This window comes from Pseudomonas sp. F3-2 (assembly GCF_038804275.1).
GTDB lineage: Bacteria > Pseudomonadota > Gammaproteobacteria > Pseudomonadales > Pseudomonadaceae > Aquipseudomonas.
The window spans coordinates 2,852,476-2,909,982 of sequence record NZ_CP152388.1; the positions used below are offsets into that span (position 1 = coordinate 2,852,476).

48 protein-coding genes and 1 pseudogene (1 of these 49 only partly in view) are annotated in these 57,507 nt (G+C 62.4%); 18 read left to right on the forward strand and 31 right to left on the reverse strand.

Annotated elements, in window-relative coordinates:
* The 8 genes from AAGQ88_RS13040 to AAGQ88_RS13075 form a co-directional block, all read right to left on the reverse strand.
* Positions 1–78, reverse strand: partial view of a cell division protein FtsQ gene (locus tag AAGQ88_RS13040; protein WP_342655608.1) — the start only. 600 nt of this gene lie to the left of the window's left edge; 78 of the gene's 678 nt are visible here — the first part of the coding sequence; it begins with the start codon at positions 76–78; its stop codon lies beyond the left edge, outside the window.
* Positions 75–761 carry an SGNH/GDSL hydrolase family protein gene (locus AAGQ88_RS13045; RefSeq protein WP_093458528.1) on the reverse strand — a complete coding sequence of 229 codons (687 nt, stop codon included), beginning with the start codon at positions 759–761 and terminating at the stop codon, positions 75–77. Before AAGQ88_RS13045 ends, AAGQ88_RS13040 begins: the two co-directional genes overlap by 4 nt.
* A gap of 18 nt (positions 762–779) precedes the next feature.
* On the reverse strand, positions 780–4,685 hold the full coding sequence (locus tag AAGQ88_RS13050; RefSeq protein WP_342655609.1) for a cellulose synthase subunit BcsC-related outer membrane protein: 3,906 nt from the start codon (positions 4,683–4,685) through the stop codon (positions 780–782).
* Positions 4,667–5,812 carry a cellulose synthase complex periplasmic endoglucanase BcsZ gene (gene bcsZ, locus AAGQ88_RS13055; protein ID WP_342655799.1) on the reverse strand — a complete coding sequence of 382 codons (1,146 nt, stop codon included), beginning with the start codon at positions 5,810–5,812 and terminating at the stop codon, positions 4,667–4,669. Before bcsZ ends, AAGQ88_RS13050 begins: the two co-directional genes overlap by 19 nt.
* 101 nt (positions 5,813–5,913) lie before the next feature.
* Positions 5,914–8,193 carry a cellulose biosynthesis cyclic di-GMP-binding regulatory protein BcsB gene (gene bcsB, locus AAGQ88_RS13060; protein WP_342655610.1) on the reverse strand — a complete coding sequence of 760 codons (2,280 nt, stop codon included), beginning with the start codon at positions 8,191–8,193 and terminating at the stop codon, positions 5,914–5,916.
* Positions 8,190–10,415: a UDP-forming cellulose synthase catalytic subunit gene (bcsA, locus tag AAGQ88_RS13065; RefSeq protein ID WP_342655611.1), complete on the reverse strand. Its 2,226-nt coding sequence runs from the start codon at positions 10,413–10,415 to the stop codon at positions 8,190–8,192. Before bcsA ends, bcsB begins: the two co-directional genes overlap by 4 nt.
* Positions 10,412–11,524 carry a cellulose biosynthesis protein BcsQ gene (bcsQ, locus tag AAGQ88_RS13070; RefSeq protein WP_342655612.1) on the reverse strand — a complete coding sequence of 371 codons (1,113 nt, stop codon included), beginning with the start codon at positions 11,522–11,524 and terminating at the stop codon, positions 10,412–10,414. Before bcsQ ends, bcsA begins: the two co-directional genes overlap by 4 nt.
* A gap of 611 nt (positions 11,525–12,135) precedes the next feature.
* On the reverse strand, positions 12,136–13,056 hold the full coding sequence (locus AAGQ88_RS13075; protein WP_342655613.1) for an AraC family transcriptional regulator: 921 nt from the start codon (positions 13,054–13,056) through the stop codon (positions 12,136–12,138).
* Positions 13,057–13,139: 83 nt separating this feature from the next.
* Here AAGQ88_RS13075 and AAGQ88_RS13080 point away from each other — a divergent pair, with 83 nt between their 5' ends.
* On the forward strand, positions 13,140–14,129 hold the full coding sequence (locus AAGQ88_RS13080; RefSeq protein WP_342655614.1) for an oxidoreductase: 990 nt from the start codon (positions 13,140–13,142) through the stop codon (positions 14,127–14,129).
* A gap of 205 nt (positions 14,130–14,334) precedes the next feature.
* Here AAGQ88_RS13080 and AAGQ88_RS13085 read toward each other — a convergent pair whose 3' ends face one another.
* Both AAGQ88_RS13085 and AAGQ88_RS13090 read right to left on the reverse strand, forming a co-directional pair.
* Positions 14,335–15,423, reverse strand: coding sequence for an alkene reductase (locus tag AAGQ88_RS13085; RefSeq protein WP_342655615.1), 1,089 nt, complete (start codon positions 15,421–15,423; stop codon positions 14,335–14,337).
* Between the two features lie 35 nt (positions 15,424–15,458).
* Entirely contained in the window at positions 15,459–16,208 is a 750-nt protein-coding gene (locus AAGQ88_RS13090; RefSeq protein WP_342655616.1) for an SDR family oxidoreductase, read from the reverse strand.
* Between the two features lie 111 nt (positions 16,209–16,319).
* Between AAGQ88_RS13090 and AAGQ88_RS13095 the strand changes: the two genes are divergently transcribed.
* Positions 16,320–17,264, forward strand: a complete 945-nt coding sequence (locus AAGQ88_RS13095; protein WP_342655617.1) for a LysR family transcriptional regulator — start codon at positions 16,320–16,322, stop codon at positions 17,262–17,264.
* A gap of 177 nt (positions 17,265–17,441) precedes the next feature.
* Positions 17,442–19,208 (forward strand): S8/S53 family peptidase, encoded by a 1,767-nt coding sequence (locus AAGQ88_RS13100; protein WP_342655618.1) that lies wholly within the window; start codon positions 17,442–17,444, stop codon positions 19,206–19,208.
* A 61-nt stretch (positions 19,209–19,269) separates the two neighbouring features.
* Here AAGQ88_RS13100 and gspD read toward each other — a convergent pair whose 3' ends face one another.
* From gspD to AAGQ88_RS13160, 12 genes and pseudogenes are all read right to left on the reverse strand, one after another.
* Positions 19,270–21,588 (reverse strand): type II secretion system secretin GspD, encoded by a 2,319-nt coding sequence (gene gspD, locus AAGQ88_RS13105; protein ID WP_342655619.1) that lies wholly within the window; start codon positions 21,586–21,588, stop codon positions 19,270–19,272.
* Complete coding sequence (locus AAGQ88_RS13110; protein WP_342655620.1) at positions 21,585–22,100, reverse strand: hypothetical protein; 516 nt, start codon at positions 22,098–22,100, stop codon at positions 21,585–21,587. Before AAGQ88_RS13110 ends, gspD begins: the two co-directional genes overlap by 4 nt.
* A 74-nt stretch (positions 22,101–22,174) precedes the next feature.
* Positions 22,175–22,768: pseudogene (gspM, locus tag AAGQ88_RS13115) on the reverse strand (type II secretion system protein GspM); the annotation flags it as partial.
* Positions 22,758–23,789 (reverse strand): type II secretion system protein GspL, encoded by a 1,032-nt coding sequence (locus AAGQ88_RS13120; RefSeq protein ID WP_342655621.1) that lies wholly within the window; start codon positions 23,787–23,789, stop codon positions 22,758–22,760. The gene AAGQ88_RS13120 and the pseudogene gspM, both read right to left, overlap by 11 nt.
* On the reverse strand, positions 23,786–24,508 hold the full coding sequence (locus AAGQ88_RS13125; RefSeq protein ID WP_342655622.1) for a type II secretion system minor pseudopilin GspK: 723 nt from the start codon (positions 24,506–24,508) through the stop codon (positions 23,786–23,788). Before AAGQ88_RS13125 ends, AAGQ88_RS13120 begins: the two co-directional genes overlap by 4 nt.
* Complete coding sequence (locus AAGQ88_RS13130) at positions 24,505–25,116, reverse strand: prepilin-type N-terminal cleavage/methylation domain-containing protein (protein ID WP_342655623.1); 612 nt, start codon at positions 25,114–25,116, stop codon at positions 24,505–24,507. Before AAGQ88_RS13130 ends, AAGQ88_RS13125 begins: the two co-directional genes overlap by 4 nt.
* Complete coding sequence (locus tag AAGQ88_RS13135; RefSeq protein WP_342655800.1) at positions 25,113–25,448, reverse strand: hypothetical protein; 336 nt, start codon at positions 25,446–25,448, stop codon at positions 25,113–25,115. The genes AAGQ88_RS13130 and AAGQ88_RS13135 overlap by 4 nt, the downstream gene beginning before the upstream one ends.
* Positions 25,449–25,477: 29 nt before the next feature.
* The gene (locus tag AAGQ88_RS13140; protein ID WP_342655624.1) at positions 25,478–25,915 is read right to left on the reverse strand and encodes a GspH/FimT family pseudopilin; all 438 of its coding nucleotides are present in this window, start codon (positions 25,913–25,915) and stop codon (positions 25,478–25,480) included.
* A gap of 1 nt (position 25,916) precedes the next feature.
* Complete coding sequence (gene gspG / locus AAGQ88_RS13145; RefSeq protein ID WP_342655625.1) at positions 25,917–26,342, reverse strand: type II secretion system major pseudopilin GspG; 426 nt, start codon at positions 26,340–26,342, stop codon at positions 25,917–25,919.
* A 10-nt stretch (positions 26,343–26,352) separates the two neighbouring features.
* Positions 26,353–27,555 carry a type II secretion system inner membrane protein GspF gene (gene gspF, locus AAGQ88_RS13150; RefSeq protein ID WP_342655626.1) on the reverse strand — a complete coding sequence of 401 codons (1,203 nt, stop codon included), beginning with the start codon at positions 27,553–27,555 and terminating at the stop codon, positions 26,353–26,355.
* A gap of 2 nt (positions 27,556–27,557) precedes the next feature.
* Positions 27,558–29,282, reverse strand: coding sequence for a type II secretion system ATPase GspE (gene gspE, locus AAGQ88_RS13155; RefSeq protein ID WP_342655627.1), 1,725 nt, complete (start codon positions 29,280–29,282; stop codon positions 27,558–27,560).
* Positions 29,283–29,366: 84 nt separating this feature from the next.
* On the reverse strand, positions 29,367–29,594 hold the full coding sequence (locus AAGQ88_RS13160; protein ID WP_342655628.1) for a hypothetical protein: 228 nt from the start codon (positions 29,592–29,594) through the stop codon (positions 29,367–29,369).
* A 470-nt stretch (positions 29,595–30,064) separates the two neighbouring features.
* Here AAGQ88_RS13160 and AAGQ88_RS13165 point away from each other — a divergent pair, with 470 nt between their 5' ends.
* A complete protein-coding gene (locus AAGQ88_RS13165; RefSeq protein ID WP_342655629.1) occupies positions 30,065–32,800 on the forward strand; it encodes a glycoside hydrolase family 3 C-terminal domain-containing protein in 2,736 nt (911 codons plus the stop codon).
* A 112-nt stretch (positions 32,801–32,912) separates the two neighbouring features.
* Here the strand turns inward: AAGQ88_RS13165 and AAGQ88_RS13170 are convergent, their stop codons facing one another.
* Positions 32,913–33,539 carry a TetR/AcrR family transcriptional regulator gene (locus tag AAGQ88_RS13170; protein ID WP_342655630.1) on the reverse strand — a complete coding sequence of 209 codons (627 nt, stop codon included), beginning with the start codon at positions 33,537–33,539 and terminating at the stop codon, positions 32,913–32,915.
* A gap of 170 nt (positions 33,540–33,709) precedes the next feature.
* Positions 33,710–34,267 carry a TetR/AcrR family transcriptional regulator gene (locus AAGQ88_RS13175; RefSeq protein ID WP_342655631.1) on the reverse strand — a complete coding sequence of 186 codons (558 nt, stop codon included), beginning with the start codon at positions 34,265–34,267 and terminating at the stop codon, positions 33,710–33,712.
* 95 nt (positions 34,268–34,362) lie between these two features.
* Between AAGQ88_RS13175 and AAGQ88_RS13180 the strand changes: the two genes are divergently transcribed.
* From AAGQ88_RS13180 to AAGQ88_RS13200, 5 genes are all read left to right on the forward strand, one after another.
* Positions 34,363–35,007 (forward strand): glutathione S-transferase, encoded by a 645-nt coding sequence (locus tag AAGQ88_RS13180; protein ID WP_342655632.1) that lies wholly within the window; start codon positions 34,363–34,365, stop codon positions 35,005–35,007.
* 70 nt (positions 35,008–35,077) lie between these two features.
* Positions 35,078–36,049, forward strand: a complete 972-nt coding sequence (locus AAGQ88_RS13185; protein ID WP_342655633.1) for an alpha/beta hydrolase — start codon at positions 35,078–35,080, stop codon at positions 36,047–36,049.
* Between the two features lie 70 nt (positions 36,050–36,119).
* Positions 36,120–37,118, forward strand: coding sequence for an NADPH:quinone oxidoreductase family protein (locus AAGQ88_RS13190; RefSeq protein ID WP_342655634.1), 999 nt, complete (start codon positions 36,120–36,122; stop codon positions 37,116–37,118).
* Between the two features lie 93 nt (positions 37,119–37,211).
* Positions 37,212–38,129, forward strand: a complete 918-nt coding sequence (locus AAGQ88_RS13195) for an alpha/beta hydrolase (protein ID WP_342655635.1) — start codon at positions 37,212–37,214, stop codon at positions 38,127–38,129.
* A gap of 201 nt (positions 38,130–38,330) precedes the next feature.
* Positions 38,331–38,879 (forward strand): nuclear transport factor 2 family protein, encoded by a 549-nt coding sequence (locus AAGQ88_RS13200; RefSeq protein WP_342655636.1) that lies wholly within the window; start codon positions 38,331–38,333, stop codon positions 38,877–38,879.
* Positions 38,880–38,938: 59 nt separating this feature from the next.
* On the opposite strand, the gene AAGQ88_RS13205 is transcribed toward AAGQ88_RS13200, so the two are convergent.
* The 3 genes from AAGQ88_RS13205 to AAGQ88_RS13215 form a co-directional block, all read right to left on the reverse strand.
* Complete coding sequence (locus AAGQ88_RS13205) at positions 38,939–39,415, reverse strand: hypothetical protein (protein ID WP_342655637.1); 477 nt, start codon at positions 39,413–39,415, stop codon at positions 38,939–38,941.
* A gap of 84 nt (positions 39,416–39,499) precedes the next feature.
* Positions 39,500–41,179 carry a methyl-accepting chemotaxis protein gene (locus AAGQ88_RS13210; protein ID WP_342655638.1) on the reverse strand — a complete coding sequence of 560 codons (1,680 nt, stop codon included), beginning with the start codon at positions 41,177–41,179 and terminating at the stop codon, positions 39,500–39,502.
* 130 nt (positions 41,180–41,309) lie between these two features.
* Positions 41,310–42,209, reverse strand: coding sequence for a LysR family transcriptional regulator (locus tag AAGQ88_RS13215; RefSeq protein ID WP_342655639.1), 900 nt, complete (start codon positions 42,207–42,209; stop codon positions 41,310–41,312).
* 114 nt (positions 42,210–42,323) lie between these two features.
* Between AAGQ88_RS13215 and AAGQ88_RS13220 the strand changes: the two genes are divergently transcribed.
* The 9 genes from AAGQ88_RS13220 to AAGQ88_RS13260 all read left to right on the forward strand — a co-directional run bounded on the left by AAGQ88_RS13220 (position 42,324) and on the right by AAGQ88_RS13260 (position 52,250).
* Positions 42,324–43,514: a CoA transferase gene (locus tag AAGQ88_RS13220; protein ID WP_342655801.1), complete on the forward strand. Its 1,191-nt coding sequence runs from the start codon at positions 42,324–42,326 to the stop codon at positions 43,512–43,514.
* 16 nt (positions 43,515–43,530) lie between these two features.
* A complete protein-coding gene (locus AAGQ88_RS13225; RefSeq protein WP_342655640.1) occupies positions 43,531–44,496 on the forward strand; it encodes a hydroxymethylglutaryl-CoA lyase in 966 nt (321 codons plus the stop codon).
* The gene (locus tag AAGQ88_RS13230; RefSeq protein WP_342655641.1) at positions 44,493–44,885 is read left to right on the forward strand and encodes a VOC family protein; all 393 of its coding nucleotides are present in this window, start codon (positions 44,493–44,495) and stop codon (positions 44,883–44,885) included. The genes AAGQ88_RS13225 and AAGQ88_RS13230 overlap by 4 nt, the downstream gene beginning before the upstream one ends.
* A 13-nt stretch (positions 44,886–44,898) precedes the next feature.
* Positions 44,899–45,840 carry a D-2-hydroxyacid dehydrogenase gene (locus AAGQ88_RS13235; RefSeq protein WP_342655642.1) on the forward strand — a complete coding sequence of 314 codons (942 nt, stop codon included), beginning with the start codon at positions 44,899–44,901 and terminating at the stop codon, positions 45,838–45,840.
* A 41-nt stretch (positions 45,841–45,881) separates the two neighbouring features.
* Entirely contained in the window at positions 45,882–47,183 is a 1,302-nt protein-coding gene (locus tag AAGQ88_RS13240) for a dicarboxylate/amino acid:cation symporter (RefSeq protein WP_342655643.1), read from the forward strand.
* 68 nt (positions 47,184–47,251) lie between these two features.
* Complete coding sequence (locus AAGQ88_RS13245; RefSeq protein ID WP_342655644.1) at positions 47,252–48,115, forward strand: LysR family transcriptional regulator; 864 nt, start codon at positions 47,252–47,254, stop codon at positions 48,113–48,115.
* Between the two features lie 103 nt (positions 48,116–48,218).
* The gene (locus AAGQ88_RS13250) at positions 48,219–49,442 is read left to right on the forward strand and encodes an MFS transporter (RefSeq protein WP_342655645.1); all 1,224 of its coding nucleotides are present in this window, start codon (positions 48,219–48,221) and stop codon (positions 49,440–49,442) included.
* Positions 49,443–49,599: 157 nt separating this feature from the next.
* On the forward strand, positions 49,600–50,736 hold the full coding sequence (gene solA, locus AAGQ88_RS13255; protein WP_342655802.1) for an N-methyl-L-tryptophan oxidase: 1,137 nt from the start codon (positions 49,600–49,602) through the stop codon (positions 50,734–50,736).
* A 128-nt stretch (positions 50,737–50,864) separates the two neighbouring features.
* On the forward strand, positions 50,865–52,250 hold the full coding sequence (locus tag AAGQ88_RS13260) for an MFS transporter (protein ID WP_342655646.1): 1,386 nt from the start codon (positions 50,865–50,867) through the stop codon (positions 52,248–52,250).
* Between the two features lie 85 nt (positions 52,251–52,335).
* Here AAGQ88_RS13260 and AAGQ88_RS13265 read toward each other — a convergent pair whose 3' ends face one another.
* The 4 genes from AAGQ88_RS13265 to AAGQ88_RS13280 are packed head-to-tail and all read right to left on the reverse strand — an operon-like array spanning position 52,336 to position 57,242.
* Positions 52,336–53,391 (reverse strand): ABC transporter substrate-binding protein, encoded by a 1,056-nt coding sequence (locus AAGQ88_RS13265; RefSeq protein ID WP_342655647.1) that lies wholly within the window; start codon positions 53,389–53,391, stop codon positions 52,336–52,338.
* Positions 53,391–55,502 (reverse strand): TonB-dependent receptor, encoded by a 2,112-nt coding sequence (locus tag AAGQ88_RS13270; protein ID WP_342655648.1) that lies wholly within the window; start codon positions 55,500–55,502, stop codon positions 53,391–53,393. The genes AAGQ88_RS13265 and AAGQ88_RS13270 overlap by 1 nt, the downstream gene beginning before the upstream one ends.
* Before the next feature lie 10 nt (positions 55,503–55,512).
* Positions 55,513–56,277 (reverse strand): ABC transporter ATP-binding protein, encoded by a 765-nt coding sequence (locus AAGQ88_RS13275; protein ID WP_342655649.1) that lies wholly within the window; start codon positions 56,275–56,277, stop codon positions 55,513–55,515.
* Positions 56,274–57,242, reverse strand: coding sequence for an iron ABC transporter permease (locus tag AAGQ88_RS13280; RefSeq protein ID WP_342655650.1), 969 nt, complete (start codon positions 57,240–57,242; stop codon positions 56,274–56,276). Before AAGQ88_RS13280 ends, AAGQ88_RS13275 begins: the two co-directional genes overlap by 4 nt.
* Positions 57,243–57,507: the final 265 nt, after the last annotated feature.

A 57,507-nucleotide genomic window follows, 5' to 3' on the forward strand; every position in this document is an offset into this window, starting at 1 on the left:
GGCAATCTGTGCACTGAACGCGTTTGCGCTCAGTGCCAGACCTGCAAGCCCCAGCGTGACGTGCAGAGCCCGCTTCACGGATTGGCTCCTTTCACGGCGTCGGCAGGCAGTTCGCCCAGCGATTTGCCGATGGCGGCCGCCCACGACTTGTAGCCGGCAATGGTGAAGTGCTGACCGTCGGAGGTGATCCACTCACCCGGTTTGGAGAACTTGGTGGAGTCGATGTAGGTGCACGGCGCGACCATGTTGGCCAGCGTGCTGGCAACCAGTTGGGTACGAACCTGGTTTTTGCCGTACTGGTTTTCGTTGGTGTTGCTGCCGTTGGCCTTGCCCCACGCCGGACCGACCCAGACGCATTTCTTGCCGCTGTCGGCGATCTGCTTGGTCAGCGCGGTCACGCTCTGATAGGCCCAGACCTTGGGGAACGGCGTGGTTTTGTACGACGCCATGGTGTCACCCATGATCAGCACGACCAGGTCGGGCTTGTCCTTGGCGATCACGTCTTTGATCGGCTGGGTGTCCAGCGTGCCGCGACTCATGACCTTGATCTTCTCGCCCGGATCGCGAGTGGCGCCGCAGTCGAGTTTCAGCTTGGGCGTCACCCAGTCCGCCGGGTTGGCGCCACAGGCACCAATGGCGTGAACCTGGGCGCCTTGCTGGGTCAGGTTGTCATACAGCGGATTCATCAGTGAGTCGGGAAAACTCATGTGGCTTTCGCCAATCACAAGCAACGTCAAACCAGCGAGCACAGAAGAAGCCATGAACCATTCCTCGTTAAATCAATTCGTGTAAGGAGAACCAAAAGGGCTGACCGGCAGATTCATCGGGCCCGTCATGTCCTCGAAGGTGTAACGCAGGTACATCGCACCCACGTACTGTTTGTAATCACTGGCGTTATCCACGCCGACGCTGCCGCCCAGGAAGAAGTTGGAGCCGAACTTGTACTCTCCTGCGGCGTTGAAGCTGTAGCCGATACCGGTCTTGCTGTCGCTGTCGTAACCGTTCAGACCGGCTGCGTTGGCACGGGCATTCAGCTCGCTGTGGCCGGGGAAAATGTCGGCGCTGTCCTGACCGATGTACTGCACGCCCAACGAGCCCTTGACCCGGTACGTGAAGCGATCGGTGCGTTGCGACCAACTGACCGGCACGCCGAGTGCGAAGAACTTCTGCGGACTGAAATAGCCGCCGTGCCCGTAGGTGTAGAAGTCCTGGTTGTCGGTGTACGTCAGTGCCGAACCGCTGACGCCCAGGGTGAGGGTGCTGTCCGGCGCGTTGCGCAAGTACCAGTAAACCCCGCTGCCCAGTTCGAAACGGTTGTTGGAGTCGACGTTGTTACCCAGCAGCTTGTGCGCCGAAGAGTAGCCGTACGCCCCGAACGACTGATCGTCGTAGCTCAGCTCGCCGCGCACGCCGTTGGCCGTCACGCCGCCCCATTTGTCGCCAGTGCGCGGATCCCTGGAACCGGCGAACGAGGTTTGGCTGTCGGTGACCGCACGACGAGAAACGCTAACGCCATAGCTGTAATCCGGGCTGCCCTCGAACGGTCGGCTCACGCTGACACCGCCCACCGGCGTCGAGTAGATGAAACCGATCGGGCTCATCCCTGCATCGGCCTTGATGCCTTGATCTTTATCCCGGTACGCCACGGCAATGCCCACGCCGCTGTCTTTCTGCGATCCGACCGAATCCAGGCCGCTGGCCCCGAAGCGCGCCTGAGCGAAGTTGCTCGGGCTGCCCGAATACAGCGACACCGGGGTGATCTGCAGCGCCATCATTGCGCTGTTGTAGCCCACCGGCATGCCGATCTCGAACGGGGTTTCGATGTCAGTGAGTTTGCCCAGGCCTTTCTCACTGTTGTTGTTACGCACGCTCAAACCCTGGACCGCATAACCGCTGCGGTCCTGAAGGATGTCGTTCAACGCTTGCTGGGCGGGGCTTACGTCCGCGCGAGAGGTGGTTTCGCGAGCGTACGGATCGCCCGACGGCATGACGTTGCCGTCGAACGAGGAGGCCGCGTAGCTTTTGCGGCCCACGGGCATCGGCAACGCCTGCGGATCGCTGTTGCCGGCGCCGGTCACTGCACCGGTGGCGGGTGCATCGACGGGCGGCGGGATCAGCGAAGCCGACGCCAGCATCGTGCTTTTACGACGCTGGCCGGGCAAGCCCACGAACGGGTTGGCCGGGGCGGTCGGGTCGACCGGTGCGGCGACCACGGCGGTTTCGATACGCTGGCTGTTCTCGATCTCGATGGCCTTGCGCAGCAGCTTGCCCGCTTCGCCTGTCTTGCCCATGCCACGGTAAATCCGCGCCGAGGCCGTTAGGGTTTGTGGCACGGCGGGTTCCAGCTCCAGCGCCTTCTTCACCGAGCTTTCAGCCAGGGAAAAATCGCGGCCCTGAAGGGCGATGTCGGCCAGGCCCAACTGCAACCTGGCGTTGGACGGGTCGGCCTTGATCAGCGGCGCGTAAAGCTCCTGAGCCTTCTCAGTATTGCCGCTGGCGGCGTACATGCGCGCCAGCGAGGCAACCGCCAGGCTGTCGTTGGGACGTTGCTTGAGCGCAGGCGACAACATGTCGAAGGCGGCGACCAGATCGTCCTTCTCGCGCAGTTCATCGGCCTGCTTGACCCGATACAGGAACACCAGATCGTCGTAGCGCTTGCTGGCGGTCTCGCTCATCGGCTTGCCCTGCAACTGACGCAGGATCTCGCTGACCTCGGTGTCTTCACCGGCCTTGAGCAGCACGCCTGCGTACAGCAACTGCAGATCCGGAGTCGAAGGCGATTTCTCCAGCAATGCGCGCATCATGCTTACGGCCTGATCCGGGTTGCCGGCATCGGCAAAGGCCGACGCCAGTACGGCAACGCGCTCAGGTTTGCCCAGCGTCATCGGCTCGCAACGCGACAACAGCGCCCAGGCTTCCTGACGCTGACCACGGCGTGCCACGTCGACCGCGATCTCGGTCTGAATGTGCAGCTTGATGTCGCGGTCCATCTCGTTCATGTCGCTGCTGCGCTTGGCCGCAGGAATTCTCGACAGCGTGCTTTGCGCCTTGGTCCACTCGCCCAGTTCGGCGGAGAGCAGGGTGCTGGTGTACAGCGCATCGGGTTGATCGGGTTGCTGCTTGAGCAGTTCGTCGATCAGGTCGCGCGCCACCTGGGCCTGACCGCTGCGCAGATACACGCGGGCCAGGGCGAAGCGGGTCCACGGGTTTTTCGGGTCGTCAGCCAGGGCTTCTTTATAGGCTTTCTGCGCACCCGCCAGATCGCCACGGCGCTCGGCGCCTTTGGCCACTTGAATCGCCCGCAGCGAGCGAATGCGGATCGACGGCGCCAGCCGCGTCTGTTCGGCCGGGGACAGTGCGTCGATCAGTTGCAGTGCTTCATCGGATTTGCCTTCGCGCGACAGCACGCCGATCAGGCCGCTCAGGGCGTCGGGATAATTCGGATTTTTGGCCAGTACCTGACGATACCCGGCTTCGGCGGCATCATACTGTCCGGCCTGGGACTGCAGGCCGGCCAAGGCGGTCAGGCCGGCAGGTTCCTGCGGGTTTTTGGCGATGGCCTGACCGATCAGATCACGCGCCTGCGCTGATCGGCCACTGCGTTGGGCTTCGTTGGCCTTGTCGAGCAACACCCAGTAGCGGACGTCTTCCAGCGCCTTGCTCCACTGAGCGCCGCCGGGCGTCTGGGTCGCCTGCACCAGGTACCGTTCGGCCTCGTCCAGGCGCTTTTGCTGTTGACGCAAGATGCCCATGCCGCCCAGTGCGTCGAAGTCGCTGGGCTTGTCCTTCAGGCGCGCCTGAAACTCCTGTTCGGCGGTCTTCAGGTCGCCTTCGTCGAGCGCTTTCAGCCCGCGCGCAACATGAGGGTCGCGCTGCCAGCCGTTGCCGGTACGGCCCTGCGCGATGCCCTTGTCCATCAGCGCACGGATTTCAGTGTCGTCGGGGTGCGCTTGAAGGTATTGCTGGAACAGCGAGACCTGATCACGCGAAGGAGGGCCCAGCCAGACCAGCGCGAAACGCCAGGTTTCATCGGCGTTGCCGCCGATGTCCGGGTTATGCGACAGACGCGCCAGAGCACGAATGCCCTCAGGGCGACTGTCCGGATTGCGCGCCAGGTGCAGCGCCAGGAACAGGTCCAGAATCGAGTCGTCCGGGCGCTCGGTGCGCAGGCGTTCGAGGCCGACACGGGCTTCGGGCCAGCCACCGGTCGCAAAGCCCAGGGTGTTGTAATACTCGCGGGCGATCAGCCCTTGGGGCTGGCGACCATCGAGCAGTTCACGATAAGCCGCCACGGCCTTGTCACGCTCGCCGGCGTCGCTCAGCTCACGGGCTTTTTCGAGCAGTTGCTGTTTGTCATCCGGCGCCAGGGCGATGTCTTGCTCCAGCTGCAGGGCCTGGCGCGGCAACGGCTTGAGCGCCTGCAGACGAGCCAGGTAGTTCTGCGCGCCCGGCAGGCGCTTTTGTTGCAGGTCGATCAGGCCCAGTCCGTACAGCGCGTCCGGCTGTTCAGGCACCAGGTTCAAGAGCTTGGTCCAGGCCTCGGCGGCGCGTTCCGGGTGCTCCTTGCCCTGCCAGTAATAACCTTGCTCGATCAACAACGATTGCGGAGTGCTGGTGCCTGCGGCAAAACCTGCAGAGCAGGTCATTGCGGCGCAGACCGCCAGGGCTAGGGTTTGCTTGCGCATGCGGCCTCCCAGGAGACTTTCACGGTGCCGTCAGTGTTGAACTGGTAGCGTTTTTCGCTCCAGCCGAGGGAGAACAGGCTCAGCATCACGTGGTAATACTGATGCTGCTGGTAGGCCGGGTCGGCAGGGTCGGTAAAGTGGGTGATCGCCTGATCGACGACGCGTTGCTGCTGATCGGCCAGCAGCGGCAGCCCCTTGGCGCGCAGGTAAGGCACCAGTGAGGCAGAGAAACCGTAAGGCCCCTGGCCTTCGGTGGCGCCGGTCAACACGTGCACCTTTTCCGGAGGCACGCCTGTGGACGCGACCGACTGCGCCATGCCGTCGAGGTTGTCCAGCATCGGCTTGGCCAGCGGGTCCTGAGGCGACGCCATGCCTGCCCACAAATACGTGCGGATGGCGTCATAGCTGCCCAGCGCGTTGGTGAACTTGTCGACCACGAACATGCCTTTGTTGACGTCGGTGGCGCGGTAGCCGATCCAGTCCGGAACGAAGCCCAGCGGGTTCATCTTCTTGTCGGCGAACATTTTCGCGGTGCTTTCAGCGACTTCTTTCCACGGACTGGACGGCGTCTCTCTGGTGAAGCGACGCATCAGCGGCAGCGGCATGTAGCTGGCGTTGAAGCGCCAGAGTTGGTCCGGGTGCTCGTAACCGACCGGGCCAGGCAACACCATCTTGCCCAGGCCCGGAATGTTGCGGATCAGGGTTTTTTCGACGTTGTTGAGGATCAGCTGCGCGTCGGTGCGGTAGGCCGGTTTGTGCCACAGGCGGTCAGCCTCGAGCAGCGCGTAGGCGAACCACAGGTCCGCGTCGCTGGCCGAGTTCTTGTCGATGACGCCCCATTTGCCGTCCGGCGTCTTGCCCCACAGCCAGCCGGGCAGGTTCTGCGCGATGTTGGCACCGGCCATGTTGTCCTTGGTCCAGCGCCAGAGCTGGTCGAACGTCGCCTGATCGTTGGCGACCAGCGCGAAGAACATCCCGTAGGACTGTCCTTCGGAACTGCTCTGATCGGGGTCCATGCTCGAACCGAGCATGCGCCCGTCCTTTTGCACGAAACGCTCGGTGTAGTTTTTCCACAGCGGCCAGGTCTGCGTCGCGCAGCTCGACTGGGCGCTGGCGAAGGTCGGCATCAACGCCGCCAGCGGCAGCAGGGCGGCCAGCAGCCGTCCGGCCTTGCGCGTCGGACGTCGAGTCGAAGGCGTTTGAAGCCCTTTGAAGGTTGCATTCACAGTCATGACAGGCGCTTCTTGGCACGCGAGCGCAGGAACAGATAAAGCAGGCCACTGACCATGAACAGGCCGCAGACCGTGACCAGCAACATCCAGATCAGGTTTTGCGACAGGGTCCATTGAACGCGCTTGAACAGGTTCAGATCGCCGACGTAATACTGATCGTCAGCCACCAGCGAGGTGATCTGCTTGCCGTTCACCACCGCCAGGCTGCCCTGGATGGTTTCCTTGTACTGATCGCCACCGATCAGTGCGTCCGTGGCATCGACCAGGCCTTCCGGCTTGCCGCTGACGATCACCACCACGCTGCGCTCGGGTTTGAGCGGCGACTGGAAGCCGGCCAGGTACGTGCTGCTGGCGGGGCCGGTGTAGGTCACGTTCAGGCGGGGTTTGCGCAGGTTGGCCTGCGGGTCCGGGCTGATCCAGTCGCGTACGCGCAGGGTCAGGTCGGACAGGGAGAAACGGTGGGTTTCGCCGGTGAAGCTTGCCGGCAGGTGCGCTGCCCACTGCGTCAGCAACGGCTGGTTGTCGCCCGACGCGAGGACCAGCAGGTCTTTGTCGCTGACCGACTGCACGTCATTGGCCTGCACCACTTTCACTGCGGTGGCCGGATAACCGGTGGACTCACCGAAGCGCCCGAGCACGGTCAGGTAAGCCCCCCATTCGGCAGGGCCGCTTCTGTCCGGCATCACCACGGCGCTCTGCGAAAGGTCGGCCATGCGCGTGAACGGGAAGCCGCTGTCGTTGAACACGCCCAGGTTCGGCAGGGCGATGTAGTGGTTGTAGCCGCTCAGGTCGAGGCTGGAATCCGGGTCGATCAGACCGCGCATGTTGTCGACGATGATGTCGCGGCATTCGCCCTGCTTGATGTAGTCGAACATGAAGCGGAACTGCAGCTGCGACTGTGCAGGCGCCAGGCCCAACGGCAACAGCACGCTGGCTTCGCGCGGCAGGCTGGTGTCCTTTTTCAGCAGCTCCAGCAGGTTGTCGCCACCTTTGAGGTTGGTCACCGACGGCAACGGCATGGACTTCATGAAGTTGTTGTTCAGGCTGACCAGCAACGAAGAGTTGGTCGACTCCTGTTGCGGCGTGTAGCGGTATTTCAGGCTCAGCGGAACGCCCACTTCGCGCCAGTTGAACAGGTCTGGCGGCAGACGTACCGGAATGGTGATGTTGCCTGGGTTGTAGCCGGAAACACTGAGCAGTTTGGTGTCGAGCAGTTCGCCAAGCTTGACGGGACGGTCCGACGGCAGCCAGTTCGGTGCGTCATAAGGTTTGCGCGGCGCGAGCGGGTCGAGGCGGTCGATCGTGACGCTGTTGCCGACCAGCGATTTGCTGCCCACGGCGACGGCCGAGGCCGCAAGTTTCAGCTCGGTGGCATCGCGACCGGCGACGATCAGCAGCTTGCCGTGTGCGTCGTTGGGATTGCTCATCAACGTGACCGTGGCGCCTTTCACCGCAGGCAGCTGCAAGCCGCCGAGCTGGATGGCGTCTTTGCTCTCGATCAGGACGATGGCGTTGCCCTTGTCCGGAATCTGCCCGACATTGCTGGTGAAACTGGCGCCACGGTAAGCGGCGAGGGCGCCGATCCACGACGACAGGGCGCCAGCGGCTTCGAGGGTGGCGTTGTCCGGCGTCGAAGCGAAGACGATCGGCAGGTTGACCTGACGGGCATCGCGGCGATCGAAGAACGGCAGCGGCAGAATCGCCAGATCATCCTTGAGCTGGATCGGCGAAACGTTGAGTTTCAGCTCCGAGCTGTTGTTGATCTTGGCCCACAGACTGCTGTGCTGCGGGTCTTCGCACTGCATCGAGTAGTGACCGATGAACTGCAGGCGCAGACGGTTGAATTCAGTGATCAGGCGCGGCGGGATATCGACCACCTGCTCCTGCGGTGTGCCGGCACGCTCTTTGGGCAAAGACAGGCTGGCGGCCACCTCGTCGTTGACCAGCACGTTGATCTGCGAGAGGTCTGCCAGCAGCGCCGGCGAATAGCTGTAGCGCAACACCAGTTGGGCGCCGTTCACTACTTCGTCGGCGCGGATGTCGAAGTTGACACCGTCGGCCGCTTCCACGCCCTGCAGGTTCATGGTGTCCAGTCGGCCCAGCTGCTTGAGCGTCATGTTCTGGCTGTAGCTGCCGGCTGGTGCGGGTGCGTTGGTTGCGGTCTCGGCGTGCGCAGTCTGGCTCAGGCCCGACAGGCACAGGACAGACGACGCCAGCAGCGTGAGCGGGTGATGAGGGCGGCGGGTTTCACTGCGCACGGAAAATTTGCTGATCATGACTTGTCCATAGAAGATTCGAGCGATTTCGTTTGAGCCGGTGTCCCGGTGAGGCTGTGACGCGCCTGCAGGGCGGTCGCCTTGACCAGCGCGCCCATGCCGATCAGGCCGATGGTGCTGACCTCGCGCAGGGCCGAGAGCGGGGTGTCGAGCTTGCCGCTGCCCCAACTGGTCGCCCAGGTGTCGGCACGAGAGAAGGTCATGCGCACCAGTTCGCTCTGCTGACGCAGGGTCAGCGGGTCGAACAACGCGCCCAGGTCCTGTCCTTTGCTGAACACCACGGTGGTGTCGAACTGGCTGGTCCTGGCGTTGCGAAACAGCGAAACGCGCATCCGTTCGCCCGGCTTGACCGTCGTGCCTGGCGGCAAGCGCAGGCCCAGGCCACGCTGCGAAAAGTCCTGCGTGGTGCCGTAGACTTCGGTGCCGTCTTCCAGCTCGACCTTGACCGGCAACTCGGCGCGCACACGCGGTTCGGCACGCACCTGGCGCGTCTCACTCGCGACCGCCACCGCAGCGCTGGTGATGATCAGGTTGTAGAGCGTCCAGGCGGTGTTGATGAGCACGGTGACGGCAGTGTCCGGCGCGCCCCAGATCAGTTGATGGATGCCGAAGCCCAGGCCGGTCAGGTTCATCAGCAGCAGCACGATATAAGGACGTGCGAGCTTCCAGTCGAAGAAGTCCTTGTCGATGATGCCGCCCTTGTCGGTGACGTTGAAGCCGCCGAACTTGGGGTTGACCAGCGCCATCAGCACCGGTGGCATGATGTACCAGGCCAGCACCGTCTCGTAGACCTCGTTCCAGAACGAATGCCGGAAACGCCCCTGAATGCAGGAGTTGGTCAGATTGGAGTGAAACAGGTGCGGCAGCACGTACGCGGTGATCATCAGCGCCGAGGCGTGGAAAATCTCGGCGCCGAAGATCAGGTAGGCCAGTGGCGCGGTGAGGAAGGTCAGGCGCGGCAAGCCATAGAAGAAGTGCAACATGGCGTTGGCGTAGCAGACGCGTTGACCCAGGTTCAGGCCTTTGCCGAACAGCGGGTTGTCGAGGCGGAAAATCTGCGCCATTCCGCGAGCCCAGCGAATCCGCTGGCTGATGTGGCGTGACAGGCTTTCAGTCGCAAGACCGGCTGCCTGGGGAATCGCCAGATAGGCGGTGTTGTAGCCGGCGCGGTTGAGCTTGAGCGCCGTATGGGCGTCCTCGGTCACGGTTTCGACGGCGACACCACCGACTTCTTCCAGCGGCTTGCGGCGCAGAATCGCGCACGAGCCACAGAAGAACGTCGCGTTCCACAGGTCGTTGCCGTCCTGAACCAGCCCGTAGAACAACTCACCTTCGTTCGGTACGGCACGGAACGTGTTGAGGTTCTTCTCGAACGGGTCAGGGGAAAAGAAGAAGTGCGGCGTCTGCAGCATCGCCAGCTTCGGATCCTTGAGGAACCAGCCCATGCCGATCTGCAGGAAAGAGCGGGTCGGCACATGGTCGGCGTCGAACATGGCGATGTATTCGCCATCGGTGACTTTCAGCGCCGCGTTGAGGTTGCCCGCCTTGGCGTGATGATTGTTGTCACGCACGATGTAGTTGACACCGATGGCCTGACAGAAACGGCGAAATTCGTCGCGACGGCCATCATCGAGAACGTGGATGCGCAGCTTTTCTTTGGGCCAGTCCATCGCCTGAGCCGCGAAAATGCTCAGTTTCACGATGCTCAGCGCTTCGTTATAGGTAGGAATGAACACATCCACCGTCGGCCAGTCACTGGGGTCGCCGGTCAGCAGCACCGGTTGACGCCGCAGCGGCCAGGCGGTCTGGACATAGCCGAAGATCAACACCACCAGGGCGTAGATCTCGGCGAGCACCAGGCCATAGCCGAACATGATGTCCAGCCAGCCTTCGAAACCCAGCGTGTCGGTCAGGCGCCAGTACATGTAGCGCAACGAGGCGACCAGCGACATCACGATCAACGCCAGGATCGGCAGGCGACCGGGAAGGCGTTTGATGAACAGCGCGGAACAGAAACACAGCGCCGCGAACAGGCACTGGGTATAGAGGTCAAGCGGCGCGCTGATGATGCTGATCAGCAGCAGCACCGCGATGATCGAACCGACCAGAATCAGCGTACGGCGTACCGCGCGAGGCCACTGGCTGACGCGGTTGAACAAACCATTGGCGCGCAGTTCCGGGCGCCCCGGGGAGTGGGGCGTGGGATTTGTAACTTGGGTCATGACAAATAGGGCTCTTGCGTGCCTTCCATGAGAAGTTCGCAAAGCGAACCTGCGATGTCGAGGGTGTCCTGGCAGCCTCGGGTGCTTGGGGTGTGCGCCAGCGGATTGCGGTCGTACGCCAATGATTCACTGATGAAGTGATCCTGACGGATCACGCCCAGCAGCTGATTGCCTATTCTTTTCTTCAGCAGATCGCACATGTCGAGGCTGAACTGGCGGGACGTGTCCAACTGGTTGATGACGACTTTGCACTGCGCGGCATTTTCCCGTTGCAGGTAAGGCGCGAGCAGCCTGTCCATCTGGTTGTAACTGGTGTAGGACGCCGCATCGGCGAGGGTCACGACCACCACCAGGCTGGCAACCTCCAGCACCTGATTCAGGTACACCGTGGCGCCGGGCGGCGTGTCGATCACAACGGTGTCCTGCTCACCCAGATTCATGGCTTCCAGGCAGCGGGCCAGCCACAGGTGATCGTTTGCGAGCAGTTGTTCGAAATCCACGCGTTCCTGGTCGGTGGTCACACCGTAGGCCAGGCACTGGCTGCCGGCATAACCCTTGCGAGCAATGTCGCGCCAGTCGGCGTTGCGCTGGCTGGCCTGAGCGATGCCTGGCCATTGTTCATTGCCGCCAAGGTGCAGGCACAACGAATTCTGCGGGTCGAAGTCGATGGCGAAGGTGCGACCGCCGGGGCGTTTGATCGCACTGGCCAGCGCGCCGGCCAGCGTACTTCGGCCCGCGCCGCCTTTGTTCGACACCACCGCGATGACGCTGGCTTCAAGGTGTGGTCTGGACGATTGCGCCGAGCGTTCAGCGACGGGCGAGCCGTCGCGGTGCTGCTCGATTTCGTTCAACAGGCGGCTGAGCGCTGTGGAACCGGCCGCCGCAGGCAACGCAGCCAGCAATGGCTCGTCCACGCGCGCTTCGTCCGCCTCGACAGTCGCAGGCATTTCATCGATGTGGGGTATATCCCCAGCATTTTCAGAGGTAGGTTCCTCGCCAGGAACGCTTTTCAACGCCGCAGAAAAGGGCGTGGCCATTTCTTCGGTGTACTCGTAGCGGGGTTCGATCTCGCGATAAAACTCAGCGCTACTCCCGAATCTGCTGAACAAATTCGCAATATCGTCAGAACGGTGCATATAGGTATCCCTTCCCGGAAATGGGTTCGTACAACAATGAAGGGAATTGCTAGCCCAACTGCGCACTCCATGAAACATTACGCAACTTCGTGCGTGATATCAATATGATGTTGCCCCGTATTGCTGTCTAATTGATTTTTTCAAAATCTCGAAACTTTAAGCCAAGAATTTGGCGCTAAAACGGCGTGCGATAGAAATGCGTCGCGCCTGCGCCATTCGAGCAGTTGATTTGCCTGCATTTTGGCGCGTAAAGCGTGCAAGTCTGCGGGGTGCGCAGGGTGGGAGTCGGTCAAGGAGGGCGAATTGGCGACGTGTCGCCGCTTGTAAAGTCGCTGAAACAGATCCACTCAATTGAGTGTTCACGGGTCAAACGTTCATTGATCCCGACGAAATCGCTCACGGCGAAGCACGTTCAGTCACAACTAATAAATGCCGTCACAGGGGCGTATTCAACTTGCCGTTTTATAAAACGTGACGGGGCGCTGTCGAATAGAGCTGTGCCACGACATCAAGTAACTTCAATAAGTTTCATTGTGCGTTCAAGTTTTTTATTAATGCGCGTAATGCGTTGTCTCAGCTGGGGTTCAAGCGCAATGGCGTCGGCGGTATTGTCCGGGCGATTGCCCATGAACGCGCTTGAAGGCGACGCCGAACGCGGCATCGGACAGGTAGCCCAGCGAGTCGGCCACTGTCGAGACGGTGTCCACGCCGTTGCACAGCCTCGAAGCCGCCACCTGCATGCGCCATCGGGTGGCATATTCCACCGGTGTCTGGCCGACGCGGGTTTTGAACAACGCCGCAAAGCCCGAACGCGACATGCAGGCGATCGTCGCCATTTCCGCCAGTTTCCAAGAATGCGCCGGTGCGCCGTGCACCGCCCGCATCACGTTGGCAATGGCCGGTTCCCGCAGGCCGCCCAGCCAGGTCAGCTCGGCCAGGTCAGCCGTGACAATGTGGTGGCGCAGCGCATGGACGAAAATCAGCCTGAGCAAGTCGTTGCACATGGCATAGGCGCCGGCTTGCGCGGATTGCCATTCCCGGTCCAGTTCGTCCAGCAGCCAGGCAAAGGAGGTGGCACCGCTCGCGCGGGCCTCGATGATGATCACCGGCGGCAGCCACTCCAGCAGATCAGCCGCACCAGGGCTGACCAGCGACACGCTGCCGCCCAAGAGTTCGACGTCATTGCCCACGCCGTAGACGGCAGACGAGCCGGACTCCGCGAACACCTCGGAGGCGTTGATGGGCTGCATGTCAGCCGCGCTCGACAAGACAAACGGCGTGCGCGACACCACAAAACAGTCCCCGGCGCGCAGGCGACGCGCAGGCTGGTCAGGAACGCGCAGCCAACATTCACCGCGGCGCACGACATTGAATTTCAATTCGATGGGCTGAAAGCGTAATGCCCAGTCGCCGCCCGCTTGCAGCCGGACCGAACAGGCAGCGCGCAGACCTGAGAGGGCGAGCACGTCAGAGAGCGGGTCGGACAGTGGATTCTGGATGATCACGATAGAAAACCGGACTATTTGAGCTGTTTCGTCCAGTGATAGTAGCCAAGAATCGACGCTTCAGAAAGACGCGGAGAGACTTCATGATCACCCTTCAATCCCCCCTTGCATCCCCCTTCGACGCCGCCAGCACCGCTGCCGAAGTCATGGCCGGTGTCGACTTGCGCGGGAAACTGGCAATCGTCACCGGCGGCTATTCCGGCCTGGGCCTGATCACCGCTCGACACTTGGCCGCGGCTGGCGCCCGGGTCATCGTGCCGGCCAGAGACCCAAAGCGGGCGGGCGCTGCACTGGCTGGCATCGACGGCGTATTGGTCGAGCCGATGGACCTGATCAGTGCGGACTCGGTGAGTGCGTTTTGCGCCCGGGTTGTCGGCCGAGGTCAGCCTGTTTCATTGCTGATCAACTGCGCCGGTGTCATGGCGTCGCCGCTTGCCCATGACGCCGAGGGGCATGAGAGCCAGTTTTCAATCAATCATCTGGGGCATTACCGCCTGACGTGCGGGCTATGGCCGGCATTGGTCGCAGCGGGATCCGCGAGGGTGGTGGCCGTGTCGTCCCGCGGGCATCAGATCGCAGGTATGGACTTCGACGACACTGACTTCCAGCGCCGGCCGTACGACAAATGGGTTGCTTATGGTCAGTCCAAGACCGCCAACGCGCTGTTCGCCATGGCACTGGACACGCGCGGTCGTGAGCAGGGCGTCCGTGCGTTCTCGTTGCACCCGGGGCAAATCCTGACTGACCTGGCGCGGCACTTGAGCAGCAGCGAGATCGAAGCGTTCGACGTGTTCGACGAGAACGGCCAGCACAAGGTCAATCCGCAGGCTGGCCTGAAAACCCTGGAACAAGGCGCAGCGACCGGGCTTTGGTGTGCCACGAGCCCCGCGCTGGAAGGCAAGGGCGGTGTGTACTGCGAGGATTGCAACATCGCGCCGGTCAATCAGTCGGATATCGGCCGCAAAGGCGTGGCGCAATGGGCGTCCGACCCCGACGCGGCCGAACGCCTGTGGCAGCTGTCGCAGCAATGGACGGGGCTGAGTCTGGCCAAGTCCCGTGAAATGGAAAGGTGAACGGGCATTGATGGCCGTCCGCGCTGAGGCACAGGGGCGACAAAATGCGCTATGCCTCGCTGTCTACCGGCTCAGTGCACCCGATCCACAGCCGCCGAAGGCCCCTGCCTCCACGTTGTAGGGGAGGCAGGGGCCTTGTCGACGGGCTATCAGGGGGTGACGCTGGCATGGAGGCGCATCGATGCCATTGTCGCCACATCCAAGATCAGGCCTCGGTAGAGCCGTAATCCGGATAGCTGGAATAGCCTTCGGCGCCTTGGGTGAACCAGGTGCTCGGGTCGTCTTGCGACAGTGGCAACTGGTCTCTCAAGCGCGCTGGCAAGTCCGGGTTGGCGATGAACGGACGACCGAAGGCGATAGCGTCCGCCAGCCCGGATTCAACCGCCGCCTGCGCCCGCGCAACGTCGTAATCGGAGTTGAGGATCAGCACGCCCTTGAAGGCGCGGCGAATGGCCGGCGCCACCGGCGGCCGTTCCGACGCGCCGAACGTGCCATCCATGGGCGGTTCGCGCAGCTCCAGATGAGCGATCCCGATATCGGACAGCACCTGGGCGGCGCGAACGAACAACGGTTCCGGGTCACTGTCGCGCACGCCCTGATCATAACTGCCCGGCGACAGGCGAACGGAAGTCCGGTCCGCGCCGATGACCTGGGCCACCGCCTCGGTGATTTCCTCCAACAGCCGAATCCGGTTGTCGATCGATCCCCCATAGCCATCTGTGCGGAAATTCCCGCTGTCACGCAGAAACTGGTCGATCAGATAGCCGTTGGCAGCATGAACCTGCACCCCGTCGAAGCCGGCTTCGATGGCATTGCGGGTTGCCTGGCGAAACTGTTCGAGCAAGGCAGGGATTTCATCGGTGCCCAGCGCCCTTGCCGCGCTGTAGGGTTGCTTGCCGGCATAAGTGTGCGCGAGGCCAGGCGCGGTGGTGACGGACGCCGATACCGGCTGCCCGCCTTGCAGGAAGCTGGGGTGCACGACCCGGCCCATGTGCCAGAGTTGCGCGAGGATTCGTCCGCCCCTGGCATGCACCGCGTCGGTGACGCGTTTCCAGCCGGCAATCTGCTCGCCGGACCAGATGCCGGTGGCGTACGCCCAACCCAGCCCTTGCTGACTGATGCCGATCGCCTCGGAGATGATCAGTCCGGCGCTGGCGCGTTGTGCGTAGTAGTCGATCATCATCTTGGTGGGCACGTGCTCACGGGTGCCGCGGCCTCGGGTCATCGGGGCCATGAGAATGCGGTGGGGCAACGAGAGGGCGCCCATCTGCAGGGATTGGAACAGCGAAGTCATTGGCAGAATCTCCTGAGTCATTTGCAAGGGGCGCCTCAAACCAGGCGGGCGCCGCCGTCGATGTTGAGCACCGCGCCGTTCATGAAGGTGTTGGCCATCAGAAACACCACGGCGTTGCCGGCTTCCTCAGCCGAACCTAAGCGGTGCAGAGGCAGTGTCTGTTCCAGCGACGCCACGAACGCATCACGCCCTTCGCCCAGCGCCTTGCCCAGAATCGGTGTGTTGATCGGACCGGGAGAGAGCGTATTGACGCGCACTGGCGCAAGCTCCAGCGCCATGCCGCGGGCCATGGCCTCCATGGCGGCCGAGGCTGCGGCCAGCACCGCGGTGCCATAGGCGTTCGGACGGTCGGCGAGGTTGCCGGAAATGAAGGTGATCGAGCCGCTTTTCGACAGCTTGTCGCCCAACGCCCGGATGGCGTGGATGGACGCCCAGATGCGCTCTTCGAATGCGCGGCGCAGGTGATCGATGTCGGCATCCAGCACGCGGCCTGCGACGAAGCTGCCCGCCAGCAGCACCAGGTGATCGACGTGGGCGATGTCCGAGACTGGCGCGTAAATCGTTTCACTGCGAGTGACGTCAGCTGCGCGCCAGCCTGCCAGGCCATGTGCTTCAGCGGCTTGTCTGGCACGCTCGGCGTTCGAGCCGATGACGATCACCGCCGCGCCAGCGGCTTTTGCCTGAATGGCAGCGGCGAGGCCGATGCCGGATGTCCCGCCGAAAATCACGACGGTCTGGTCTTGCAGATTCGAGGGAAGCAGCGGGGCAGCGGAAGTGTGGGTCATGTCGATCTCCTTGGAACGCCGAAGTGGCGTGCGATGGAGGTGAGATTAAAGCGTGACGTACAGATTGATAATTGGGCCGCAAGTCGCTTTACTAGTGGCATGAAGGAACAAATGGGTTTAGAGCGTTTAACCGGCCTGATCGCGTTCGCGCGCGCAGCGTCCCTGGGCAGCTACACCGCAGCTGCGCGGGCGTTGTCCGTGTCTCCGTCGGCCATCAGCAAAAGTGTCCAGCGGCTGGAGGAGCACTTTGGTCTCAAGCTCTTCACCCGCACGACGCGGTCATTGACGCTGACGCCGGAGGGGCGTGATCTGTTCGAGCGGGCGATGCGCATCCTGCATGAGGTCGAGGGGATCGATCAGGCCGCCGTGGCCTCGCGGGCAGAGCCCTCCGGCACGCTGAAAATCACCGCTCCGTTGCCCATCGGCTTGAACATCCTTGCGCCAGCGCTGCCGCGATTCCGCGAGCGTTACCCCAACGTCACCCTCGACCTGCGCCTTGGCGATCAGTATTCGGACATCATCGAACAGGGCATCGACGTCCTCATCCGGGTCGGGCAATTGTCGGACTCACGGCTGATCAGCCGTCATCTGGGTCCGCACCGCACCGGCGCATTCGCCTCGCCGCGTTACCTCGAACGCAAAGGCACGCCGCGTCACCCGTCGGAACTCAGCGAACACGACTGCGTGAATTTCCGTTATCAGAGTTCCGGGCAGGCGCTGCGCTGGACGTACAACGAAGGAGAGCGTTCGCAGGAGGTCATCCCCGAGGCGGGCATTACCATTGACTTGAGCGATGCGGTCGCAGCGACGATGGCGGCGGACGGCGGCATCGGCATCACCCCGAATTACGTGGCCGCGCCTTATGTCCTGCGCGGCGAACTGGTGCCGGTGCTGCCGCAATTGATCATGGAGCGGTTTCCGATCACTGCGCTGTGGCCGGAAAGCCGCAGGGGCAGCCCGAACGTGAAGGCGTTCCTGGCTTTTCTCGCCGAGGTCTTCCCGTCGCCGGCACCTTGGGATCAGGCGGTGGCCGCACACATGCCAGGGGCCGACTGAGCTGAGCGATCGCTGGAGTCGCACGGCTTGAGCGCGGCTTGAATAACGGATGGCTCCTGCCTGAGCCAAGGATCCGACCTCTGCGCGGCGTTCAAAACATGCCGCGAACGCCCCGTTTGAACGAAGCATGCAAGGTGCCAGTCGTAACAGCACAATCGTTATCGAGAGTTCTGGCCCATGGTTTTTCGTTCTGCCGTTTACGCCGGCCTGTGGGCCCTGGTCGTCAGTTCTGTGGCGCAGGCGCAAGAGCCGCTGCGTATCGAGAGCCTGAAACGGTGCGGTGATCTGCTGGACAATCAGCGCCAGCAGTGGTGCCTGAACGTTCAGGGAATGACCGCGCAAACCCCGACCCTTTACCTCGATAGTCAGCCGCTTTCGGCCACTGCTGTCGAGCGCGACGGCGACCGGTTGCGCGTGCAGGTCGACAGCCATGGACGCCAGAGCGGACCGCTCTATCTCAAGGACGGGCCACGGTCGAGCAACGCGACCTGGCTGACGCTGCGCAACAGTCACGTGGTTGCCGCTGGCCCTGACGAAGTCGCGAAGAACATGGACGGCCTGACCACCTACGTCGATCTGGTCAGCGTGGTGATCGAGGAAGATCATGACGGACGTCCCGAGGCTGAAAGGCTGGCGAAAAAATACGGCGCAAAAGTGGTCGGCAGCATCGCGCCGTTAAACCTGTATCAGTTGCGTCTGCCTGCGAGGGATCTGGTGCAGCGCGATGCGCTGGTGCTGCGTCTGGGCAGCGAAACCAGTGTCGATGCGGTGGTCATCGAGGAGTCGGCTGCGGAGAAAACCGAAGAGGGCGTCAGTCCCGCTCCAGACCCGGCCAGGCCGTCGGTGGACTCCGATGAATGGGCGGCCAACCGCTTTCTCGACGCGGTGAATTATTACCGGCGACGTATTCCGGCCCGGCAGGCGCCGATTCAGCCGCAGCCGATCCGGGTGGGACTGATCGAGCGCGACGTTGATTTCGACACCGCCGACTTCGCCGAGTACATGGGTGACTGTGCGCCGCCGCGCACCTGCGTGTATGCCCGAGATTCGCAGAAACCGGACGCTCATGGCACCACCGTCGCCGGTATTCTCGCGGCTCACTGGGACGATGGCGGCAACACCGGATTTCTGCGTGGGCTGGACAAGGCCGGCGGCGGTTTCGATGTCATCGTGGAGCGCAACTCCGATGCGGGCATAACGGCCAATATCGCCGCCTCGGTGAATCTGGTGGAGGACGGCGTGCGGGTGCTCAACTGGAGCTGGGGCATTCACCGGATCGGGGCGAAAAATGTCGACGGCGATGACGTGGATTCCCTGCTGCGCTCGGGCATCGCGATGGGCGGCTACGAAGAGCTGCTCGAAGAGTTTTTCCTGTGGCTGCGCAAAGCGCATCCGGATGTGATCGTGGTTAACTCCGCCGGCAACGGGTCGTCTTTTTCCGGCACGGATGAATACCGTCTGCCATCGTCTTTCGTGACCGATCAGCTGTTGGTGGTCGGTGGCCACCAGCGCAGCGGGCAAGCCGACGTGCCCGTGGACGCGCCCACTTATGCGGTGAAGCGCAGTTCCTCCAACATTGATATGCGCGTCGACATCACCGCGGCCGCATGCGTTCATGCCTCCACCGTCAAGTCCGGCGAGACAGGCGCGGTGCACTGCGGAACGTCGTACGCCACGCCGATGGTCACCGGCCTGCTGGCGGCCATGCTGTCGATCAATCCGCAACTCACGCCCGAGCAGTTACGCATGCTGCTGCGGCGCAGTGCGATGGCCATTGGCGACAATTATGACTTCGAGCCCATGGACGCCGAAGACCTGACGGCACCGATCCTGCCCTCCGAACGCGGCTTCCGGCTCGACGACAAAGACGTGGGCCGATCCGCGCGCCTGGACATGCAGAAAGCGCTGGACCTGGCAGTGGAAAGCCGCGGCCGCGTGCGCTGAACAATCGGCTCACCCAGGATGCGCCTGCCGCCCCTTGCGAGCGGCCAGCCTTTGTTTGAACCTAGAGCGTCGGTTTGATCAGTTGCAGCTGCTGACGATAGTCATCGGTCACCTGACGCGCCTGACTGTTGCTGGTCACGACGCGCGGGGTGATCAACACGATCAGCTCAGTGCGCTTCTTGCTTTTGCTGGTGCTGCCGAACAACCAGCGCAAACCCGGCACACGCCCCAGATACGGCACCGAAGAAGCGGTGTCGCTGTTGTCCTGCTTGATGAGGCCGCCGAGCAGTACGGTCTGACCGCTCTGCACGGCAACCTGCGTCGACACCGAACGGGTGGAAATGCGCGGGTTGCCATTGCTGTCCGAGGCGGCCGTGTTGTCGGCGTCGCTGACTTGCTGCTGAATGTCCATGTAGACGAGTCCGCCTGGATTGATGCGCGGCACGACATCCAGAATGACCCCGGTCTGCACGTATTCGACGCTGCTCAGCGTGGTGTTCGAGACGTTGGTGTTGACCGTGGTCTGACTGATGGGAATGTTGTCGCCGACCTGAATCTGCGCCTGCTGGTTGTTCATCACCACCAGCGACGGGGCCGACAGCACTTGCGTGCGACCGTTGGTTTCCAGCGCGTGCAGCGCCACCTGAAGATTGTTGCTGACGAACGAGTAAAACAACGCGTCAGTGGCGCCCAGGCCGGCGCCGCCGCCACCCAGCGCACCCTGACTGCCGGACGCGTTGGCGACGGTGGTGCTGGACGAGTTACCGGCCAGTTTGCCCAGATACCATTGCACGCCCAGGTCCAGTTCGCCGCTGAGATTGACCTCCAGAATGCGCGTTTCGATCTGCACCTGCATGGGGGCATTGTCCAGCCGTTTGATGGCTGATTCGATCTCCGCCCACTGCGCCGGACGGGTGCGGATCAGCAACTGGTTGCTGCTTTTCTGCGCGGTAATGCGCGTGCTGTCATCCAACCGCTTGCTGGCGCCGGACTGCGTGTCGGCGGTTTCGCTGTCAGTGCCTTCGACCCCGCCGGCATCATTATCGGCACCTCCATCCTCGCTTTCCATCGCCTCGTCGCTCTGCTGCACCGTGCCTTGCTGATTGCCGTTGCTGCCGTTGCTGCCGTTCAGTCCCATCCCGGACGAGACGCCCGAACCCATCCCTGAACCCATGCCCTGGCCCGTGCCGCTGAGGCCCATCGCGCCACTGCTGCCATTGAGCGAGGACAATGAGCGTGTGCGCAGACCGGGTGCGACCCGGGCGGCACTGTCATCCTTGATCTGTCCGTTGCCGTAGATCTGGCGCAGGTATCGGGCCAGATCGGCAGCCTTCATGTTGCGCACGTCATAGACGTACATCTGCGGCTCGTTACCGCCGCCTTCGTCAATGGTGTGAATCCAGTCGCCGACCTCGCTCAGATAGCGCGGCTGCGCGGAAATCGCCACCACCGAGTTGGTGCGGTCGATGGGCAGAAAACGCACCATGCCTGCCATCGGCATCCCGCTGTCCGGGCCGAACATTTTCTTCAGTTCCGGCATCAGTTCGCCGACGGTGGCCCGCTGCAGGCCATACACGGCGATCGACATGCCCTTGAGCCAGTCGACGTCGAAGGTGTCGATGGTGTCCTGATAGTTCGCCAGCTCATCCGGCGTACCGGCCAGGCTCAGCACATTGCGGCCGGGGTCGACCAGCAGAAAGGCGTTATCCCGCGCGAAGGGCTTGAGCAGCTTCTGCATTTCGGTGGCCGAGATGTAATGCAGGGGGAACAGCCGCGCCGACAATCCGCTGGAAGGCCGCGCCACGGGCATCTCGGGCACCAGCTTGCCGGCCACCGCCTGATTGGCGGGCAGGATCACATAGCGCTCGCCCTGGCGAATCATCGCGTTGTCGGTCCAGGACAACAGGGTTTCCAGAATCGACAGCGCCTGCTGCTTGTTCACAGGTCGGGAGGTGGAGAAGCTGACGTCACCTTTAACGCCCTGGGCGATGCTGTAGTTTTCGTGCAGCAGGTCGCCCATCACGCTGTTGATGACCGCTTCGATGGGCTGATTGGTGAAGTTGAAGACGATATCGCCGTCTGCCTGCGCGGGGCCGCGGGAGCCCGCCGCAGGGGCCGGACTGTGCACGAAGGTCTGGCTGCCCCGGATGATCTGCTGGCGCGGTACCGTTCTGGCGGTCGCGTTGCTCTGGCTCGGCATCGGTTCAGGTTCGGCCAGCGGCGGACGCTGCGAGCCGGTGCCATCGAGTGCTTCCTGCATCAGCGCCGGGTCGTTGTCGAAGTGCTCCGGCGTGGTGGCGCAACCGGCCAGCGCGACAGCGGTGGCCAGGCACAACAGAGGGCTGCGCAAACGGGGAAACTCAAGGTAGCGATTGTTCATGGTCTGGGTACGTCTGGAAGGGTAATGAGAGGCGCTTTCGAAGGCGCTGGAAGACGAAGCAGGGGCAGGCGCAATTCGCGGGTCTGTCCCTGATGGGTGAACGTGGCGTTTTGCGCGGTGGCGCCGGTCAGGGTCCAGCCGTTATCCAGCGTGCTGCCGACGGCCAGCTTCAGGTTGCGTTTGTCCGGCATGCGCAACAGGACCCATTGGGCCTGCCCGTCGATCACCACGCCGCTGAGGGCGACGCCATCGAGCGAGGACGCCTGATTTTTGCCAGTCACCTGATCCGGCTTGCGGTCAGGACTGAACATCGACTGCTGCCACGTCAACGCCAGAGTCTGAGTCGGCATGGGCGCGATCGTCGGCGCTCGGGCGGCGGATGCGACGGCACGGGCTTCGCCTGCGGGCAGCCAGTTCACGCTTTGGCCGGCGCCCATTGCCAGACTGATCGCCAGCGCACTCAGCAAAGCGGCACCTGCGCCCAGGACGAGTGAAAGTCGGTCGAACCTCATGCTTCAGGCTCTCCCTCAGGTGCAGGTGCAGGTGCAGGTGCAGGTGCAGGTGATGCAGATCTGGCCTGCGACGGTGCCTGCGCCTGTTGCAGATAGCCGCGCAGCAGCAGATGCACCTGCAAACGCCCGGCACCGCCGGTGGCGGGCGCATTCGTCGCCCGGCGCAGGCTGAGGTTGTCGACGAACAGAAACGGCTGCCCGTATTCGAAGTCGTGCAGCAGACTGGCAAGCGGTTCCATGGCGCAATCCAGCGTCAGGCTGACCTTGACCTGACGATAGGGCTCGGTGCTGTCGTGCTCGGGGGTGATCGGCATGCGTTGCGTCACCTGACAGCCCGGCCCCTGGTCGGCGTGGCCTTTGACCAGATCAAGGCTGCGTTGCATCAGGTCGGCAGCCACCGCACTCGGGTCTTCGCCGGGCAGCAGGCTGGTGCGGCTGGCCGGGTCGCGGCGGGCGGCGTTCAATTGCTGCTCCAGGCTGTCGCGCTGTTGCAGGACGCCGGCGTACCGCTGTTGCTGCGTGCGCAGGGCATCGGCCTGCTCGTCGAGGGCGTTCAGCGGATCGAGGAACCAGCTTTGGACCAGCAGCCACCACGCCACCCACAGCAGCAACGCCAGAACGATCAGTGCCGCGCCACGGCGTTCCCGCGGACTCAGTTCACGGCGCATCGGCGGCCTCCTTGCGCAGCTGCGCACGCAGGGAAAAGCGCTCTTTGCCGGTCTGGGCGTCGGGCTGGATGATGCCCTGGAACTGCGCGTCACTTAAGGTCTTGCAGTCCCTCATGCGGGTGATCAGCGCGCTCGCTCTGGCGCTCTGCCCGGAAAGGGAAACTGCACCGCCCTCGGTGATTTCCAGCTGTTCGACCCAGGTGTCGGCGCCCAGGCATCCGGTGAGGTCCACCAGCACACTGGACAGCGTTGGCTGTGCCGCTTTTTGCCGCGCCAGATAACGCGCGGCACCCTGAGTGTTGATCAGTTCACGCCGAAGATTCTGCACCTGCTGCAGCTGCTGGCGTTGCTCGTCGACAGTCTGCTGCATCGCTTCGACCACGGCCGTGCGGGCATCCAGCCAGAGCACCATGCAGCCGATCAGCAGCGCGCCACAAAGCAAGGCCAGATAACCCGGCAATCGTGCGCGGCCCAGGCGCGGCGGTTTCTGCCCGGCCGGCAGCAAGTCGACGCCCAGACGCTCGCCGCGAGCGTCGCGGCCATCCACGCACTGCAGCGCCAGGCCTTGTGCCTTGCACGCATCGAGTGCCGGTTGCAGCCGTTCGCGCAGGATGGCCACCAGCAGCACGTGCATCAGCGCGCCTTGCTTGCCGGTCACCCGCGCGACGTATTGCAACTGATCACGGGGGTAGGGCGTGTACTTGTCCAGCTCGAAGCCGATGACATTGTGCAGGTCGCGCAGGGCGGCGGTCGGCAGCGACAGCGTCTGGACCAGCGTCATGCTGGCCGGCAACACCAGAATCAGGCGCTCATCGTCGCCTGCATGAACCTGACCCGCCAGCGGCCAGTCGATCAGCCGCTCACGTACCGGGGGCAACATGCGCGCACGGGCAGCGGCGGGCATCATCGCTTGCAATTCGCTCAGCCAGGCGTGCCACAACTGTTGTGCCCGGCTGCCGCGCCAGTGGCTGTCCAGCCGGGACTGGAATAGCGCGAGCCGTTTGAAAGATAGTGGTTTCATTCTTGCCAGCGCAGGACCCGATAAGGCCTCACACCCTCCTTCGATGGATTCAATAACAGCGTGACGCTCAGCGTCGTGCCAAAGCCGCCGGGCAAGGTCGCCCGGCTTTGTGCGGTGATGACGGGGCCCGCGTCGTTGGCGATCGCGCCGCCTTGAGGCAGGTTCAGCGCGCGGCGCAACCAGGGCGAGGCCAGCCGCGCATCCGGCGCAGGCAGGCCGCTCCACAACGTCAGGTGGGCGCTGGTGCACAGGTAGACCTGTTGGTCCATGGCCGGCAGCTCGCGGACTTCCTCCAGGGTGCGCAACGGTGCCCGATCACCACCACGGCGCTGATTCAATGCCTGCGAGAGCTGCGCGGACTGCTCGGCCGATCCACCGCACGCCTGTACCAACCGGGCGAACGCATCGACCGGCGCGGCATTGACGTCCAGCTTCCCGGCTTCGCTGGTCAGGCTCACCGCCAGCGAGGCCTCGTCGAATCGCAGTGCGTGCGGCTGACCGTCGGCGAGCCAGCGACGTTGCGGGTCGCGCTCCAATTGCGCCGTGACCGCCATCGCCACGCCCGCTTCGGCAGCCAGCAGCGCCTGGGTGTGCTGGCGCTGCCAGAGCGCCTGCCGGTTCTGCAGATGCACCCAACCCAACAGGCCTGCGAGCAAGGTGCCGAGCAGTGCCAGCACCCAGAGCACGAGCAGCAGCGCTACCCCGCGTTGCGTCTTCATAACGCCCGCGCCTCTGACGACAGGTCCAGGCGCAGGTCGATGCTTTGCAGCGGCCAAGGCACCGGCCCGGCCAGTTGGGCACCGATGCGCACGCTTATCGGCAGCCGTCCGGGCCAGGGCCAGTGATCCAGCCAGTCGGTTGCGCCGCCCTCAGGGGATACGCCCCGGTAGCTGAACTGCACGGCGAGCACCTGGTGCATCAGCACCTGCGGCTCTTGCGCGGGCAGCAAGCGCTGGTCCTGCAGACGCTCCAGGCTCACTTGCAAGCGCTGTCCTGCCGCCAGCGTCACGCTGTACCGATACAAACCGCCGCCCAGCGTGGTCATCAACGGCGCGTAGAAACGCATGCTGCGCGGCTCGCCGATGAACACCGCAGGCTGCGCGACGCCCGGTTCGTCTGATGCCAGCGGCAAGGCCTGACCGATGACGTGACGCAGGAAATTCTGCGTTGACCGCACTTCGTCCAGGCGCGTGCTGTAACGTTCGGCTTTGCCCATCGCCCGATTGGCGCCGGTGATCGCCCCTGCTATCAGGGTCAGCAAGACGCCGAGCAGGCTCAGCACCACCAACACCTCAAGCAAGGTGAAGCCTCGCGTGCGGCGGTTCATGGGCGGGCTCCCGAGCCCGCGCTGCGGACCTGCAACGTGCTGTAGTGCGCGTGCCGGCTGCCTTCGCGGACTTCCAGGTCCAGCCGCCAGGTTTTCACCGGCGCATCAGCGACCGGCAGCGCGCTGACGTTCAATGTCCATTTCACGCCGGACCATTGCCCCTCGCTGACACTCGGTTGCAGGTGGCCGGCGATGGCTTCGTCCATCAGCGAGCGTGCGGTCAGGCTCAGCAGGTCACTGCGTTGCGCCTGTTGCAGGGCGCGCGCGCTCTGCCCGAAAGCCACCACCAGTACGCTGCTGCACACCGCCAGCACGGCGAGGGCGGCGAGCATTTCCAGCAGGGTGAATCCGTGCTCGCGGCTCAATTGAGCGTGCGCAACTGAACGTTGCCGGTCAGCCAGTTAATGTCGACCCGCCAGTGCTTGTCGCCCCGGCTCAGCAGCAAGTGGCCGCCACTGGAGCCGCCGTCCGGATAGAACTCGAACGCCGCGCCCAGTCCGTCGGCGGTCTGCAGCTGCACGTGCATGTCATCGGGCAGGTGCCGGACCGCTTGCAGCGGTGCCTGAAACCGGCCGTTTCTGAGGTCGAAACGGGTCTGCGCCGGTTGCCCCGTGACAATCGCCTGCACCCTGGCCGCGCGCAGTGCCTGGACCACCTCGCTCAAGGCACGTCGTTCGCCGGCGCTGTGCAGACCTTTGCCCACGCCGAAGCCCACCAGTGCGACGCTGATGCCGATCAGCACGATCACCACCAGCAATTCGAACAACGTGAAGCCGCGGGTGCGGGGCAGGGCGCGCATGTTATTCCCAGTTACCGAGGTCGGCTTTATAGCCGTCGCCGCCTGGCTGGCCGTCCTGGCCGAAGAAGATCAGGTCGAAGCTGCCGTGCTCGCCCGGGAAGCGATAACCGAAGGGATGACCGAACGGATCCTTCAGGTCCGACTGCTTGGCGTAAGGGCCTGCCCAGCCGGTCGCATTCGCGGGTTTGCTGACCAGCGCCTGGAGGTTGGCCGGCGGTGAGCCGACATCCAGCCCGTAGCTTTCGATCTTCATGCTCAGGCTGGCCAGTTGTGCCTTGCCGGCGCCGTACTTGCCCTTGTCGACGTTGCCGCCGACCTGCCGCACGACGATGGTTGCCACGATGCCGAGCAAGACGATCACCGCCAGCATTTCCAGCAGGGTGAAGCCGCCCTGGCGACGGCCAGGGGCTGATTTGAATCGAGTCATGTGTATTTCCTCAAATGTTACTGGTCAGGCTCATCAGCGGAAGCATGATGGCCAGCATGATCACCGCCACCATGACGGCCATGACCACGGTCAGGCTGGGTACCAGCGCCGCGAGCATGCGGTCGATGCCACGTTTGGCCTCGACATCGAAAACGTCTGCAACCTTGAGCAGCATGCTGTCGAGGTTGCCGGCCTGTTCACCGACCTCGATCATTTGCAGCGCGAGTTCTGGCAGCAACGGCTGCGCGCCAAAGGCCTGGGCGAGGGTGCCGCCGCCCTTGACCCACTCGGTCGCTTGCTCCACCTGGGCGCGCAGGGCGTGATTGCCGCAGACCTGGCGCACGATATTCATGGCCTGCAGCAGGGCCACGCCATTACTGAGCAAAGTGCCCAGCGTGCGGGCCAGTCGGGCGGCCTCGACACGCTGCAGCAGCGGGCCGATGACTTTCAGCGACAGCACGCGCCGGTCGTGTCGTTGCCGACGTTGCGGGTCGCGGCGCAGCACCGCGATGCTCCAGATGGTTGCGACCACGGCGCCGAGCAGCAGCAGGCCGTACGCGCTCAGAAACTCGCCCAGGCCGAGAATGGCTTGAGTGATCAATGGGATCGGCACGCCCAGATCGCGGAAGATCGGCACGAATTGCGGCACCACATACGCCAGCAGCAGGGCCAGTGAGCCCAGCACGCCCACTACCAGAAAAATCGGGTAGATCAGTGCGTTGACCACTTCACCGCGCAGCTTCTGACTGCGCTCCAGGTATTCGCAGAGCTGACGCAGGGTATTTTCCAGCGAGCCGCCGGCCTCACCGGCGCGGACCATGCTGATGTAGAGGCTGGAGAACTGGCCGTGCTCTTCTTCCAGCGCCTGACTCAGCGGTTTGCCGGCCTTGACCTGTTCGCGCACCCGCTCGAACAGCGCCAGGCGTCTGGGGTCGTGGTTTTGCCTGAGCAGCGTGCCGAGCGCACGCTCGAGCGGCTGGCCCGCACCCAGCAAGGTGGCCAGTTGCTGAGTGAAGCTGACCAGCGCTGCGCCGTTCAGCACGCTGCGCCGCATCGCAGCACCCATGCCGCTGCTGGCACCGGCTTCCAGACTGAGCAGCAACAGGCCGCGCTTTTGCAGGGCCGTGGCGGCCGCCTGCTGATCGGCCGCTTCCAGTGAGCCGTTGCGGGCGACACCCTCGGCGTCCAGCGCTCGGTATTTGAAGTGCGCCATGATCAATCGCCGCGCGTGACGCGCAGCACCTCTTGGAGGGACGTCACGCCGGCCACGGCCTGACGCAGCCCTTCTTCGTAAAGCGTACGCAGTCCGCCCCGGCGCGCGGCCTGTTCCAGGGTGGCAGCGTCCGCCTGGCGCATCAGCAGGCTGCGCAGTTCTTCGTTCATCACCAGCAGTTCGGTGATTGCACTGCGCCCGTGATAGCCACCGCCAGGCATATCGGTGGCGGGACGGTACAGCATGATCGGGCGCTGATCGGTGAAACGCTCCAGGCCGTGCTCGGCCACCAGTTCGGCCGGCGCCTGAAACGCAATGCGCGTCAGCGGGTCGAGGCGGCGCACCAGTCGCTGGGCCAGAATGCCTTTGACGGTCGACGCGATCAGGTAACTTTCCACGCCCATGTCGAGCAGCCGCGTGATACTTGCCGCCGCACTGTTGGTGTGCAGGGTCGACAGCACCAGGTGGCCGGTGAGGGAAGACTGAATTGCGATGCGGCAGGTCTCCAGGTCGCGCATCTCGCCGATCATGATCACGTCCGGGTCCTGACGCACGATGGAGCGCAGCGCGCCGGCGAAGTCCAGGCCAATGGAAGGCTTGACCTGAATCTGGTTGATGCCTTCGAGTTGGTATTCCACCGGGTCTTCGACGGTGATGATCTTGCGTTCGGCGGTATTGAGACGAGACAGGGCGGTATACAGCGTGGTGGTCTTGCCCGAGCCGGTGGGGCCGGTGACCAGCAGGATGCCGTGAGGGTTTTCCAGCACGTCGAGGAAATTCTGCAGACGCTCGCCGTCCATGCCCAGGCTCGGAAAGTCGAAGCTGACGGTCTGGCGATCGAGCAGGCGCATGACCACCGACTCACCAAAACTGGTGGGCACCGTGCTCACCCGCAAGTCCAGCTCCTTACCCTGAATGCGCAGCATGATGCGGCCGTCTTGCGGCAGACGCCGCTCGGCGATGTCCAGACGGGCCATGATTTTCAGGCGCGAGATGACTGCAGCCGAGGAGCTCGAGGGCGGCGCTTCGGCTTCATGCAGCACACCGTCGATGCGGTAACGCACTTTGAGCTGGTTTTCGAACGGCTCAATATGAATGTCCGACGCACGCTGCTCGACCGCCCGCTGCAGGATCAGGTTGACCAGGCGAATGACCGGCGCTTCGGAGGCAAGGTCCTTGAGGTGTTCGATGTCTTCTTCGGCGCCGTTGTGCTCATCCATGGTTTCGATCAGCGAGCCCATGGCGGAACGGCCCTGGCCGTAGAAACGCTCGATCAGCCCGTCGACCTCGTTCGCCAGACCGACTGAGACGTAGACGGGCGTCTGGCTGGCGTAACGGACGGCCTCCAGGGCATAGACATTGGCGGGATTGGCAGCCAGCACGTGCACGCCGTCGGCATGCCGGCCCACGGGCAGCAATCGGTGGTGGCGCATGAAGCGCTCGCTCAGCGCGGGTGACGTTTCATCGGGCACCGGTACTGCGTCGGCGATCAGCAGCGGCGCCTCGAGGGTCGACGCCCACGCCCGGGCCATGTCCATTTCGGACACCAGACCCAGGCGTGTCAGCAGTTCGGTCAGCGAACTGCCAGGGGATTCGTGTGCCAGTCGGCGCGCCCGATCCAGATCACCCGGTTTGAGTCCGGCATTCGCCAACAGCCAGGCGCACAACGCTTCTGACGGGTGCTCGGTCAGTTGTTCCAGACGGACAGGTTTGAAAGTATCGGACACGACGTGGCTTCAATTAGCGACAAACTATGAAGGGACTGTTTAAAGTCCCCTCATCGGTTGTAAGTGATTACGGTAAGTTGTCATTCAGTGGGCAGAAGTCGACGACTGTTCAGTTGGGCGGCCACGCTTGTTTTCGTCCGCTTGAACTTGTTTATGTTGTTTCTTATCGACTTTTACATTCTGGGTCTGGGTCATGACGGTTGAGTCAGGTGCGCCCGATACCGATTCCGTGGTGCTCGATTCGGCGGCCAGCGTGGTGCCGGCAACTGCAAAGGCCATGGCGGCAGTAGCGGCAAGTAGTGGCAATTTCATGTGATGATTCTCCAGATGTGCAACGAGTGTTGGGATGACGTAAGGCCTTGACCCAGACGCTTTTCCTGGGCTGTGAGGTCAATTGAAACCCCCGGTTTCCGGGCGCTTCAAGGGCCTTCAGATCATTTTTGCTAAACCTACAGACCTGTAGGTTTAGCGAGAGTTCAGCGACTGTATCAAAAAATTTCCGATATTTTTCATTGTTGATATTTTCGTTTGACTTCAACTAAAAACAATTGCCTTAATTTAAATGACGCGGGGATTCACCGCGTATTAGCTGGCGCTGTGCCAGTAACTTTGGTTTTACCTGACCTATCGCCCAAGTTCATTGCTTGCAGGTGCGCCACATTCCTTTGTCCGTCGTTTCTATTCGGAACTTCGGTATAGGCGACGTATTGCCCTGAATAAAAGGGTTGTGGCCTGTCAACTGCGACAATTGCGCGCAGGCGATATATGGAGAGTTTTTTCTTATGCGAACCCGTAAAACTTTAGGTGCACATTCGGCACTGGCATTGTTGAGTCTGGCCATCGGTCACGCCAATGCGGCAACGACCACCCAAGAGCAGTTGGCCGCCAAGGAAGTGCGTGCAGACAAGGCCGCCGAGAAAACCCTGGCCAAGATGACCCAGGAAGAGAAGCTGGCGTACATCGGCGGTATCGGTGGCTGGGACGTCAAGCCGCTGTCCCAGTATGGCGTACCGCAGATCCACGGTGCGGACGGTGGTGCGGGCATTCGCTACACCAGCGAAGGCAACGATCCGGGCGTGGTCTATCCGTCCGGCCCGAACCTTGCGGCCACGTTCAACCCGCGTCGGGCGATCGACTTCGGCCGCGCGCTGGGTTACGACACTGCCACCGGCGGCTATCAGTTCGTGACCGGTCCCGGCATGAACCTGTATCGCATGCCGTGGAGCGGTCGGGCATTCGAGTACCTCTCCGGTGAAGATCCGTTCCTGGGCGCAAGCCTCGGTCCTGCGGTCATCAACGGCATTCAGCAGCGCCGTGTCTGGGCCGAAGCCAAGCACTACGCGGGTAACGATCAGGAAACCAACCGCTTCATCCTCAACCAGGTCATGCCCGAGCGCGTGCTGCGCGAGATGACCCTGCCGCCGTTCGAGTCGGCCACCAAGAACGGCACCGTCGCGATGATGATGTGCTCTTTCCAGAAGGTGAACGGTGAGTACGCGTGCGAGAACAAGCACCTGATCGCCGACATCCTGAAGAAGGAATGGGGCTTCAAAGGGCTGGTGCAGAGCGACTACAACGCCATCGTTCACGGTCTGCCTGCCGCTCAGGCGGGCTCGGATCTGGACATGATGGGCGGCCAGATGAACAGCTCGGTGCTCAAGCCGTACCTGGACAGCGGCGAGCTGGACATGGCGACCATCGATGACAAGGTTCGCCGCATCCTCAAGAACATCTACCTGTACCAGTTCGACAAGTTCGCACCGCTGACCGCGCACAACATGAACAGCGCCACCAGCAACAAGGTCGCGCTGAACATCGCCCGTGAAGGCATCGTGTTGCTGAAAAACCAGAACGATGTCCTGCCGCTGGACAAGTCGAAGGTCAAGCGCATCGCCGTGGTTGGCGATCTGGCCAAGTACGCGCCGCCGACCGGTTTCGGCAGTGCCCACGTCGACGCCACCCGCTACGTCAGCGAGCTAAGCGGTCTGCAGCAGATGGCACCGGGTGCCAAGGTCGAGTTCCTCGACGGCCTGTCGCTGGACCCGACCGCGTCGACCTGGACCACCACCGACAGCAAGGGCAACGCCGTTGCCGGTCTGAAGACCGAGTTCTTCACCAACGCCAACTGGTCCGGTGATCCATCGGCTACGCGCATCGACACCCATGTCGACATGGACTGGTCCACGGACGATCTGCCAAGCAACGGCGACACGGCCAATACGTCGATCCGCTGGAGTGGCCAGATGACGCCGGTCACCAGTGGCGAGCAGGTGTTCAAAGTGCGCGCCGACGGTGCAGTGCGTCTGTGGGTCAACGGTGAGAAGATCATCGACAACGGCGATGGCGAGAACATCACCAACAAGAGCATCCCACCGACCATTCCGGTCTCCGGCAAGATCAAGCTGGAAGCCGGCAAGGCCTACGACGTGAAGCTTGAGTACTCGCGCCGTGACGGTTACCTGTCCACCATGGGCGGCCTGGTCGGCGTGCAGATGGCCTGGGCATCCCTGACCGCGCCGCAGGACCTGTCCAAGTACGACGCCGTGGTCGTGGCAGTGGGCAACAGCAACGAATACGAAGGCGAGGGTTTCGACCACAGCTTCGATTTGCCTGAGTACCAGAACGAGCTCATCCAGAACATCGCCAAAGCCAATCCGAACACCATCGTCACGATGCATGGCGGAACCGGCTTGAAGATGAGCGACTGGATCGATCAGGTTCCGGCTGCGCTGCACGCCTTCTACCCGGGCCAGAACGGTGGTCAGGCGCTGGCCGAGATCCTGTTCGGCAAGGTCAACCCGTCGGGCAAGTTGCCGATCAGTATCGAGCGCAATATCGAAGACAACCCGCTGTACGCGGATTTCCCGCACTTCGATAACACCCGCACGCTCAAGGAAATCAGCTACAAGAATGACCTGACGATGCTCGGCTATCGCGGTTACGACAAGACCGGCACCAAGCCGCTGTTCGCCTTCGGTCATGGCCTGTCGTACACGCAGTTCAGCTACAACAATATCTCGGTCACGCCGGGCGTTGCCGTGGGCAACACGCCGATCAAGGTTTCCTTTGACCTGACCAACAGCGGCAAGCGTGCCGGTTCCGAAGTGGCTGAGCTTTACGTGGGTCAGCAGAACCCGAAAGTGGAGCGCGCGGTCAAGGAGCTCAAGGGCTACAAGAAGGTCTTCCTGCAACCGGGTGAAACCCGTCACGTGACCATCGAGCTCAACGACCGCTCGCTGGCTTACTACGACGACACCAGCAAGCAGTGGGTGGTCGATGCCGACACCTTCAACATTGCCGTGGGCGCCGCCTCCGATGACATCCGTCTCAACGCCAAACTGGTCAACTCGTTCCGCCAGGAGCTGTCGACCACCACCAGCAACCCGCTGCCGCGTTCGGCGCTGAACTCGGTGAAGGTCACGCTACCTGCCGTGAAGACCGGTGGCGTCTTCGATCAGGATGAAAGTGTCGACGACAGTAACGGCAACGCCGATTACGACGGCAACACCGAGTACTGATAAAAGGGCGCGGGGCCGGGGCTGACCCTTGAGGTCTGCGTCCGGTCCTGTCGCCAACGGAAGTCGGGGTGATCGCTTCGCAACGCAGGTTGCAAGGCATCACCCCGATCTTTTACGCCTGAATGTCGCGCTTGACCTGTGCCATGTAGCTTTCGAAGTTCTTCACCAGATCGACCTTGTCCGGAAAGCGCAGCCATTGCAGTTGCAAGCCGTCCATCATCGCCAGCACTTGCTGGATGACCCCGTCCAGATCCACATCCCCACGCACTTCACCGGCCGCCACGAGGTAATCGAGGCGAGCACGCATGCGTCCGTGAATCATCTGATAACGCGACTGAAACCATTCCCAGGCCGGGTGGCTGTCCACCAGGCTTTCGGCATTGAGGATGCTGAACGCCCGGATGACGCCCGGTGCCGTGGCGTTCGAGCGGTTTATCTGCTGCAGCCCTTCAATGAAGCCATTGAGGGTCGGTTCGCTCTGGACTTCGTCGGCCACCTTCTGATTGACCTCATCGCGCCGCGTCAGCACGGCCATCAGCAAGGCGACCTTGTTGGGGAAGTGGTGCAGCACGCCCGCCACCGAAATGCCGACGAGGTCGGCGATCCGGGCAATCGAAGCGCCGGCATAGCCCTCCAGCGAGTAGAGCCCGAGTGCGGCGTCGAGCACCTCTTCACGGCGCTTCTCGCCCTTGGGCGCGCGCCGCGTGCGGGGAGGGGAGTCTGACGTATGTTCTGGCATATCCACCTTGTTCGTGACGACCGGCAAAGTTCAGGGCACCCACTTTACGTGAGCTTTCCCCTCGGTCGCCAGTGTGGCGTGTCGTCGGCCTTGCGATGCCTGGGTGGCCTGTTCAAAACCGCTGGCACCCTTGAGCCAGCGGACTCAAGGCCGTACGGGCATGAGCGCCGTCAAGGCACCAGCCCGGCCTTGCGATAGGTTTCAATGGTGGTGTCGTAGACGCCGATGTCGCCCCGGCCACGGGCGATGAGTTGCGCGCCCTCGACGGCGGCGTAAATCGCCAGGGCCTGGAGCGCTTGCTCCTCACTGTTCAGTTGCGGCCGGCAGATGGCCAGAACCTCGGTGAGCCACTGCACATTGAGCTGAGTAAAACCGTCGACCTCCGTGCGCACCTCGGCGGGCAGGTCGTCATATTCGGCGGCCATGATGCCGCACAGGCACATGCGGTTATCGTCCACCAATGCCATGCGAAAGACATCGGTGTAGCCCTTGATCCACACCGCCGTATCATCCGAATTGCCGCGCAGCGCCTGCAGATAGGCGCGACCGTCTTCGGTGTAACGCTTGGCCAGCGCCGCGCCCAGATCCCCTTTGGTAGGGAAGTGATAGTGGATGCTCGCGCTTTTTATGCCCACTTCCTTCGCCAGCTCCCTGAAGCTCAGCCCGTTGTATCCACGGGTCTGCACCATCTTGCGGGCGGCCGACATGATGACTTCACGTGTGTCCATGAAAATTTACCTCTCTATCGATAGATAGACGTTGACAGCCTGAAAATCTGCCGCCATTGTATATCTACCAGTAGATAGATAGCTATGGAGCACGCATGAAAGTTTTCGATATCCCCGGTTTTCCCAACCCGCTGCGCATTCGAATTGTCCTCGCGGAGAAGGGCCTGGCGTCTAGCGTCGAGTTCGTCAAGGTCGACCTGCCAGCCGCCGAGCACAAGCAGCCAGCCTTTCTGGAGATCAATCCGCTGGGTACCGTGCCGGTGTTGCAGCTGGACGATGGCACTTACCTCTCCGAATGCACGGCCATCACCGAGTACCTGGACCATCTGGACGGCAATCCAGTGCTCACCGGTAAGACGGCCAAAGAGAAAGGCGTCATCCATATGATGCAAAAGCGCGCCGAATCCGAGCTTTCGGATCCCGTGGGTTTTTACTTCCACCACGCGACACCAGGTCTGGGCGCCGCCCTGCAACCTTACAAGAGCCCGGACTGGGAAGGTCGCGTCGAATGGGGCAATCGTCAGCGGGACAAGGCGCTGGCGGGCATGCAGTACTTTGATCAGGTCTTGCGCACTCAGCCGTACATCGCCGGTGAGCAGTTCTCGATGGCCGACATCACTGTCTTCGCAGGGCTGATTTTCGCCGGTTTCGCCAGCATCCAGATTCCCGAAAACTGCACCGCGCTCGCCGCCTGGCAAGCCAAGGTGCAAGAACGTCCCAGCGTGAAAAACCCGGCTTGACGCCGTGCCCCGGTCGACGAGATCGGGGCGATCTTTCCTTCCATCCGTTCTGATTCTCAGGTGTTTTCAAATGACCGTGTTTAATCCTCGTTGGGCGCTGCGCCAGACTGTGGCCGTCGCCCTGATGGCGGCTGCGTGCTCGATCCTCTCCGCCAACGCCACGCCTGCGCCAGCGCAACCCAAGGCCGCCCATGGGTACACCCATCAGACCGCGCCCACTCGGTTCGTCGATGTCGATGGCGCTCACCTGGCCTATCGCCGGTTTGGCAAAGCAGGCGGGGTGCCGCTGGTGTTTCTTCAGCATTTCGTGGGCAACCTCGACAGCTGGGACCCTAAAGTCATCGACGGCTTTGCCCGTGATCGCGAGGTCATCCTTTTCGACAACGCAGGCGTCGCCAGTTCGAGCGGTGAAGTGCCGGACAACATCGAGGACATGGCCCGATACGCGGCCGGCCTGCTCAAGGCGCTGGGTGTAAAACAGGCGGACTTGCTGGGCTTTTCGATGGGCAGCCTGATCGCCCAGCAAGTGACGCTGGATCACCCGGATCTGGTGCGTCGTCTGATTCTGGTGGGTTCTTCGCCGCGCGGTGGCGTCGGCATGGCTTCACTGACCCCGGAATTCCAGGGCTACCTGGCGAAGAAGCGCGAGGTACCGGACGAGCTGCTGCTGGACGTGTTTTTCACCCAGAGCGCAGAAAGCCAGGCCGCCGGGCGTGAGTTCCTGACCCGTCTCAGGGCGCGCAAAATCAATCGCGATGTCGACGTCAACAGCAAGACCGCACCGGCACAGGCCGCCGCCATCGCCGGCTGGGGCAAACCTGCCGACAACGCCAACGGCTACCTGAAAAACATCAGGCAGCCGACGCTGGTGGTGTCCGGCAGCAACGACATCGTCTTCTACACGGTCAACGACGTGACGCTGCAGCAGCACCTGCCAAACGCGCAACTGGTCATTTATCCCGATTCCAACCACGGTGCGATTTACCAGTACCCCGAGCTGTTTGTGAAACATGCCTCGCTGTTCCTCAACGGGACCCGGTAAGTCTTCATCGCGCTGCCGATCCGCTCGGCAGCGCTCTTTTGTCGCGATCATTGCCTGAGGAAACGCACTCATGAAAGCGATCCAGTTCAGCACCTTTGGCGGCCCTGAAGTGCTCGAATACATCGATCTGCCGACGCCTGCGCCGGGTGTGGGCGAAGTCTTGATCGATACGTCCGCGGTCGGTGTGAACTTCCCTGATATCCGTGAGCGGATGGGGGTCTACAACCGTTCGGAGACACGCGTGGGTGGCGTGACGCTGCCCCATGTCGCGGGCCTGCAAGTCGTCGGCCGGGTGTCGCGGCTGGGGGAGGGCGTCGAGCCCACGCTGCTGGGCAGTAAAGTCATGGCGCTGATGCCCGGAGGGGCGTACGCGCAGCAGGTCGTTGCCCGTGCCGATCTGCTGGTGACGCTGGACGAATCGGCCAACGATGTCGCCATGGCCGCGCTGCCGTGCCAAGGCGTGACGGCGTACCTGGCCCTCAACGTCTGCGGTCGGTTGGCGGCAGGCGAGAGCGTCTTGATCCAGGGCGCCGCAGGCGGGGTCGGCAGCCTTGCGGTGCAAATCGCCAGGGCGATGGGCGCGCAGACGGTGATCGGCACCGCCAGTACCGAAAGTCGTCGTGCATTCGTGCGCAGCCTGGGCGCGGACCATGCCATCAGCTACGACACGCCGCAGTGGCCCGAGCACATCCGGGCCCTGACGCAGGGACGCGGGGTGGACGTCATTCTCGAGACCATAGGCGCTGAGGTGTTCGATCAGAACTTCGAGTGTCTGGCCATGCTCGGGCGTTGCGTGGTGGTGGGTTCGACGCGCGGCCCCGGCGAGGCGTTCGCGCCGCGCAGACTGATGGCCAATGCGCAGACGCTGGCAGGGGTTTACCTGCCGACGTTCTTTCAGCGCCCGGCACTGATTCGCCAGGCGCTGCGTTTTCTTGCGGACGGCGTGAACGCCGGCACACTCAAACCTGTGATCGGCGCCGTGCTGCCATTGAGCAACACCGCCCATGCCCACGCATTACTGGAACGTCGTGAAGTGCAGGGCGTCATCGTGCTCGATCCGAGGCGTTGACGACGGGTTTACCTCGGGCCGCGAGGCCCGGTTGCCCAACAGGGTATCAGCGACGGGAATGAGCCAATGCGCTGCAGAAGATCGGCCCTATGGATGAGCGTCATTACGCTGCTGTTGATATGCGGTCTGATTGAACCGGCCATCGCGGCCGATGTTCAGTATCGCTATGCGACGGTTGCGGGAAGCAGGATTTTCTATCGGGAAGCAGGGGATCCGGCCAGTCCGGTCGTGCTGTTGCTCCATGGTTTCCCGTCTTCGTCACACATGTTCCGGGATCTGATCCCGGCGCTGGCGGCGCACTTTCATGTGATCGCGCCGGATTATCCAGGAATGGGCAACAGCGACTCGCCCGCAGCAGGCGCACCGCCGCTGACGTTCGATGCCGTGGCACAGACGATGGACGCCTGGCTTCGGCAATCGGGTATCCAGCGCGCCGTGCTCTATCTTCAGGATTTCGGGGGACCGGTCGGGATGAGGCTGGCCACCCGTCATCCGTCATTTGTTCGCGGGCTGGTGATACAAAATACACCGCTGTCACTGGACGGATGGCAGCCCGCGCGCCTGAAGGCGGTGCAGGCCAACGCCGGTCCCGAAACGCCGGAGAAGCGCGCGGCTGCGGAGACGAGGGTGGTACTCGCGACCGATCTGTTTCTCTATCGACAGGGCGCTCGAAACCCGGACGGGCTCAGCCCGGATGCCTGGCAAAGCGATGCTGCAGCGCTGGGTGATCCGCAGAAAAGGCGGGCGATGACCGACCTGCAACTGGACATCGGCTCAAATCTTGCGCTGTATCCGCAATGGCAACACTACCTGAGCATTGCCAGGCCCAGGACGCTGGTGGTCTGGGGCGATGGCGACCCGATCTTCGTCCCCGCCGGAGCAGATGCGATCAAACGCTATGTGCCAACGGCGCAGGTGGTTCACTACCGCACCGGGCACTTTGCGCTGGAAGAAGAGCATGCCGACATCGCGCGGCGGATCATCGCGGCGTTCGGTGATTCCCGACGCTGAGTCCGACCTGCGACCTGCCAGCAGGCCGTCGCGCTTCATTTGACACTCAACTTCCCACTCACGGTTGACACCTGTGCATATACACATATGATAGGTGTCATCAAATATTGCAGGCGCCGACCTCACGGATTGGCGCCTGCTTTTGAGTCATATTGTGTAATTGCACATCAAAATATCCCCCATGAAATCGAGGAGTTAACCGTGAAGCCATTTCCTGATATCCCATCCCAGGGCAACGTCGATCCGGCTGATCGCATCAGCGCGATCGACTTTGTGAACCGGCTTAACTGGTGGTTCGAAACCTGGGACGTGGAGTCGATGCTCAATGCTTTTTTACCCGATGCAGTCGCCTACCACTTTCATGGCACCCTCAACGGTCGCGGTGAGATGCGCCAGTTTTTCGAGCGCGACTATCCCTACCTGATTCCGGGCGTCAGCCGACACGCCACCAACCACATCGTCGACGCCGACGAGGACGGCGTGGTGGTGCGTTATCAGAATCTGTTGGTGCGCTACGCATCGCCGGAGTCGGCGGCCGCGCTGGGCGATGGCCAAGCCATCAAAAGCCCTGAGGGTCTGCCCGCCATCTGGTTGTATTCGCCGATGATGGATCGGCTGCGTCGGACGGAAGACGGCTGGAAAGTCTTCGAGCGGTACATCGGCGGGTCAACCATCAACCCCCGACTGGACCCGCCGACAACCGACCCGGCCGAACTGGCTCGGTACATGCCTAAACTCAAAAATGCCTGAGGCGTGACTCTGACGGGGCGCGCCAGCCACCTCCCGGCAGTTGGCGCGGTTACGTAGGGTCATGCCTTACCGATGAGCGCGTGCGCCAGTTTGCGATCATCCGCTGACAGGTTCTGCGCGCTCATCGCGTTGTTGAGTGCTGATTCCGCACTGGAGAGCGCCCCGCGCAAGGCGCTGATCTCGATTTGCAGCTGCTTGCCGCGGGCCTCTTTTTTGTCAGCGCCCATGCCCTTGTCACTGGCCAGTTGGGCCAATTCCTGAACCTTGTCGGCGAGCTTCTGCTCGATTTCCCGAATGGCTTTCAGCGAGTCCTTGATTCCGTCCGGCAGGGCGGAGGCATCAATGTCGGCATTGCGATGCTTGTCGTCTTCGGCCTTTTTCCGGGCTTCGGGAGACAGGCTCACCTCAATGCCCCTTGCGGTGCGGATCGTGCCGGCATCCTGGTCTTCGGCAGTCGGAGCGGCTGATGTCGACGCCGCTGGCGTGGTGGTTGAAATGTGGGCCGTGAGCGGCGGGACCTGAATGTTTACTTTCATGATTCGACTCGTCCGTGTTGTTGTTTGTATCGAAAACCGCTACGCGCAAATGCTGAGCCGCGGCTGCGTGCGACCGTCGCTCCTTCAAATCCTGAATTGCCTGATCGCAGCGCCCAGTTCAGCACTGAGCGAAGACAGCTCGCGCGCCGTGTCGGCGCCTTGCCGGGTGTCGCGGGCCACCGACTCGATGGACGTTGCGATGTGTTGAACGCTGCGATTGATTTCTTCGGAGACGGCGGTCTGTTCGCTGGCCGCGCCAGCGATCTGGGCGTTCATCGAGTTGATGGTCGAGATAAGGCCAGCGATTGCCTCCAGTGAGGTCATCGCGCGCAACGCGCGTTCACGGGTCTGGCTGCCTGTTTCGCTTGACTGAGTCATTGCGCTGACAGTGTTCACCGTGCCGTCCTCGAGCCGCCCGATCATGCCGTGGATTTCTTTCGTGCTTTCCTGCGTTCGGCTGGCGAGCGCCCGGACTTCATCGGCGACGACGGCAAACCCACGGCCGGCTTCTCCGGCGCGCGCCGCTTCGATCGCAGCGTTGAGCGCCAGCAGATTGGTCTGATCGGCTATCGATCGGATGACAGCGAGGACGCCAGCGATTGCGCCGACCTCTGACTGTAACCGGGTCAACGACACGCCGCTGGTCTGCAGGTTGTCTACCAGCACGTTCACGCTGTCCACGCTGGCATTGACGATTTCCCCTGCGCAGGCGCCCTCGTGCTGTGCCTGATTGGCCGCGTGTGCGGCTTGCCGAGCATGTTGCGCGACCTGCGACGCGGCGGCGGACATCTGGTTGATGGCAGCAGCGACCTGGTCGGTCTCCTGCCGTTGCAACGCCATCGCCTGCTCCGAGCGTTGCGCCTGATCCGTTACATGAGCGACCAGTGCGGTCAAGCGTTGGCCCATGGCGGCAACGTTGCCCACCAGACCCTGAATCTTGGCGACAAATCGGTTGAACGAGTGGGCAAGCTGACCCAGTTCATCATGGCTGACGGCGGGCAGGCGGCGGGTCAGGTCACCGTCGCCGGAGGCAATACTTTCCAGCTGCAGCCTGAGTTGCAGCAGCGGCCGAAACAGACGCTTGACCTGCCACGCCGCGATCAGCGCGAGCACGATCGAGGCGGCAATGCTCAGCGCGAGTATCTGCATGACCAACTCGGACCGGCGTTGTCGAAGTTCATCTGTGATCTGAGCGACCTGCGCCTCTATGTCGTCAAGATTGGCCGCCGTTCCGATCATCAGTTTCCATTTGTCCAGGTACATCGCGTAGCCGAGCTTGGGGACGACCTTGTCGCTGTTGGGCAGTGCAAAACGATATGTCTGAAAATGCGAGCCATCCCGGGCAACGCGGACTAACTCATTGATCACGAACACCCCGTCCGGGTCGCGGAAATCCTTGAAGCTTTCTCCGATCTTCAAGTCCTTGTCGGCCCAGAACACCCGCACACTGTCAGTGTCGTAGCCGAAGTAATACCCGTCCGTTGAGTAATGCAGTTGCTTGAGAATGGCGATGGCCTTGTCACGCGCGCCAAGGTCGCCCGGTGCGGAAGTGGCGTAGATCGGCGCGATCGCGCTTTGTGCCACCTGGACGGCATGTTCCAGTGCGGTTTTACGCGTCGCGATAAGGGTCGCGCGGGTGTCTCTTGCTTGTTCGTCTGCCGTGGCTTGAAGCAACGTGACCGCAAGGGCGGTGATCATAAAGGCGAGTAGGAGAGCAGGGGCAACGCACAGCAAGATGACCTTGCTACGGATGGACAGCGTCATGTTCTGGCACCGGCATTGTTATTGGATGAGTGGCACAAACGGTCCAATCATTATAACCATCATCTAAAACGCCGTATGCCCGTATTACTACGTACTCATGTTGCCCGATACGTGGTCGCTTGCCCTGCGCTCACTCAAGTTGGCTCAGATAACTGAACAGGTTGGCGGCTTCCGGTGACAGCCGCTGCGGGTCGGCAACCCCGACGAACAAGGTACGCGTCGCCCAGTCGCCTTCGATGGGGATCGCGCGTAATTTGCTCACCAGCAATTCAGGGTGCACCGACCCCAGCGGCAGGATGCCGATGCCAAGTCCGGCGTTGATCATCCTGCAGATGCCGTCGAAGCTGCTGACCTGGATGCGCACTTTCAGGATCTTCCCGGTACCGGCGGCCGCGTCGCTGATCCTTCGCAGCAGTGAGCTGCCCTGGTTCAACGCGACGTAGTCGAAGTCGAGCGTATCGGCCAGCGTCACGGTTTCGCGCAATGCCAGCGGGTGATCCTGGGGTGCCAGCACCACCAGCCTGTCGCGTCTGAACGGCCGTTTTTGCAGCCGGGGTGCGGGGACGTTGTCGGCAAAAATTCCGATGTCCGCACGGCCGTCTTCCACAGCCTGGATGGTCATGTCGCTGAGGGCTTCTTCGAGGCCGATGCGCACGTGAGGGTTTGCGGTCAGGAAAGTCGCGAGATCGTCGGGCAGAAACTGGATGATCGCCGAGGTGTTGGCGAACAGCCTCACGTGACCCCGCACGCCGCTCGCGTAATCACTGGCGTCATGGGCCATGCGTTGAGCGCCTTCGAGGATATGCCGGGCGTGTTCGGCCAGGCCTCTGCCGGCCGGTGTCAGCTGCAGACCACGGGCCAGCCGGACGAATAACGTGCAGTCGGTCACGCGCTCCATTTCGGCCAGGCGCTTGCTTGCGGCGGACACGGTCATGTGCGCGGACTCGGCAGCCTTGGTCAGGTTTTCACTGTCGGCCGTGAGCACCAGCAGGCGCAGTGAAATCAGATCCAGCTGAAGCAGGTTAAGCATGTCTTCTTCCTACTGTTTCCATTCAGGAAAGAGTGGTGGAAAACTTTGAAATTCTCATCCGTTCGTTTTGGAGGGACTATCCACGCATCGCCTCCAACAAGAACGGAAAACGTCATGAGCCTACCGCTGGAAGGTATCAAGGTGGTTGAAATGGGTCAGCTGATCGCTGGGCCGTTCGCCGCCAAAATGCTTGCCGAATTCGGCGCCGAAGTGATCAAGATCGAACCGCCTGTCACCGGTGATCCCTTGCGCAAATGGCGCCTGCTTCACGACGGAACCTCCGTCTGGTGGGCTGCCCAATCTCGAAACAAACAATCCGTGACCCTCGATCTTCGTCAGGCTGAGGCCCATGACGTGGTCAAGCGGCTGATCAAAGATGCCGACATTCTGATTGAGAATTTTCGTCCCGGCACCCTTGAAAAATGGGGGCTGGGTTGGGAGGAACTGTCGGCGATCAACCCTGGACTGGTCATGCTCCGAGTGTCCGGCTACGGCCAGTCCGGCCCTTATCGAGACCTGCCGGGCTTTGGTGTGATCGGCGAAGCCATGGGCGGGCTGCGGCATCTGTCCGGTGAGCCTGGCCGCACGCCGGTCAGGGTCGGCGTCTCCATCGGCGATTCACTTTCCGCACTGCACGGTGTGATTGGCGTGCTGCTTGCCCTGCGTCATAAAGAACAGAACGGTGGCGCGGGGCAGCAGGTCGACGTCGCGCTTTATGAGTCGGTTTTCAACATGATGGAAAGCCTGATTCCGGAGTATTCGGTCTTCGGCACGGTCCGCGAACCTGCGGGCAGCAGCCTTCCGGGCATCGCACCCACCAATGCCTACCGTTGCCGAGATGGAAAGTACGCACTGATCGCAGGCAACGGCGACAGCATTTATCGCCGGCTCATGGAACAGATCGACCGCATGGATCTGGCCGACGATCCCGAGCTTGCGCAGAACGATGGCCGGGTTCGTCACGTCGCAAGAATCGACGCGGCGATTTCTACCTGGACGGCCGAGCGCTCGCTCGACGAGGTACTGGCCGCATTGAAGGCCGCCAACATTCCCTCCGGGAAGATCTACGACGCCGCGGACATTGCTGCGGACCCGCATTACCAGGCGCGCGACATGCTGCTTCCCGGCACCCTCGACGACGGTACGGCCGTCACGCTTCCCGGCATTGTGCCCAAGCTCCTGACCACGCCCGGCCGGGTTCAGTCCCGCGCGCCGACGCTAGGCCAGCACACCGATTCAATCCTTCAAGGGCTCGGCATCGACGCGAGCATCCGCGAGTCGTGGCGCAGCCGCGGCCTGATCTGATAACGGAGTAGCCTGAATGAAACGCTTGTTCATGCAGGAAGTCGCAACCCGTGACGGCTTCCAGAACGAAAAGACCTTCATCGAAACCGAGCAGAAGATCGCTCTGATCAACGCGCTGAGCCAGTGCGGTTACGCCAAGATCGAAGTGACTTCGTTCACCTCACCCAAGGCGATCCCGGCGTTGCGCGACGCCGAGGCTGTCATGGCCGGCATCACGCGTCAGCCAGGGGTCGAATACACCGTTCTGGTGCCTAACGTCCGTGGGGCTGAACGTGCGCTGGGCTGCGGCATCGACGAGGCCAACCTGGTGATGTCCGTCAGCGAGCCGCACAACCGTTCGAACCTGCGCATGACCCGAGAGCAATCATTCGCTCAGCTCAAGGATGTCGTCGGGGTGATCGGCAACGGTCCGGTGGCGGTCAACGTGTCGTTGTCGACCGTGTTCGGCTGCCCGATGCAGGGCGACGTCCCCGACAGCGACGTGCTGGGTTGGGTGGAGCGTTTTGCCGAACTCGGCGTGCGCGGCATCACCCTGTGCGACACCACCGGCATGGCATACCCGACGCAGGTCGAGTCGTTGTCCCGTGCCGTTCGCGAGCGCTTTCCGCAGTTGCAACTGACCCTGCATTTCCACAACACCCGCGGCATTGCACTGGCAAATACCCTGGCCGCCCTGCAGGCAGGCATCGACCGCTTCGACGCTTCCCTCGGTGGCCTGGGCGGATGCCCTTACGCACCGGGCGCCAGTGGCAACGTGTGCATGGAAGACCTGGTGCACATGCTCGACCTGATGGGGTACGACACCGGCATGAACCTGGATCGCGTGCTGGCGGCGTCTGCGCAGTTACCGGGCTTGATCGGGCACGACACCACGAGCCAGATCCTCAAGGCCGGTCGCCGTCTGGATCTGCATCCCATCCCTGAACACGTGCACACGCTGAGCAAGCAGGTCGCCAACCCGGAACTGGAGCGTGCTCAGTGATCGATCATCTTGACCATCTGGTGCTGACCACAATCGATGCTGACGCGTGCAGGGACTTTTACGTGCGCGTCATGGGCATGCGCGAAGAGACCTTCGGCAACGGCCGCGTCGCATTCGTGTTCGGCAAGCAGAAAATCAATGTGCACGTGCGAGGGCATGAGTTCGAGCCCAAGGCGCACCTGCCGGTGCCCGGCGCGCTGGATCTGTGCTTCATCGCCAGCACGCCGCTTGACCAGGTCGTCGCTCATCTTGAGGCGCAGGCGTGGCCGATCATCGAAGGCCCGGTACAGAGGACGGGCGCCACAGGCCCCATCCGTTCGGTTTATGTGCGTGATCCCGATCTGAACCTGATCGAGATCTCCGAGCCACTCAACCCACAATCACAATGAGAGGGCAACCCCGATGAATGTCGTGTTCCTTGATGGCGCGAGCTTGCCAACCCCGATGGAGCGTCCGGCCGAGGCCACCGGCTGGACCGTCCGCGAGAAAACAGCGTTGGATCAGGTCGTCGACGTATTGGCCGATGCTGACGTCGCAATCACCAACAAAGTGCGTATCGGCCGTGAAGCGTTGGAGAAGTTGCCACGTCTGAAGCTCATTTGCGTGGCCGCTACCGGCTACGACTGCGTGGATATCGCAGCCTGTCGGGACCAGGGCGTCACGGTGTGTAACGTCCCGGCCTACAGCGCGGTGAGCGTCGCCGAGTCGGTCATCGGCTCGCTGTTCGCGATGCGCCGCCATCTGTTGGCGTACCGTCAAGCTTCGGCAACGCAATGGCCCCAGTCCTCCCATTTCTGCGTGCATGGCGCGCCGATTCAGGACCTGCAAGGTTCTACGTTGGGGATCATCGGCCGGGGCGATATCGGCAGCCGTGTTGCGCGTTTGGCCAGAGCGCTGGAGATCAACGTGCTGTTCGCCGAACACCGTGGGGCCGACCGGGTGCGCGAAGGTTACACGGCGTTCGAGGACGTGCTCGCCACCTCTGACGCCTTGACGCTGCATTGCCCCCTCACACCTCAGACCCGCTATCTGATCGGTTCGGCCGAGATCGCCCGCATGAAACCCGGCGCCCTGCTGATCAATACCGCCCGCGGCCCGTTGGTCGACGAGAACGCCATTCTTTCAGGCCTGGCATCGGGGCAACTGGGAGGCGCTGCGCTGGATGTGCTGTACGCCGAGCCGCCGCAGGCCGACCACCCACTGCTGCATTGCGATCATCCGAATCTGCTGGTCACGCCGCATGTGGCGTGGGCCAGCCAAAGCAGCGTGGCGCGCCTCAAAACCGTACTCGCCGCGAACATCAGCGCATTCGCCGCCAGCAAGCCGATCAATGTGGTGAGTTGAGCCCGTCAGCCATTCAATGAAAACAACAAGAAGGCAGAGCCATGACAAAAATAATCAGCTCTACAGTGGATGAAATAACCGAGGCGGCACCACGCCGCAAACCGTTCTATCACCACCTGTACGTTCAAGTGCTTACGGCGATCATTCTGGGTGTGATCCTCGGCCATTTCAGCCCGGGGCTCGGTGAACAGATGAAGCCGTTGGGCGACACGTTCATCAAGCTGATCAAGATGCTCATTGCGCCGATCATTTTCTGCACAGTGGTCAGCGGCATCGCCGGCATGCAGGACCTCAAGCGCATCGGACGGATCGGCTTCAAGTCTCTGGTGTACTTCGAGGTGCTGACCACGATTGCACTGGTGATCGGCCTGATCGGCGTGAACCTGTTCAAACCCGGCGCCGGCATGCATATCAACCCGGCAACGCTGGACCCTTCGGCGATCGCCGGGTATGCCAAGGCCGCACACGATCAGTCAGTGGTGGGATTCCTGACCCACATCGTGCCGACGACGGTGTTCGGCGCCTTCACCGAGGGCGACATCCTGCAGGTGCTGTTCATTTCCGTGTTGTTCGCCTTTGGCCTGCAATTGCTCGGAGATGTCGGCAAGCCGTTGCTCAACACCATTGACCTGATCGCCAAAGCGTTCTTCCGCATGCTCAAGATCGTCATGTACCTGGCGCCGCTGGGTGCATTCGGCGGCATGGCGTTCACCGTCGGCAAGTACGGTGTGCAGTCACTGGGCGCCTACGTGAACCTGCTGGTCTGCTACTACGTCACAGGTCTGGTGTTCGTCTTCGTGGTGCTGAACATCGTTGCCAGACTCGCCGGCTTCAGCCTGTGGAAGTTTTTGAAGTACATCCGCGAAGAACTGGTGCTGGTCCTGGGGACTTCGTCGTCCGAATCCGCGCTGCCGCGTCTGATGAGCAAGCTGGAGAAGCTGGGTTGCGAGAAATCCACGGTGGGCCTGGTCGTGCCATCGGGCTACTGCTTCAACCTCGACGGCAGTTGCATCAACATGACCGTGCTGGCGATCTTCATTGCCCAGGCGCTGGACATCGATGTCTCGCTCTATCACCAGGTCACGCTGCTTCTGATCCTGCTGTTGACCTCCAAAGTCGCAGCCAGCGTGACCGGCGGTGCGTTCATCACGCTGGCTGCGACGCTGGGTTCGATCGACGTGATCCCCGCAGCAGGACTGGTGCTGGTGCTCGGCGTCTATCGCTTCATCTCCGAAGGCGGCGCCTTGATCAACGTCATCGGCAACGGCGTGGCGACCCTGTTCGTCGCCCGCTGGGATGGCGCGCTGGATCGCGAACAACTCAAGCGCGAGTTGGGCGAGTGACGCTGCACCCGTTAAGCTATGCCTCGCGCTCACTGAAGACCCTGCCGTTTACTGACCTGATGATCACCATGTTTGACTGGGATAGCCTGCGTTTTTTCTTCGCCTTCGCTCACGAAGGCTCCCTCGCGGCCGCGGCGCGTTCGCTGGGAGTGGAACACGCCACCGTGGCGCGGCGTATCGCTGCGCTGGAAACCTCGTTGAACATGAAGCTAGTGGATCGTCGAGGCCGTGTCTACCAACTCACCGAGGATGGGATGAGGGTCGCGGAATATGCCGCGCAGATGGAGGCGGCCTCTTTCGCCCTGTTGCGTTTCGCGGACGGTGAGGAGGGGCGTATTGAAGGTGAAGTGACCTTGTCCGCGCCTCCTGCTTATCTCGGGACGCTGGTGGCGCGGCGCCTGGGTGTGTTGCGAGAACGCCATCCCGGGTTGCAGCTGCGCCTGGTCGGTGCTAAGTCCACCGCATCCCTGGCCCGCAAGGAAACCGATATTTCCATCATGTTCAGCAGACCGGAAGAGCAGAGCGTAGTCGCCAAGAGTTTGGGCTCGCTGCGTTTTCATGCATACGCCAGCAAGGAATACCTGGAGCGACGCGACCCTGCGGCGTTCGAGTTCATCGGTTATGACCGCAGCATGGAGGATTCGCCTCAGCAGCAGTGGCTGCTCGAGCGCTTGCACGGCAGGGCGCTTGGCGTCACCAGTAACGACCTGCGGATACAGGCACTGGCAGCCGTCGGCCATGCCGGCATCGTGTTTCTGCCGGAGTTTCTCGGCAAGGAATATGGACTGACCCAGGCAGACGTCGACACCGACACCGTGCCGCTTGAACTGCCGCTCTGGCTCGCGTTTCACGAGGATCTGCGCAGCGCAGCGAAAATCCGCGCCGTCCTGGATTTCCTCATGGAAGGCGTCGCGCAGACCCGAGGGCTGTGAATTTTTTCACACCTCATATGTACATTTAGGAAATAGGCCGCCACCGGGCAGCTCTCTACCCTAGTCAGCATTCTGACATTCAGGTGATGAGAGGCTTTTCGCAATGAGCGGTACCCAACCCTTGCACGGCTCGCTGGCCGTGTTTCGTACGGCATGGATCGTGGTCGCGATTTTCATGCTGTCCAATGCGGCGACGCCGCTCTACAGCGCCTGGCAGGACGCCCTCGGGTTTTCGTCGGGCGTGGTGACAGTCATCTTCGCCTGCTACATCGTTGGCTTGTTGCTCACGCTCACTGTGGCGGGGCAGTTGTCGGATCATTACGGCCGCAAGGCGCTGCTGTTGCCGTGCGTGGTGCTTGCGATCATCGCGGCGTGCCTGTTCGATCAGGCGGGCAGCATCGGCGTCCTGATGTTCGCGCGCTTTCTGACAGGGGTTGCGGTGGGCCTGGTGGTCACGGGCGGGATGGCCAACGTTGTCGAGCACGCTGCGCCCCATCGCAAGCCGTTCGCCTCGCTCATCGCCTCCCTGGCGATGGTCGCCGGCGCTGGCAGCGGCCCTTTGCTGGCCGGGGTGATCGCGCAGTATTGTGCAGACGCCATCCACACCGTCTTCCGTATTGAAATCGTCATTCTGTGCATCGCGCTGCTGGCGTTGCTCAATCAGAAGAACCTCAAGCTGGGCACCGGAGCTTTCAAGGCGCGCCTGCCCAAGGTGCAGAATCAGCACCTTGGTGTGGTGTTGCGGGGGATCGCGTTTTTCGGTCCCGGCATCACCTCCACGTCCTTCGTCCTGTCGCTTGGTCCCAAGCTGATCGGCACGTTCATGGGGGTGAACAGTCCGCTGGCCACAGGCTCCATGGCATTCGCGATGTTCTTCATGGCGGTGGTCGTGCAGCTGATCGCCAAGCGGTTCAGCAGTCGCGTGGTCTTCTCGCTCAGCGGGGTCGCGACTCTCTCATCGATGGGCGTGCTATGGATCGCGCTGCAGACCCACTCCGTCACCTGGCTGGTCGTGTCAGCGTTGCTGGCCGGTGCCGGGCAGGGTGTCGGGCAATTGGGCGGGCTGACCCTGATCGCGCAGAACGTTCCTGCACAGCGCAGAGCCGAAGCCAATGCGATCTTCAACATGGGCGGCTATGTGCCGGCCGGTGCGATCCCGGTACTGACCGGTTACCTGATCGACTTCTTCGGCCTGGGTGTGGGGATCACCAGTCTGGCGCTGATCATCGCCAGCCTCGCCGGCGCGGCGCTGCTGATGCTCTGGAGAAGGTCGCCGCATCAGGTGAACGGCGCTGAAGAAGCGCGTCGGGATGGAATCAGTCGGTAATCCTGCGTCTGCCGGCCAATATCGTTTCCGCGCTGGCAGCGCCACTTTTGCTTGCGGAGGTTGATCGAAACCGGTTTTGCCGCTCAACTAACGGTTTTTGCACGGAGCACCGGCAGTGACAGAGCACTTCCACAGCGTCGTTCTTGGCCTGGGCGCCATGGGCGCGGCCACGGTTTACCAATTGTCCCGATCGGGCGTCAGGGTCGCCGGAATAGACCGGTTTTCACCGCCGCATGATCAGGGTTCCAGCCATGGCGATACGCGCATCACCCGGTTGTCGGTGGGAGAGGGCGCTCAATACGTGCCCATCGTGCGCAATGCTCATCGCATCTGGCGCGAGCTTGAGGCGTTGTCAGGGGCGTCGCTGTTCGAGCAGACCGGGTTGCTGGTGCTGACATCCCGCCCGGATTTCAACCCTGACGACAGAAACGATTTCACGCTGCGCACCATCGATCTGGCGGTCCGATACGGCATTGACCATGAGGTACTGGGCGCTGACGAGATCCGCGCACGCTTTCCTCAGTTCGCCGATGTGCTGGACAGTGCCGTGGGGTATTTCGAGCCTGAAGGCGGGTTCGTCCGTCCGGAGCGCTGCATCGACGTTCAGCTCAAGCTGGCTCAGGGCAACGGCGCCACACTGTTCAGAGGTGAAACGGTCACCGGCATCGCTGCGCAAGACAATGGTGTCGTCATCACTACCGACAAACGGACGCTTCACGCCGACAAGTTGGTGATCACTGCCGGAAACTGGACGGGCGATCTGCTGGGAGAGCCGTTCGGCAAATGGCTGAAGGTTTACCCCCAGCGATTGTTCTGGTTCGCCCTGAACGACGCCCGCCTGGTGGGGCGCTCGCCAACGTTCATCTTCACCCACGGCGAAGGCGACGACGGGGTCAATTACGGGTTTCCCGCGATCGAGGGTGAGGGCAGCCTGAAAATTGCCACCGCGCAGTACCGAACCAGCTCGACGCCGGCGGCCATGGACAGAACCGTCTCGGCAGAGCAGGGCCAGCAGATGTTCGAGGAACAGGTGCAAGGTCGCATCGCCGGGGTGTCTTCGACGGTAGTGAAATCGGCCGTCTGTGCCTACACCGTCAGCCCGGATCGGCACTTCATCATCGATGAGCATCCCGCCTTGCCGAACACGCTGGTGGTGTCGGCCTGTTCGGGTCACGGATTCAAACATTCCGCGGCTTTGGGAGAGGCGTTCGCGCAGTGGTGCCTGCATGGGAAATCCGAGCTCGACCTGTCCTCGTTTTCGCTGGCGCGGCTCAAGGAAAGCACGTTGACTTGATAACCGTGCGTTATCAATCAATGGAAATATCTCATTATTATTCATCTTTCGGTTGCCAGTACCATCCCGTCGGTGTTTCGAACCCATAACAACAAAATCGGCACATTCATGTGCCTGGAGTTCCCACCATGGCAACCGCATCTGACCGCCTGCCCGAGCCCTCGGGCATGGGCCAAGCCAGCTTTGAAGACCGTACTTACCGCAAAGTCATCCTGCGCATTCTTCCCGTTCTGCTGCTGTGCTACATGGCGGCTTATCTGGACCGCGTGAACATCGGTTTCGCCAAACTCGACATGCTCAATGACCTGCAGTTCAGCAACACGGTCTACGCCTTGGGTGCGAGTATTTTCTTCTGGGGCTATTTCATTTTCGAAGTGCCCAGCAACCTGCTGTTACACCGCTTCGGTGCGCGATTCTGGATTGCCCGGATCATGCTCAGCTGGGCTATCGTGTCCATGGCGGTGGCGTTCACGGTGCCGCTGGCGAAGTTCTTCCACATCGAATCGGAAACCATGTTCTACGTGCTGCGCTTCTTGCTCGGCATCTGTGAGGCAGGGTTCTTCCCAGGCGTCATCCTTTACCTCAATTACTGGTTCCCGACGCGTCGCCAGAGTCGCGTGATGTCCGGTTTTCTGATGGCAATGCCGATCAGTCTGACACTCGGCGGCGTGGTTTCCGGCTGGCTGATGACCAAGATGCAGGGCGTACAAGGCATGGCCGGCTGGCAGTGGCTGCTGATCATCGAAGGCATTCCCTCGGTGATCATGGCGTTCGTGGTGCTGGCGTTCATGGCCAACAACATCGATGCCGCAAAATGGCTGTCGCCTGAAGAAAAAAGTCTGCTCAAGGCCAATCTCCAGACCGACAGCAAAGGCAAGGCAACGAATCTTCGCGAGGTCTTTTTCAACGGCCGCGTGTGGCTGCTGGTGCTGATCCTGCTGACCTTCAACACCGGCTTTTACGGCCTGGCGTTCTGGATGCCGTCGATCATCAAGAGCGCCGGCGTCACCAACCCACTGGACATCGGCCTGCTGACCGCCATCCCCTACGGCATCGCCATCATTGCCATGACCCTCAACGCACGTCATTCCAACCGGACGGGCGAGCGTCGGTTGCATGCTGCGATCCCCGCCATCATCGGTGGCATCGGGCTGATCCTCAGTGCGTACTTCGCCAACAACGTGGTGCTTTCGATTGTCTTTCTCAGCGTTTCGGCGTCGGGCGTCCTCAGCCTCATGCCCATCTACTGGACGCTGCCCGGTACCGTGTTGTCCGGCGTCGCGGCGGCAGCGGGCATCGGCATGATCAATGCCATCGGCAACCTGTCCGGCTTCACCGGTTCGATGATCACGGCGGTTGCCGAGAACCTGACGGGCAATATCAACAACGGAACGTACGTCCTGGGCGCCTGCCTGTTCGTCAGTGCCGGGCTGATCCTGTCGATCCCGAGAACGATGCTGCAACGTCACACGCAAGCGTCGTCCGTGCCGGGCAGCGCAGTGCCCCAGGCCTGACGCTTCATCGAGACTGAGACAGGCCGGGTGCACGTGCAAGGGTTGCCTGTCAGGGTGCGTTGGCTCGGGTCATCACGGAGCCGACTCACCCTTTCGGCGGCAATCCCTGGAGGATCAGGTCGGCCTCGTCGCGACTGAGCGGGTAATCGAAGAACCTGCGGTAAAAGTTCATCGTTCGCTGGGCCATGTCGATGTCGGCAAACAGCGACGGATGCAGTGCCTGTGCGGCCCAGATGATCTGCAACGCGACTTCCGTGCCGTAACGGTCCCACGGAAAAACACCCGCGGGATTGCGCAGCACATGCCCTTGCCTGACGGCCGTCAACTGGCTGAGCAATTGGCGCTGGGCGGCCTTGTCCAGATCGCCCGCGCCGGCCGCCAGTATGATCACGTCCGGCTGCCACACCAGCAGCTGCTCGGCGGAAACCCGCTGCAGGTTGCCTTTGAGACCGACGGCCGCGTTACGTCCGCCGGCCAGTGTGATCCAGTCATCGATCAGGGTGTCGCTGCCGTCGACGATCAGCGGGTTCACCGACGCGACGTGCAGCACGCGCGGACGCTGCTCGACGGGAATGTCTTTTACGCCTTGCCTGACCGCCGCGATCTGCTGCTCCAGATACTGGTTGTAAGCCTGGGCGCGGTTCATCGGTTGGCTGCCGCCCAGCGCCTGCGCCGTGGCAATCAGCGAACGCTCAAGGCCTGGCAGGTCGGTGTAACCCATGCGCATCACGGGCAGGCCGACCTGTTCGTAGGCCTGCGCCTGACGATCGCCGAGCGAGGTGAACACCAGATCCGCCTGCGCACCCAGCAGGCTTTCCACGTTGAACGCGGTGCCCGGGACGCTGAGGGCGTCGTTCAGTGTCGGCAGGACTTTGAACATCCACGGCTGACTGTGCGGGTGGTTGACCGTCGCGACGATGCGCGAACCTGCGCCCAGGGTCATGAGCAGCACGTGATGTGCATACCAGGCGCCGGCGATGCGGGTCGGCTGCGCGGGGACAATCACCGTGTTTGCGCTGTCGTCGATGACCCGTCGCGCAGCGCCGGGCGCGCTGGCGTCGGCGACTGCACAGACCGTCACCCCGGCGCTCAACAGGCCGAGCACGAAGGCGACCCAACGGCGGCCTGGCACCCGGCGCATCACAGGTCCACCTGAATCGACGCCTGCAACATGCGCGGCGCGGCGGGTGTGGCGCTGGCCTGTCCGGCACCGGTGTAGCCGTTCAGTCCACCGGGCACGATATTGGTCCAGTAATGCGCGTTGCCGACGTTGGTGACTTCCAGTCGACAGGTCGTGTCGCGCTCAAGCCACCGTGTGCTGTAGCTGGCGCCGACGTCGAAGGTTTCGTAGCTGCCGACCCAGTGATCGTTGCGGTCATCGACCGGGCGAGCGCTGGCATAACGGGCGTTGAGGTTGACCGCCAGTCCCGGCACCTGATCGATGCGGTACTCGGTCAGCAGGCTGGCGGTCGTGCGCGACAGGCCGACGATGCGCGTGTCCTGCGTGTCGGGATCTGCGGTGGACAGCAGTTTGGGATCGAGCCAGGTGATGCCGCCGTACATCTTGAGGTTCTGCGTCAGGTTGCCATCGGCGAGAAACTCGAGGCCCCGGTTGCGCTGCTCGCCGGCGACGGCGTAGACCTTGTCGGCCTGGGTGTAGGCAAAAGGGCGTTTGATCTGGAACGCTGCCAGGGAAAGGTTCACGCCACTGACCACCCACTTGCTGCCCAGCTCCCACATGCGGCTGCGATAGGGCGAGAGAATGTTGCCAGCGTTGCTGCTGCCTGCGGCGGCACTGTCGCCCTGTTGCAGGCTGTCGGCATAGGTCAGGTAAACCGTCAGGTCGTCGACGGGTTTGTACATCAGGCTGCTGGCGGTGCTGATGCCGGAATCCTGCGACGACGTGTGCGCGCCGGTGAGCGCGTAACTGTCGGCCGTCAAGCGGCTCTGGCTGCCGCTGAGCATCAGGCTCCACTGCGGCGTGAAGCTCAGCGTGTCGCCGACGATGAAGGAGCGTTGCCGGGCATTGGCCGAATGGTAGCGGTGGGTGAAGTCCGGATAATCAGGCTCCGGAAACTGGCTCGGGTCATTCAGCGAAGCGTTGCCCAGGGTCTGCGTGCTGCCTGCCACCGGGTTGTAGTTATCCCAGTCGAAACCGCTCAGGCCGAACGTCAGCTCATGGCGGACCGGGCCGGTGTAGACGCTGCCATTAAGGTTCGCCAGGTAACTGTTGATGGTGAACCGACTGGCCGTCGCGCTGGAGACCGACGTGCGATAGTCGCCGCGGTCGTTATTCAGTGTGTTGGTCACCGCCGTGGACTCACGATCGGCGATCTGGCGCAGCGCGCCGATGTCGAGTTTCCAGTTGCCGTCCAGGTCATGCTTGAAGTGTGCGCTGGCAGTGTCGGTGGTGTTGTCGTCGCCTGCGTAGTTCTGGCCCAGATGATTGCGTGAAGGATCCGGGGCATGGGGCAGCGCAACGCCTGACGCCACCGCGAATTTGCCCGGCAGGCCCTTGGACAGGTAGTTGTAGTGGCTGAAGTTGGTCTCGATGACACTGTCGTCGTCGATCTGCACATCCGTCGCCAGGCTCGCCAACTGCCGGCGTAACGTGCTGCCCGGCGCATAGCTGTGGCCTTGCTCGTCCGCGACATTGAGGCGGTATTTGACGTGGCCTTGCGGATCGAACGGCCCGCTCAGATCCGCGGCTTTCAGCCAGCTCAAGCCCGTGCCGACGCCGAAAGTGACGCGATTGCGGGTGAAGTCGGTCGGTCGTTTCGACAGCAGGTTGAAGGTGCCTGCCGGATTGGCCGGGCCATACAGCGAGCCCGACAGACCGCTGAGCACCTCGACGCCGCCCAGTTGCTCGGCGGGATAATCGGTGGTCGAGACCACATTGAGCCCGTCAAGCCGGCTGTTCTGCACGACGCTGCCCTGCAGACCACGGGTCTGCGGCCGTGCGCCATCGGCTTGAACCAAAGGCAAATAGCGGATGATGTCCTTGAAGCTTTTCAGCTGCTGGCTGTCGATCAGATCCTGCGACATGACGCTGATGGAGTAGGGCGTGTCCTGCAGACGGCGCTGGCCCATTGGCCCCAGCGTCGCGGATTTGTCTCGCGCCTGTCGGGCGAGCGCATCGTCGGCGTTGACCTCCACAGGTGCGAGATCCAGCGCCTGCGCATGGGCCAGAGGGACGGTGCTGCCAAACAACAGCGGCGCGAAGGCAAGGTGTGACGACAGACTGCGTTTCATCGACAAGGACTCAGCAAGGAACAAAAAAACGGTGACCGTCGGCCTCGACCTGCCTGACGTGTACGTCGTACAGGCGCAGCAGCAAATCGCAGGTGATCACTGCGTGCGGCGGACCATCGGCGAGCAATCGACCTTCATGGAGCACCAGCACGCGGTTGGCGCAGGCCAGTGCGTGCTCGGGCCGGTGGGTGCTCGACACGATGCTCAGGCCCTGGGCAGCGAGGCGTTCGAGCAGCGCAAGCAGGCGCAGCTGATGGCCGTAATCGAGCCCGGTCACTGGCTCGTCGAGAATGATCAGGCGAGCGCGCTGCACCATGGCCCGGGCAATCAGCACCCGCTGTCGCTCGCCGCCGGACAGCTCGGTGTAGGGCCGATGACGCAGGTGCTCGATGCCGAGCTCGACCAGCGCGCGCTCGACGCTTTCGGCATCGGCGCCGTCGGCTACATGGCCCAGCCCAGTAGCGGGCAGCCGGCCCTGGGCGACAATGTGCGTCACGCTGAACGGGAAGCTCGGCACGTGGCTTTGCGGTACATAAGCCAGCTGTCGGGCGATGGCGCGGCGGGATAGCTGCTGCAATGGCTGCTCGGCGAGGGTCACCTGACCCGCCGCCGGTTTGAGCAAGCCGAGGAGGATCCGCAGCAACGTGCTTTTGCCGGCGCCATTGGCGCCCAGCAGGGCGATGTTGTCGCCGGGGCGCACGCTGAACGACACATCGTCGAGGATCAGGCGTTGGCCCAGCCGATAGCGCAGGCGCTCGGCCGCGAACACCGTCATAACCAGCCTCTGCGCACGCGATGCAGCACCAGCACGAAGGCGATGGCGCCGAAGAGTTCAGTGATGATCCCCAGCGGAATCTCACCGGTGCTCACGCTTCGCGCCACCCCATCGGCCGCCAGCAGAAACACGCCGCCCAGACAGGCACTGACGGGCAGCAGTCGGCCGTTGCCTGGGCCGACCAGCAGCCGCGCCAGATGCGGGACCAGCAGCCCGATCCAGCCAACCATGCCCGCCAGACTGACGGTCAGGGCGCAAATCAAGGTGGCCAGCACGATCACGCCGTAGCGGATGCGCTGAACCGGCACGCCGAGGCTGTGCGCCTCGTCGTCACTGAGGGACAGTGCATCGATCGCACGCCCGGCCAGGCACATGAGCACGATGGCAAACGCCAGCCACGGCGCAACCAGCGTCAACGTGTGACGATCAACGGCGCTGAGACTGCCCAGCAGCCAATAGACGATCGACGGCAACTGATCCACCGGATCGGCGAGGTATTGGGTGATCGACAACAGCGAGGTGAACAGCGCGTTGGCGACGATGCCGCCGAGTACCAACAGGAGAATGGAGGAGGTTTGAAACAGGTGGGCGATGCCGACGCCGGTCGCCACGGCGATCAGTCCGGTCACGCAAGACATTAACGCAACTGCCAGTGGCGACAGCTGCCAGATGATGCCGAGGGCAGCCCCGAACGCACAGCCGCTGAGCACGCCCAGCAGGCCGGGTGAAACCAGAGGGTTTCGGAACACTGCCTGGTAAGCGGCGCCCGATACCGACAGTCCGGCCCCGACCAGGACGGCAGCGATAACGCGCGGCAGGCGCGCCTCGAAGATGAGGCTGTGCAACAGCTGATAGCGGCCAACAGGCATCTGCCCGAAGCCGCACGCCGCGGCAAGAAATCTGAACAGCTCCGAGATCGGGATAGCGAAGCGACCGAGCAGCAGCGCTGCCAGCATCGCAAACATTAGTAACAAAATACTCAGCGGCGCAATACAACGCGGGGTCAGGGAAGGCATCAGGCACTCGACAGTCGATATGCACAAAACTATACAGCGATATCGAGAGCCGCTCTAGACGGCGGGTTGTCGCAGTCCCACCGGGCGCAGCCGTGTGTGGAAGACAGCTACCGATGCCGACCTGTAAACTCCGCAAAGCTTCTATCAATCTGCTCGATAGAAACAATTTGTAAAAGAAATGTGATAGTTTTGTGAAAATATCGTTATATCCCCT

Coding starts and splice junctions, on each gene's coding strand:
- AAGQ88_RS13045 (WP_093458528.1), bottom strand. CDS start 761: ATGGCTTCTTCTGTGCTCGCTGGTTTGACGTTGCTTGTGATTGGCGAA.
- AAGQ88_RS13050 (WP_342655609.1), bottom strand. CDS start 4,685: ATGCGCAAGCAAACCCTAGCCCTGGCGGTCTGCGCCGCAATGACCTGC.
- bcsZ (WP_342655799.1), bottom strand. CDS start 5,812: ATGCCGACCTTCGCCAGCGCCCAGTCGAGCTGCGCGACGCAGACCTGG.
- bcsB (WP_342655610.1), bottom strand. CDS start 8,193: ATGATCAGCAAATTTTCCGTGCGCAGTGAAACCCGCCGCCCTCATCAC.
- bcsA (WP_342655611.1), bottom strand. CDS start 10,415: ATGACCCAAGTTACAAATCCCACGCCCCACTCCCCGGGGCGCCCGGAA.
- AAGQ88_RS13080 (WP_342655614.1), top strand. CDS start 13,140: ATGATCACCCTTCAATCCCCCCTTGCATCCCCCTTCGACGCCGCCAGC.
- AAGQ88_RS13085 (WP_342655615.1), bottom strand. CDS start 15,423: ATGACTTCGCTGTTCCAATCCCTGCAGATGGGCGCCCTCTCGTTGCCC.
- AAGQ88_RS13090 (WP_342655616.1), bottom strand. CDS start 16,208: ATGACCCACACTTCCGCTGCCCCGCTGCTTCCCTCGAATCTGCAAGAC.
- AAGQ88_RS13095 (WP_342655617.1), top strand. CDS start 16,320: ATGGGTTTAGAGCGTTTAACCGGCCTGATCGCGTTCGCGCGCGCAGCG.
- AAGQ88_RS13100 (WP_342655618.1), top strand. CDS start 17,442: ATGGTTTTTCGTTCTGCCGTTTACGCCGGCCTGTGGGCCCTGGTCGTC.
- gspD (WP_342655619.1), bottom strand. CDS start 21,588: ATGAACAATCGCTACCTTGAGTTTCCCCGTTTGCGCAGCCCTCTGTTG.
- AAGQ88_RS13110 (WP_342655620.1), bottom strand. CDS start 22,100: ATGAGGTTCGACCGACTTTCACTCGTCCTGGGCGCAGGTGCCGCTTTG.
- AAGQ88_RS13120 (WP_342655621.1), bottom strand. CDS start 23,789: ATGAAACCACTATCTTTCAAACGGCTCGCGCTATTCCAGTCCCGGCTG.
- AAGQ88_RS13125 (WP_342655622.1), bottom strand. CDS start 24,508: ATGAAGACGCAACGCGGGGTAGCGCTGCTGCTCGTGCTCTGGGTGCTG.
- AAGQ88_RS13130 (WP_342655623.1), bottom strand. CDS start 25,116: ATGAACCGCCGCACGCGAGGCTTCACCTTGCTTGAGGTGTTGGTGGTG.
- AAGQ88_RS13135 (WP_342655800.1), bottom strand. CDS start 25,448: ATGCTCGCCGCCCTCGCCGTGCTGGCGGTGTGCAGCAGCGTACTGGTG.
- AAGQ88_RS13140 (WP_342655624.1), bottom strand. CDS start 25,915: ATGCGCGCCCTGCCCCGCACCCGCGGCTTCACGTTGTTCGAATTGCTG.
- gspG (WP_342655625.1), bottom strand. CDS start 26,342: ATGACTCGATTCAAATCAGCCCCTGGCCGTCGCCAGGGCGGCTTCACC.
- gspF (WP_342655626.1), bottom strand. CDS start 27,555: ATGGCGCACTTCAAATACCGAGCGCTGGACGCCGAGGGTGTCGCCCGC.
- AAGQ88_RS13160 (WP_342655628.1), bottom strand. CDS start 29,594: ATGAAATTGCCACTACTTGCCGCTACTGCCGCCATGGCCTTTGCAGTT.
- AAGQ88_RS13165 (WP_342655629.1), top strand. CDS start 30,065: ATGCGAACCCGTAAAACTTTAGGTGCACATTCGGCACTGGCATTGTTG.
- AAGQ88_RS13170 (WP_342655630.1), bottom strand. CDS start 33,539: ATGCCAGAACATACGTCAGACTCCCCTCCCCGCACGCGGCGCGCGCCC.
- AAGQ88_RS13175 (WP_342655631.1), bottom strand. CDS start 34,267: ATGGACACACGTGAAGTCATCATGTCGGCCGCCCGCAAGATGGTGCAG.
- AAGQ88_RS13180 (WP_342655632.1), top strand. CDS start 34,363: ATGAAAGTTTTCGATATCCCCGGTTTTCCCAACCCGCTGCGCATTCGA.
- AAGQ88_RS13185 (WP_342655633.1), top strand. CDS start 35,078: ATGACCGTGTTTAATCCTCGTTGGGCGCTGCGCCAGACTGTGGCCGTC.
- AAGQ88_RS13190 (WP_342655634.1), top strand. CDS start 36,120: ATGAAAGCGATCCAGTTCAGCACCTTTGGCGGCCCTGAAGTGCTCGAA.
- AAGQ88_RS13195 (WP_342655635.1), top strand. CDS start 37,212: ATGAGCGTCATTACGCTGCTGTTGATATGCGGTCTGATTGAACCGGCC.
- AAGQ88_RS13205 (WP_342655637.1), bottom strand. CDS start 39,415: ATGAAAGTAAACATTCAGGTCCCGCCGCTCACGGCCCACATTTCAACC.
- AAGQ88_RS13210 (WP_342655638.1), bottom strand. CDS start 41,179: ATGACGCTGTCCATCCGTAGCAAGGTCATCTTGCTGTGCGTTGCCCCT.
- AAGQ88_RS13215 (WP_342655639.1), bottom strand. CDS start 42,209: ATGCTTAACCTGCTTCAGCTGGATCTGATTTCACTGCGCCTGCTGGTG.
- AAGQ88_RS13220 (WP_342655801.1), top strand. CDS start 42,324: ATGAGCCTACCGCTGGAAGGTATCAAGGTGGTTGAAATGGGTCAGCTG.
- AAGQ88_RS13225 (WP_342655640.1), top strand. CDS start 43,531: ATGAAACGCTTGTTCATGCAGGAAGTCGCAACCCGTGACGGCTTCCAG.
- AAGQ88_RS13235 (WP_342655642.1), top strand. CDS start 44,899: ATGAATGTCGTGTTCCTTGATGGCGCGAGCTTGCCAACCCCGATGGAG.
- AAGQ88_RS13240 (WP_342655643.1), top strand. CDS start 45,882: ATGACAAAAATAATCAGCTCTACAGTGGATGAAATAACCGAGGCGGCA.
- AAGQ88_RS13245 (WP_342655644.1), top strand. CDS start 47,252: ATGTTTGACTGGGATAGCCTGCGTTTTTTCTTCGCCTTCGCTCACGAA.
- AAGQ88_RS13250 (WP_342655645.1), top strand. CDS start 48,219: ATGAGCGGTACCCAACCCTTGCACGGCTCGCTGGCCGTGTTTCGTACG.
- solA (WP_342655802.1), top strand. CDS start 49,600: ATGGGCGCGGCCACGGTTTACCAATTGTCCCGATCGGGCGTCAGGGTC.
- AAGQ88_RS13260 (WP_342655646.1), top strand. CDS start 50,865: ATGGCAACCGCATCTGACCGCCTGCCCGAGCCCTCGGGCATGGGCCAA.
- AAGQ88_RS13265 (WP_342655647.1), bottom strand. CDS start 53,391: ATGCGCCGGGTGCCAGGCCGCCGTTGGGTCGCCTTCGTGCTCGGCCTG.
- AAGQ88_RS13270 (WP_342655648.1), bottom strand. CDS start 55,502: ATGAAACGCAGTCTGTCGTCACACCTTGCCTTCGCGCCGCTGTTGTTT.
- AAGQ88_RS13275 (WP_342655649.1), bottom strand. CDS start 56,277: ATGACGGTGTTCGCGGCCGAGCGCCTGCGCTATCGGCTGGGCCAACGC.
- AAGQ88_RS13280 (WP_342655650.1), bottom strand. CDS start 57,242: ATGTTTGCGATGCTGGCAGCGCTGCTGCTCGGTCGCTTCGCTATCCCG.